Annotated in this window: 40 protein-coding genes; 18 read left to right on the top strand and 22 right to left on the bottom strand. The window is 68.1% G+C overall.

Annotation, left to right across the window (positions count from 1 at the left end):
* Nucleotides 1-135 precede the first annotated feature (135 nt).
* From ahcY to cofD, 9 genes are all read right to left on the bottom strand, one after another.
* The gene (gene ahcY, locus ABZS43_RS32015; protein WP_355039724.1) at nucleotides 136-1,617 is read right to left on the bottom strand and encodes an adenosylhomocysteinase; all 1,482 of its coding nucleotides are present in this window, start codon (nucleotides 1,615-1,617) and stop codon (nucleotides 136-138) included.
* Nucleotides 1,618-1,770: 153 nt separating this feature from the next.
* Nucleotides 1,771-2,826, bottom strand: a complete 1,056-nt coding sequence (locus ABZS43_RS32010; RefSeq protein WP_355039728.1) for an alkane 1-monooxygenase — start codon at nucleotides 2,824-2,826, stop codon at nucleotides 1,771-1,773.
* Between the two features lie 295 nt (nucleotides 2,827-3,121).
* Nucleotides 3,122-3,742, bottom strand: coding sequence for a TetR family transcriptional regulator (locus ABZS43_RS32005; RefSeq protein WP_355039727.1), 621 nt, complete (start codon nucleotides 3,740-3,742; stop codon nucleotides 3,122-3,124).
* Nucleotides 3,743-3,782: 40 nt separating this feature from the next.
* Nucleotides 3,783-4,007, bottom strand: coding sequence for a rubredoxin (locus tag ABZS43_RS32000; RefSeq protein ID WP_355039723.1), 225 nt, complete (start codon nucleotides 4,005-4,007; stop codon nucleotides 3,783-3,785).
* Nucleotides 4,004-4,177, bottom strand: a complete 174-nt coding sequence (locus tag ABZS43_RS31995) for a rubredoxin (protein ID WP_355039722.1) — start codon at nucleotides 4,175-4,177, stop codon at nucleotides 4,004-4,006. Before ABZS43_RS31995 ends, ABZS43_RS32000 begins: the two co-directional genes overlap by 4 nt.
* Nucleotides 4,178-4,179: 2 nt before the next feature.
* Complete coding sequence (locus ABZS43_RS31990) at nucleotides 4,180-5,433, bottom strand: alkane 1-monooxygenase (RefSeq protein WP_355039721.1); 1,254 nt, start codon at nucleotides 5,431-5,433, stop codon at nucleotides 4,180-4,182.
* Nucleotides 5,434-5,548: 115 nt separating this feature from the next.
* Nucleotides 5,549-6,085, bottom strand: coding sequence for an NUDIX domain-containing protein (locus ABZS43_RS31985; protein ID WP_355039720.1), 537 nt, complete (start codon nucleotides 6,083-6,085; stop codon nucleotides 5,549-5,551).
* Nucleotides 6,086-6,119: 34 nt separating this feature from the next.
* On the bottom strand, nucleotides 6,120-7,469 hold the full coding sequence (locus ABZS43_RS31980) for a coenzyme F420-0:L-glutamate ligase (RefSeq protein WP_355039719.1): 1,350 nt from the start codon (nucleotides 7,467-7,469) through the stop codon (nucleotides 6,120-6,122).
* A complete protein-coding gene (gene cofD / locus ABZS43_RS31975; protein WP_355039718.1) occupies nucleotides 7,463-8,602 on the bottom strand; it encodes a 2-phospho-L-lactate transferase in 1,140 nt (379 codons plus the stop codon). Before cofD ends, ABZS43_RS31980 begins: the two co-directional genes overlap by 7 nt.
* A gap of 349 nt (nucleotides 8,603-8,951) precedes the next feature.
* Here cofD and ABZS43_RS31970 point away from each other — a divergent pair, with 349 nt between their 5' ends.
* From ABZS43_RS31970 to ABZS43_RS31940, 7 genes are all read left to right on the top strand, one after another.
* Nucleotides 8,952-9,185, top strand: a complete 234-nt coding sequence (locus tag ABZS43_RS31970) for a WhiB family transcriptional regulator (protein WP_195069580.1) — start codon at nucleotides 8,952-8,954, stop codon at nucleotides 9,183-9,185.
* A gap of 62 nt (nucleotides 9,186-9,247) precedes the next feature.
* Nucleotides 9,248-9,724: a metallopeptidase family protein gene (locus ABZS43_RS31965; protein ID WP_355039717.1), complete on the top strand. Its 477-nt coding sequence runs from the start codon at nucleotides 9,248-9,250 to the stop codon at nucleotides 9,722-9,724.
* Nucleotides 9,725-9,836: 112 nt separating this feature from the next.
* Entirely contained in the window at nucleotides 9,837-10,217 is a 381-nt protein-coding gene (locus ABZS43_RS31960; protein WP_355039726.1) for a DUF3499 domain-containing protein, read from the top strand.
* A 75-nt stretch (nucleotides 10,218-10,292) separates the two neighbouring features.
* Nucleotides 10,293-11,669, top strand: coding sequence for a phosphomannomutase/phosphoglucomutase (locus ABZS43_RS31955; protein ID WP_355039716.1), 1,377 nt, complete (start codon nucleotides 10,293-10,295; stop codon nucleotides 11,667-11,669).
* Nucleotides 11,670-11,782: 113 nt separating this feature from the next.
* On the top strand, nucleotides 11,783-13,000 hold the full coding sequence (locus ABZS43_RS31950; protein ID WP_355039715.1) for a tobH protein: 1,218 nt from the start codon (nucleotides 11,783-11,785) through the stop codon (nucleotides 12,998-13,000).
* Nucleotides 13,000-14,217 (top strand): mannose-6-phosphate isomerase, class I, encoded by a 1,218-nt coding sequence (gene manA / locus ABZS43_RS31945; protein ID WP_355039714.1) that lies wholly within the window; start codon nucleotides 13,000-13,002, stop codon nucleotides 14,215-14,217. Before ABZS43_RS31950 ends, manA begins: the two co-directional genes overlap by 1 nt.
* A 72-nt stretch (nucleotides 14,218-14,289) precedes the next feature.
* Nucleotides 14,290-15,210, top strand: a complete 921-nt coding sequence (locus ABZS43_RS31940; protein ID WP_355039713.1) for a cation diffusion facilitator family transporter — start codon at nucleotides 14,290-14,292, stop codon at nucleotides 15,208-15,210.
* A 12-nt stretch (nucleotides 15,211-15,222) separates the two neighbouring features.
* On the opposite strand, the gene ABZS43_RS31935 is transcribed toward ABZS43_RS31940, so the two are convergent.
* Both ABZS43_RS31935 and ABZS43_RS31930 read right to left on the bottom strand, forming a co-directional pair.
* Nucleotides 15,223-16,692: an NAD(P)/FAD-dependent oxidoreductase gene (locus ABZS43_RS31935; RefSeq protein ID WP_355039712.1), complete on the bottom strand. Its 1,470-nt coding sequence runs from the start codon at nucleotides 16,690-16,692 to the stop codon at nucleotides 15,223-15,225.
* 36 nt (nucleotides 16,693-16,728) lie between these two features.
* On the bottom strand, nucleotides 16,729-17,322 hold the full coding sequence (locus ABZS43_RS31930) for a TetR/AcrR family transcriptional regulator (protein ID WP_355039711.1): 594 nt from the start codon (nucleotides 17,320-17,322) through the stop codon (nucleotides 16,729-16,731).
* 182 nt (nucleotides 17,323-17,504) lie between these two features.
* On the opposite strand from ABZS43_RS31930, the gene ABZS43_RS31925 reads away from it, so the two are divergent.
* Nucleotides 17,505-17,720, top strand: coding sequence for a DUF4287 domain-containing protein (locus ABZS43_RS31925; RefSeq protein ID WP_355039710.1), 216 nt, complete (start codon nucleotides 17,505-17,507; stop codon nucleotides 17,718-17,720).
* An 83-nt stretch (nucleotides 17,721-17,803) separates the two neighbouring features.
* On the opposite strand, the gene ABZS43_RS31920 is transcribed toward ABZS43_RS31925, so the two are convergent.
* The 3 genes from ABZS43_RS31920 to rfbD form a co-directional block, all read right to left on the bottom strand.
* Nucleotides 17,804-18,883 carry an NDP-sugar synthase gene (locus ABZS43_RS31920; protein ID WP_355039709.1) on the bottom strand — a complete coding sequence of 360 codons (1,080 nt, stop codon included), beginning with the start codon at nucleotides 18,881-18,883 and terminating at the stop codon, nucleotides 17,804-17,806.
* A gap of 50 nt (nucleotides 18,884-18,933) precedes the next feature.
* The gene (locus ABZS43_RS31915; RefSeq protein WP_355039725.1) at nucleotides 18,934-19,827 is read right to left on the bottom strand and encodes a glycosyltransferase family 2 protein; all 894 of its coding nucleotides are present in this window, start codon (nucleotides 19,825-19,827) and stop codon (nucleotides 18,934-18,936) included.
* A 173-nt stretch (nucleotides 19,828-20,000) separates the two neighbouring features.
* Nucleotides 20,001-20,855 (bottom strand): dTDP-4-dehydrorhamnose reductase, encoded by an 855-nt coding sequence (gene rfbD, locus ABZS43_RS31910; protein ID WP_355039708.1) that lies wholly within the window; start codon nucleotides 20,853-20,855, stop codon nucleotides 20,001-20,003.
* A 216-nt stretch (nucleotides 20,856-21,071) separates the two neighbouring features.
* Here rfbD and ABZS43_RS31905 point away from each other — a divergent pair, with 216 nt between their 5' ends.
* From ABZS43_RS31905 to ABZS43_RS31895, 3 genes are all read left to right on the top strand, one after another.
* Nucleotides 21,072-22,553 (top strand): LCP family protein, encoded by a 1,482-nt coding sequence (locus ABZS43_RS31905; protein ID WP_355039707.1) that lies wholly within the window; start codon nucleotides 21,072-21,074, stop codon nucleotides 22,551-22,553.
* A 33-nt stretch (nucleotides 22,554-22,586) separates the two neighbouring features.
* Nucleotides 22,587-23,309: a TIGR03089 family protein gene (locus tag ABZS43_RS31900; protein WP_355039706.1), complete on the top strand. Its 723-nt coding sequence runs from the start codon at nucleotides 22,587-22,589 to the stop codon at nucleotides 23,307-23,309.
* Between the two features lie 159 nt (nucleotides 23,310-23,468).
* Nucleotides 23,469-24,776: a cytochrome P450 gene (locus tag ABZS43_RS31895; protein ID WP_355039705.1), complete on the top strand. Its 1,308-nt coding sequence runs from the start codon at nucleotides 23,469-23,471 to the stop codon at nucleotides 24,774-24,776.
* Nucleotides 24,777-24,787: 11 nt separating this feature from the next.
* Here ABZS43_RS31895 and ABZS43_RS31890 read toward each other — a convergent pair whose 3' ends face one another.
* On the bottom strand, nucleotides 24,788-26,395 hold the full coding sequence (locus tag ABZS43_RS31890; RefSeq protein WP_355039704.1) for a carboxylesterase/lipase family protein: 1,608 nt from the start codon (nucleotides 26,393-26,395) through the stop codon (nucleotides 24,788-24,790).
* Between the two features lie 65 nt (nucleotides 26,396-26,460).
* Between ABZS43_RS31890 and ABZS43_RS31885 the strand changes: the two genes are divergently transcribed.
* Nucleotides 26,461-26,772, top strand: coding sequence for a zinc ribbon domain-containing protein (locus tag ABZS43_RS31885; protein WP_355039703.1), 312 nt, complete (start codon nucleotides 26,461-26,463; stop codon nucleotides 26,770-26,772).
* Nucleotides 26,773-26,875: 103 nt separating this feature from the next.
* On the opposite strand, the gene ABZS43_RS31880 is transcribed toward ABZS43_RS31885, so the two are convergent.
* The 4 genes from ABZS43_RS31880 to ABZS43_RS31865 all read right to left on the bottom strand — a co-directional run bounded on the left by ABZS43_RS31880 (nucleotide 26,876) and on the right by ABZS43_RS31865 (nucleotide 30,772).
* Complete coding sequence (locus ABZS43_RS31880) at nucleotides 26,876-27,166, bottom strand: SelT/SelW/SelH family protein (RefSeq protein WP_355039702.1); 291 nt, start codon at nucleotides 27,164-27,166, stop codon at nucleotides 26,876-26,878.
* A 16-nt stretch (nucleotides 27,167-27,182) separates the two neighbouring features.
* Nucleotides 27,183-27,572: a YchJ family metal-binding protein gene (locus ABZS43_RS31875; RefSeq protein ID WP_355039701.1), complete on the bottom strand. Its 390-nt coding sequence runs from the start codon at nucleotides 27,570-27,572 to the stop codon at nucleotides 27,183-27,185.
* 241 nt (nucleotides 27,573-27,813) lie between these two features.
* On the bottom strand, nucleotides 27,814-28,263 hold the full coding sequence (locus ABZS43_RS31870; RefSeq protein WP_355039700.1) for a hypothetical protein: 450 nt from the start codon (nucleotides 28,261-28,263) through the stop codon (nucleotides 27,814-27,816).
* A gap of 34 nt (nucleotides 28,264-28,297) precedes the next feature.
* A complete protein-coding gene (locus ABZS43_RS31865; RefSeq protein WP_355039699.1) occupies nucleotides 28,298-30,772 on the bottom strand; it encodes an AAA family ATPase in 2,475 nt (824 codons plus the stop codon).
* A 460-nt stretch (nucleotides 30,773-31,232) separates the two neighbouring features.
* Between ABZS43_RS31865 and ABZS43_RS31860 the strand changes: the two genes are divergently transcribed.
* The 5 genes from ABZS43_RS31860 (at nucleotide 31,233) to ABZS43_RS31840 (ending at nucleotide 40,603) form a co-directional block, all read left to right on the top strand.
* A complete protein-coding gene (locus ABZS43_RS31860) occupies nucleotides 31,233-33,893 on the top strand; it encodes a DUF5691 domain-containing protein (RefSeq protein WP_355039698.1) in 2,661 nt (886 codons plus the stop codon).
* Nucleotides 33,890-34,990 carry an AAA family ATPase gene (locus tag ABZS43_RS31855; protein ID WP_355039697.1) on the top strand — a complete coding sequence of 367 codons (1,101 nt, stop codon included), beginning with the start codon at nucleotides 33,890-33,892 and terminating at the stop codon, nucleotides 34,988-34,990. Before ABZS43_RS31860 ends, ABZS43_RS31855 begins: the two co-directional genes overlap by 4 nt.
* A gap of 72 nt (nucleotides 34,991-35,062) precedes the next feature.
* Nucleotides 35,063-37,306, top strand: coding sequence for a DUF5682 family protein (locus tag ABZS43_RS31850; protein WP_355039696.1), 2,244 nt, complete (start codon nucleotides 35,063-35,065; stop codon nucleotides 37,304-37,306).
* Nucleotides 37,303-38,454 carry a VWA domain-containing protein gene (locus tag ABZS43_RS31845; RefSeq protein ID WP_355039695.1) on the top strand — a complete coding sequence of 384 codons (1,152 nt, stop codon included), beginning with the start codon at nucleotides 37,303-37,305 and terminating at the stop codon, nucleotides 38,452-38,454. The genes ABZS43_RS31850 and ABZS43_RS31845 overlap by 4 nt, the downstream gene beginning before the upstream one ends.
* A 79-nt stretch (nucleotides 38,455-38,533) precedes the next feature.
* On the top strand, nucleotides 38,534-40,603 hold the full coding sequence (locus tag ABZS43_RS31840; protein WP_355039694.1) for an ADP-ribosylglycohydrolase family protein: 2,070 nt from the start codon (nucleotides 38,534-38,536) through the stop codon (nucleotides 40,601-40,603).
* On the opposite strand, the gene ABZS43_RS31835 is transcribed toward ABZS43_RS31840, so the two are convergent.
* The 3 genes from ABZS43_RS31835 to ABZS43_RS31825 form a co-directional block, all read right to left on the bottom strand.
* A complete protein-coding gene (locus tag ABZS43_RS31835; RefSeq protein WP_355039693.1) occupies nucleotides 40,591-41,415 on the bottom strand; it encodes a phosphatase PAP2 family protein in 825 nt (274 codons plus the stop codon). The two genes, ABZS43_RS31840 and ABZS43_RS31835, sit on opposite strands and share 13 nt — an antisense overlap.
* A gap of 292 nt (nucleotides 41,416-41,707) precedes the next feature.
* Nucleotides 41,708-44,299: an FtsX-like permease family protein gene (locus ABZS43_RS31830; protein WP_355039692.1), complete on the bottom strand. Its 2,592-nt coding sequence runs from the start codon at nucleotides 44,297-44,299 to the stop codon at nucleotides 41,708-41,710.
* Nucleotides 44,299-45,075 (bottom strand): ABC transporter ATP-binding protein, encoded by a 777-nt coding sequence (locus ABZS43_RS31825; protein ID WP_355039691.1) that lies wholly within the window; start codon nucleotides 45,073-45,075, stop codon nucleotides 44,299-44,301. Before ABZS43_RS31825 ends, ABZS43_RS31830 begins: the two co-directional genes overlap by 1 nt.
* A 161-nt stretch (nucleotides 45,076-45,236) precedes the next feature.
* Here ABZS43_RS31825 and ABZS43_RS31820 point away from each other — a divergent pair, with 161 nt between their 5' ends.
* Nucleotides 45,237-45,722 (top strand): glutathione peroxidase, encoded by a 486-nt coding sequence (locus ABZS43_RS31820; RefSeq protein ID WP_355039690.1) that lies wholly within the window; start codon nucleotides 45,237-45,239, stop codon nucleotides 45,720-45,722.
* Nucleotides 45,723-45,791 lie beyond the last annotated feature (69 nt).

Raw genomic sequence — 45,791 nt, 5'->3', positions numbered from 1 at the left:
ATAAAATTGTCAATGGTTTTGTGCGGTGTGCAATCGCTTTGTGGGGCGCGCGGGGGGGGGGGGGCCGGGGGCCCCCGGTTCAGTCCGACCCGACGGGACGCGGCCACTTCCGGAAAGACAGTCCGCGGGCGGACCTCAGTACCGGTAGTGCTCCGGCTTGTACGGCCCCTCGACATCGACGTTGATGTACTCGGCCTGATCCTTGGTCAGCCTGGTCAGCTCACCGCCGAGCGCTTCGACGTGGATCCGAGCGACCTTCTCGTCCAGCGCCTTCGGCAGGCGGTAGACCTCGTTGTCGTACTGCTCGGGCTTGGTCCACAGCTCGATCTGCGCGATGACCTGGTTGGAGAAGCTGTTCGACATGACGAAGGACGGGTGGCCGGTCGCGTTGCCGAGGTTCAGCAGACGCCCCTCCGACAGCACGATGATGGATTTGCCCGACTCGAAGGTCCACTGGTCGACCTGCGGCTTGATATTGAGCCGCGTCGCGCCGGAACGCTCGAGCGCCGCCATATCGATCTCGTTGTCGAAGTGACCGATGTTGCCGAGGATGGCCTGCTCCTTCATCGCCTTCATGTGATCGAGGGTGATGATGTCCTTGTTGCCGGTAGAGGTGATGACGATATCGGCGTTCGCGATCGCCTTCTCCACGGTGACGACGTCGTAGCCGTCCATCAGCGCCTGCAGCGCGTTGATCGGGTCGATCTCGGTGACCTGGACCCGGGCGCCCTGTCCGGCAAGCGATTCCGCGCAGCCCTTGCCGACGTCGCCGTAACCGCAGATCAATACCTTCTTGCCGCCGATGAGCACATCGGTGCCGCGGTTGATGCCGTCGATCAGCGAGTGCCTCGTGCCGTACTTGTTGTCGAATTTCGACTTGGTGACCGAGTCGTTGACATTGATGGCCGGGAACACCAGCTCACCCGCCGCGGCGAACTGGTACAGCCGCAGCACGCCGGTCGTGGTCTCCTCGGTGACGCCCTTCACCGATTCCGCGATCGCGCTCCACTTGCCGCGATCGGTCTCGAAGCGCTCGCGCAGCAGGTTCAGGAAGACCTTGTATTCGGCGGAGTGATCGTCGTCCTCGGGCGGAACGACGCCCGCCTTCTCGAACTGCGCGCCCCGCAGCACCAGCATGGTGGCGTCGCCGCCGTCGTCGAGGATCATATTGGCCGGTTCACCGGGCCAGGTGAGCATCTGCTCGGCGGCCCACCAGTACTCCTCGAGCGTTTCGCCCTTCCAGGCGAAGACGGGGGTGCCCTTGGGCTCGTCGATGGTGCCGTGCGGACCGATCACGACCGCGGCGGCGGCATGGTCCTGGGTGGAGAAGATGTTGCACGAAGCCCAGCGCACCTGCGCGCCGAGCGCGACGAGGGTCTCGATCAGCACCGCGGTCTGCACGGTCATGTGCAGCGAACCCGAAATGCGAGCGCCCTTCAGCGGCAGCACCTCCGCGTACTCGCGGCGCAGCGCCATCAACCCGGGCATCTCGTGCTCGGCCAGCCGGATCTCCTTGCGGCCGAATTCGGCCAGCGAGAGATCCGCCACCTTGTAATCGACGCCGTTGCGGACATCGGCGGTCAGGGACGTGCGTGCGGGAAGTTCTGAGGTTGTCATGCGCCTGGATCAGCCTCTCGGGTGAATGTCGGTTCGATCAGCAAGGCTAGTCCGTCGGTCCGCGGCGTGGCACAGCGCGACGGTCATCCGATGCCGGATGGGTTCTTTCAGCGAGGCGACCCTAGTCGTCACCGCGAGACAACGCGTCGCCGATCAGGCCGTCGCCCGGCGGGAGGCCAGCATTCTCCCCCGCTTACGGGGCAGGATATTCGCCTTGCTGAGATCGCCCTCGTAGTGGGCGAGAACCCGCTTGTCCATCACGGCCCGCCACAGCGGCGGGAACGCCGCGAGAACGATCATGCTTGCGTACCCGGCGGGCAGTTGCGGCGCCTGCGCCGAACTGCGCAGGGTCTGATAGCGCCGACCCGGATTGGCGTGATGGTCGCTGTGGCGCTGCAGGTGGAACAGGAAGATATTGGTGACGAGGCGGTCGCTGTTCCAGCTGTCCCTGGCCGAGCAGCGCCGGTAGAGGCCATTCGGACGGCGCTCCCGCAGCAGGCCGTAATGTTCGACGTAGTTCACCGTCTCCAGCAACGCCGCCCCGATCACGGCCTGCAATGCCAGCCAGGGCAGCGTCGCGATACCGAAGACGCCGATCAGCGTGCCGAACAGCACCAGCGACATCGACCACGCCTGCAGGATGTGATTGTGCGGGCTCCACCAGCCCCGATTCCGGCGGGCCAGCCGCTCACGCTCCAGGCTGATGGCCGAGCGGAATCCGCCGCCGACGCTGCGCGGCAGGAATTCCCACAGCGATTCGCCCAACCTGGCGCTGGCCGGATCCTGCGGAGTCGCCACCCGGACGTGGTGGCCCCGATTGTGCTCGACGAAGAAATGCCCGTATCCGGATTGCGCCAGCGCGAGTTTCGCCAGCCAGCGCTCCAGGGGTTCGACCCGGTGCCCCAGTTCGTGCGCGGCGTTGATGCCGATCCCGCTGACGAAACCGAGGGTCGCCGCGAGGCCGAGTTTGTCCAGCGGGCTCAACTCGTCGCCCGCCCACATCGCACTCGCGATCACCAGGCCGATCAGCTGGATGGGTAGGAACAGGTAGGTACACCACCGGTAGTACCGGTCGTTCGACAGACGCTCGTAATCCTCGTCGCGCGGATTGGTTCCGTCGTCACCGACCACCCAGTCCAGCACCGGAATCACGATCAGGATCAGGATCGGCCCGATCCACCAGAAGATCTCCGATCCCGTCCGCAGCACCAACTGCGACGGCAGCAGCGCGCATGCCGGGGCAAGCAGACCGAGCACCCACAGGTGACGTTTGGAATCGAGCGATCCCTTCGGTTTGCCAGCCGATTGCACGTTTGCCCCGCTAAGTCCGTACTTCCACTTCGTTGCAGGACAATACATACAGTGTTTCGGACTGATACACATCGCCTAGCCGCCGAAACGTGGCGGCAGTTACAAGCCTGCTAGTCGGTTCTTGGTCAGCTTCACAAGTGCGCCGACGCACTGCGCACCGACGGCTACCGCCGAGTTCCGGTCCGACCCGCTGCTACGGCCGGTCCCTCGCGGCCAGTATCGCCTCCACGTAGGGCGCCAGCAACTCGCTCAGTTCGGCAGGGGCATTACGGCCCGCTCCCGGCGGAGTCGGAATGTAACTCAGCGCGATCCGCGTCAGCGCGTGCGCCAATATCTCCGATTCCGCGCGGGTGGCATCCACCCAGCTGCCCTGGAAGGCCGCCGCCAGACGATCGGTCGCGTGCTCGATCAGTGGACTCGCGTCGAGGGTGATGAGGCGAAGCAGATCCAGTTTCACCTCACCCGCCAACAGCGACTGCACGAGCGGATCGGTGGCCGCGTCGAGGAAGAAGCCGGAAAGGCCCTCCCGGAACGCGGCGCGCGCGTCACCGACATTGCCGTTGATCGCGGTGTGGACGTGATCGACGAGATCATCGGCCAGTCGTAGCGCGTAGGCCTGGGCCAGACCCGCCCGCGAACCGAACTCGTTGTAGAGAGTCTGCCTGCTCACACCGGCCCTGGCCGCGACATCGCCCAGGGTGATCTTGGCCCAGTCCCGCTCGGTGAGTAGTTCGCGCATACCGTCGAGGACGGATGTGCGCAGCAGCACCCGCGCAGCTTCCTGATAGGGAACCCTCGATCCGGTACGCGGCATACCCGCGACATTGTCACGGGCATCCGCCGCAGTCAAAATCTCACGACCGTTCGATCTCGACCATGTAGAAATCGGCCTTGGCCGCACCGCAATCAGGACAGGTCCAATCGTCGGGAATATCGTCCCAGCGGGTGCCTGGGGCGATTCCGTCCTCGGGCCAGCCCTGCGCCTCGTCGTATTCGAAACCGCACTGCACACATTGGTACAGCCGGTAATCGGACTGAACGGCCTGCTCGGCGGTCGCCGAATCGCTTGCTGTACTCATCTGTTCACTCCCACCGGTTCGAAATCGATCTTCTCGCGTACGCCGCAATCGGGGCAGCACCAGTCATCGGGCACCGCCGTCCACGCCGTACCCGCCGGAAATCCCTCGTGCGGCTCGCCTTTCGACTCGTCATAGACGTAATCGCAGACGGGGCAACGGAAAGCACTCATATCTACGCCTCCACCGTACCGCCGTGCGCGGCGCCCGCGCCGTATTCGGCGATCACCTTGTCCCGCTTGGCCGGATGGATATTGGCCCGGGTGATATCGCCGTCGTAATGCGCGAGCACTCGCTTGTCCATCACCCGGCGCCACAGCGGCGGGAAATAGGCGAGCAGGATCATGCTGGCGTACCCGCTGGGCAGATTGGGCGCGCCGTCCCAGCTGCGCAGCGTCTGGTAGCGCCGCGTCGGGTAGGCATGGTGGTCACTGTGCCGTTGCAGGTGGTACAGGAAGATATTGGTGACGATGTGATCACTGTTCCAGCTATGCACCGGCGCGGGCCGCTCGTATCGGCCGGAAGCGGTGTGCTGACGCACCAACCCGTAGTGCTCGAGGTAGTTGACGGCCTCCAGCAGACTGAATCCGACCACCGCTTGCAGGATCAGGTACGGAAGTAGCTCGATACCGAAGATCGCGACCAGCGCCGCGTACAACACCACCGACATCAGCCAGGCGCTGAGCACTTCGTTGTGCAGGCTCCACGGCTTCTTGCCCAGGCGCTCGAGGCGCGTCTTCTCCAACCGCAGCGACGAGGTCAGACTGCCCCATACGGTGCGCGGCCAGAAGGCCCAGAAACTCTCACCGATCCGCGAACTGGCCGGATCCTCCGGCGTCGCCACCCGGACATGGTGGCCGCGATTGTGCTCGATGTAGAAATGACCGTAGAAGGATTGGGCCAGCGCGATCCGCGACAGCCAGCGCTCCAGATCCACCTTCTTGTGGCCCAATTCGTGCGCGGTGTTGATCCCGATGCCGCCGATCATGCCGATCGTGATGGCCAGCCCGATCTTGTCGACCAGGTGCAGCCCGCCGTCGATGCCGAGCCAGCTCACGTTATCGGCGGTGATGAGGTAGCAGGCCATCACCAGACCCGCGTACTGGAACGGCAGGTACAGGTAGGTGAGGTAGCGGTAGTACTTGTCGTGCTCCAGGTACTCCATCACCTCGTCGGGCGGATTGTCGCCGTCGGGACCGAACCAGATGTCGGCCAACGGGATCAGCACGTAGATCAGAATCGGGCCGAGCCAGAACGGCACCTGCGCCAAGCGGTGCCAGCCGAGTTCATTGAGCGCCCAGATCAGCGGGAGGCCGATCGTGAACAGCCCGGTCGGCGCGAACAGCCCCCACAGCCACATATACCGCTTGCGATCACGCCACGCCTGCGCCTCCACCGGACGCCCGGACGCGTCGATACCCGTCGACATCGTTGTCTCCATCCCTATCGTGCCGCGCGCCGAAGTGTGACGCGCACTACAACTGAGATTTACAATAGATGTCGCACTGTCGGATGTCTATACAAATTGGATCATTTGTAAAATCTCATGACCGACGCGCGAGTGGCATCAACAGCACGTCCGCGTTCTCCGGTAGCGCGTCGACCGGCCACCACCGCAGGTCGGTCGACTCGGCACTGCGCACCGGAACGGCGCCTGCCGGGGCGGTGATCCGGAACAGCAGATCGAGATGTCTCGTCGGCACCCCCAGCGAGCAGGTGATCGGGTGCGCCTGGGCTCCGTACAGTTCCGGCTCCAGATAGAGGTCATCGATGCCGGACTCCTCGGTCGCCTCGCGCAGCGCCGCGTCGGCGACCGTCTCGTCCTTTTCCTCGCAGTGGCCGCCGAGTTGGATCCAGCGGCCGACGCGCGGATGCAGGGTCAGCAGCACCTCGCTGCCGTCATGGGAGAAGACGACCGCCGAGGCGGTGATATGCCCGGGAGCATGCTCACGAAGACAGCCGCGCGGCGCCGAGCCCAGGAAGGCGAGCATCGCCTCGCGCAGCGACTGCTCGGCCCCCGCGATCGGACGCCATGACTCGAGCAGCGCCGTCGCCGAGGCATGCAGTGATCGCGCGCTCACCGGGCGTGTCCATCGAAAAGCGCCGCGCCGCCGCTCACAATTCCACCAGTCCCGACCCTGGACCGAAGACAGGGCGCGGCGTGAGCTCCTGCAGCGGATACCCGACGGCGATCGCGCCCAACGGATTCCAGTCGTCCGCGAGACCGAGCACGTCGCGGGTGACCTCGGGGGCGAAGATAGTCGAGCCGATCCAGCAGCTGCCGATTCCGTCGGTCGCCAAGGCGACCAGCAGGCCCTGCACCGCCGCGCCGACGGCGACGGTGAACATGGTCCGCTCCGCGCCGCGACGACGCTCGTCCGGGTAATCGTGCGCACCGTCGGGCACGCAGAACGGGATGATCACCTCGGGTGCGTCGAAGAGAATGCGTCCGCGGGCGATCCGGCGTTCCACCCGTTCCTGGTCGAGTCCGTCGGCGCTGAGATCGGCACGCCACGTGTCGGCCATCGCCTCGAGCAACTGCCGGCGCAGTCCCCGCTTGCGCAGCCAGACGAAACGCACCGGGCGGGTGTGATGCGGTGCCGGCGCTGTCAGCGCCGTCGCGACGGCGGAGCGGATGCGCTCCGGGTCGACGGGGGTGTCGGCGAACCGCCGGATGGAGCGGCGCAGCAGTAGCGCCTCGCCGCGCCCCTGCTGGATGGCTTCGGCGGTGCCGAGCCAGAACAGATCGTCGGTGCCCCCGCGCAACAGGTCGACCGCGCCGGAGCCGTCGTCGGTCACGGGCAGTCCCCGTACGACGGCGACCGGAACCCCGCCGAGTTTGCCCTTCACCAGGTCGGCGGCCGCGGCCAGTTCGTCGGCGATCGCGACCTGGGTGACGTGCAGTTCATTGCCCTGTCCGTCCACCGCGCCCGCGTAATCGTGCAGTACCCGCAGACCCGATGCGCCGATGGCGGCGTCGATCTGCCCATTGCGCCAGGCGCGGCCCATGGTGTCGGTGACGACCACAGCGACGCTGATGCCGAGACGCTCGGTCAACGCCGAACGCAATGCCTTCGCGCTGCCGTCGGGATCGTTGGGCAGCAGCACCAATTCGCCCTGCTCGACATTGGAGCCGTCCACCCCGGACGCCGCCTGGACGATGCCGAGTTTGTTCTCGGTGATGAGGGTCCGGCCCTTACGCGCCAGCACCCGCACCGACTCCTGATCCACCAGCGCCCGACGAGCGCTATCGCGTTCCTCGGGATCCAGCGGCGCGGCGACGATGCGGCCCTCTACTTTGGCCACGATCTTGCTGGTGACCACGAGGATGTCGCCGTCTGCCAGCCAGGGCGCCGCAGCGGCGATGTGCTCGGCCAGGTCGTCGCCGGGCCGGAACTCCGGCAGTCCGGTGATCGGCAGGATCCGCAGTTCGGTAGCGGCGTGATCGGAATTCGCTGTCACCATTTCACTCCGGCCAGGTCGAGAGCCTCACGCACCATCTCCGCGGTGGTGGGCGGATCGGTCATCAGTAACGGCACGCTGCGCACCTCGACACCAGGTACCCGCGCGGTGTCGGTGCTGTGGATCAGCCAGCCGTCCAGGATGCCGGTGGCGGAGCGGGCGCCGTAGTGGCGGCCGATCGCCTCGGCTGTGGTCTCGACCCCGATCACCGACAGGCATTCGTCGGCCATCCCACGCAGTGGCTTCCCATCGATCACCCCGGAGACGCCGATCACTGTGGCGTCCGTGGTGCGCAGCGCGCCGCGGATTCCGGGCACCGCGAGGATCGCGCCGATGCTGACGACGGGGTTCGACGGCGCCAGCAGTACGACGTCCGCCTCGGCTATGATATCCGTCACATTTGGCGCAGGAGTGGCGTCATCCGCCCCGATTGTCGCGAATCCATGGGTCTCGATGTTCGCGCGGTAACGAACCCACCACTCTTGGAAATGGATCGCGCGGCGTTCGCCAGGGTTGCCGGGATCACTCACAACGACATGCGTTTCGCAGCGATCGTCAGTTGCGGGGATGAGTTTCACGCCAGGTTGCCACCTGTTGCACAGCGCTTCGGTGACCGCGGAAAGCGGGTACCCGGCACGCAACATTTCGGTTCGAATCAAGTGCGTCGCGATATCCCGATCGCCCAACCCGAACCAGTCCGGCTCGGCATGGTATTCAGCGAGTTCCTCCTTGGCATGCCACGTTTCTCCGACCCGTCCCCATCCACGTTCGGCATCGATTCCGCCACCCAGGGTGTACATGCAGGTATCGAGGTCAGGGCAAATACGGAGGCCGTGCATCCAGACGTCGTCACCCACATTGACGATCGCGGAAACCTCTGCTTCCGGCAGCAGTTCCCGAACGCCCTGCAGGAAGCGCGCACCACCGACTCCGCCGACGAGTACGGCGATCTTGGGCCCGTTCGCGGGCGCGATGTCCGCTTGTTGTGCAGTCACATCGACACAGCCTATGCGGTACCCGAACATGCGGCGTTCACACCGTATTTGCTGGTCATTTGCTATTCCGTACCACAAGATCAACACAGAAATCGGCGACGGATAGTAACGGAATAGCGTCGACCGCTTGACCATCAACACGTCCGGCGTGTCTAATCACAGACATGTCATTCCGGCGTTCGCGCGAGAGTGCGTGTCGCGAACAACTTTTCGAACACATGTTCGCATCGGGGTGACGGGCTCGGGGATGTCCGCGGGACAACGTCGCGGGGTACGGCCGTCGGTGTGCGCGTTGGTCCGACGGAAAGAATCATTCTGCGCTAACACACAGTGAGGAGGCGGAGCGATGGCCGAAGACATGGTCACGCCAACCGATTCCACAGCAGGCGCAGCACGTGGCGTCTGCACAGACATCGGCCGGATCGAACGGGAGGCGGGCGACGACGTATCGACACCCCGACTCAGCCTGGTCGCGCCGGGCTTCGACGAGATGTTCGAATCCATCGAAGAGCAGTGGCAGGAACGCGCCCTATGCGCGCAGACCGATCCGGAGGCGTTCTTCCCCGAGAAGGGCGGCTCGACCCGCGAGGCGAAACGGATCTGCATGGGTTGCGAAGTACGCGATGAGTGCCTGGACTACGCACTCGCACACGATGAGCGCTTCGGGATCTGGGGCGGCCTCTCCGAACGGGAGCGCCGCCGCCTCAAGCGCGGAATCGGCTAGAACCTGATGCCGCACCGACCTCGATGCACGAGGTCGGTGCGCGTTCACCTAGATTTCTCTGTATGTCTCGCTCACGCAATCGACGACCACCCACCGCTCGGTCGGTGATCCGCCGTGGTCGCGGCGTGCGCGGACCGATGCTGCCGCCGACCGTCCCGGCCTGGCGGACCCGCGGCCAGCAATTCGACCGGCTGGTGCTCGAGGCCTTCGCGCCGCTGGACAGCCGCTGGCACGATCGACTCACCAAACTCGATATCGCCGTCGACGATGTTCCGAAAATCCGTCCGTTGCACCCGGATTCGGTCACCTGGCCGGACGAGGTGGTGGCCGACGGTCCCGTTCCCCTCTCCCGGCTGGTGCCCGCGGGCGTCGATCGCCACGGGGCGGCCACCCGTGCGCGCGTCGTGCTCTTCCGCAAGCCGCTCGAATTGCGGGCGAGCGATCCGGACGACCTCGTCGACCTGCTGCGCGAAGTTCTCGTCCAGCAGATCGCCACCTACCTCGGCGTCGACCCGGACATCATCGATCCCGAGGAATAGACATAGATCCCGAGGAATAGACGTGGCCCTCCTCACGTGAGCCTCACCCCTTTTACCGCGTGTCTGGCCGCGTCCGAGCCCCGGGAGGGTTACTCTCATCCGCGTGATCCCCATGCGTCGTTGCTGCCGACCCGGCTGCAAGAATCCAGCAGTCGCGACGCTCACGTATGTGTACTCCGACTCGACCGCCGTCGTCGGACCGCTCGCCACCGTCGCCGAACCGCACTCATGGGACCTCTGCGAAACACACGCCTCCCGCATCACCGCCCCCAAGGGCTGGGATATGGTCCGGCACGAAGGCGGATTCTCCTCCAGCACACCGGATGACGACGATTTGACCGCGTTGGCGGAGGCCGTGCGCGAGGCCGGTCTGCGGCGCCGTCCCCCGGAACCCGATCAGCGCGGCTATCGCGATTACGCACCGCCGCCGCAGCGCGCCACCAGGACCGGTAGGCGTGGTCATCTGCGCGTGCTGCCCGACCCGCCGAGCTGACGCACCAGGACGTGGCGACCGACTCGAGGCAGGACCCCGTCGGTCCCGTCCGGCCAAACCACTAGGGTGGTGGCTATGACAGCCACGCGCTCTGCCGAATTCGTGAACGCGGTGATCAAAGCCTATGACGTTCGCGGAGTGGTCGGTGAACAGCTCGACGCGCAATTCGTCAGCGACGTCGGGGCCTCCTTCGCGCGCTTGATGCGCGGCGAGGGTGCCTCCCGCGTTGTCATCGGACACGATATGCGGGACTCCTCACCGGAACTGGCCTCCGCTTTCGCCGACGGGGTGCTCGGCCAGGGCCTCGACGTGGTGCATATCGGCCTCGCGTCCACCGACGAGCTCTACTTCGCCTCGGGCAGCCTGGACTGCCCAGGCGCGATGTTCACCGCGAGCCACAATCCGGCGCGCTACAACGGCATCAAGCTGTGCCGGGCCAAGGCGCTGCCGGTGGGCCAGGACACCGGCCTGGCCGTCATCAAGGACGAGGTCGTATCGGGCGTGCCCGCCTTCGACGGTCCGCGCGGCAGTGAGACGCGGGTGGATCTGCTCGCCGAGTACGCGGCATACCTGCGCGGGCTGGTGAAGATCGATGACATCCGGCCGCTCACCATCGCGGTGGACGCGGGCAACGGCATGGGCGGGCACACGGTGCCCGAGGTACTCGGCACGCTGCCCCAGGTGACGATCGAGCCGCTGTATTTCGAACTGGACGGCTCCTTCCCCAACCACGAAGCCAATCCCCTCGATCCCGCGAATCTGGTGGATCTGCAGAAACTCGTCCGTACCTCGGGCGCCGATATCGGTCTCGCCTTCGACGGTGACGCCGACCGGTGTTTCGTGGTGGACGAGAAGGGCGATCCGGTCTCGCCGTCCGCCATCACCGCCCTCGTCGCCGAGAGGGAGCTGGCCAAGGAGCCGGGCGCGGTCGTCATCCACAACCTGATCACCTCGCACGCGGTGCCCGAACTCGTGCACGAACTCGGCGGCACTCCGGTGCGCACTCGGGTCGGCCATTCGTTCATCAAGCAGGAGATGGCCACCACCGGTGCGGTTTTCGGCGGCGAGCATTCCGCGCACTACTATTTCCGCGATTTCTGGGGCGCCGATTCCGGCATGCTCGCGGCGCTGCACGTGCTCGCCGCGCTCGGCGAGAAGGACCGGCCGATCTCGGAGCTGATGGCGGCCTACCAGAAGTACGCCGCGTCGGGGGAGATCAATTCCACCGTCGCGGACGCCGGGGAGCGGACGCTGGCGGTGCTGGAGGCGTTCGAAGAGCGTGCCGTCGCCGTGGATAGGCTGGACGGCGTGACCGTACAGCTCGCCGACGACGCGTGGTTCAATCTGCGGGCGTCCAATACCGAGCCGTTGCTCCGGTTGAACGTCGAAGCCAGGACGCCGGAGGAAGTAGACGCACTCGTGACCGAGATTCTGAGCATCGTGCGCTCCTGACTGGAATAGTGGAATCACAGACATTGGATTCGCCCGACCTGGGCTCGGTGTGTACAGCCCGGGTGGGTTCGGGCGAGTCGGACACAGCGCGATGAGGGGAGGTGGGACGCCCGATGATCGCTGGAACTCCGGTAATCGACCTCGATGACGCCGCATCGCTCGAGGCAGCCGATAACGGTGGCGCCCTGCGTTCGGCGGCTTCGGGTGGCGCCCAAGTGCGCGCGACCGCGGCGGCCGTAGGCGAGAACGCGCTCGCGCCACTCGCCGACCTCCGACCTCGCAGCGTCGTCCTGGTGACCGGCGGCGGGCGCGCCGCGCGTGCGGCCGGGCTGCTGGTGGCGGCCCTCGGGGACCGCGCGGGTCTGCCCATCGTCTCCACACCCGCCCTCCCACCCTGGGTCGGCCCGCTCGACGTGGTACTCGTCGCGGGCGACGACGCCGGCGATCCGCGTCTCATCGATGCCGTCGACCGCGCCCAGCGGCGCGGCGCGGAAGTCGTGGTCGCCGCACCCATCGAGGGGCCGCTGCGCACGGCGGCTGCCAGGCGTACGGCGCTGCTCGAACCGCGCGTCACGGTACTCGACCACAACCGGCTGCTGCGCTACCTGGCGGTCGGGATCGCGGTGTTGCGCATCATCGACCCGACGCGTTCGGGGGCGGCCGTTCCCGATCTCACCGCGCTCGCGGACGTGCTCGACGCCGAGGCATTGCGCGACGGACCTCAGAACGAGGTCTTCCACAATCCGGCCAAAACCCTGGCCTCACGGATGCAGCAGCATGGCATCGTCTTCGCGGGCGACTCCCCCGCCACCGCCGTACTCGCCGAGCACAGCGCCGAGGTGCTGCTGCAATCGGCCGGTCGGGTGGCCGCGTCCGCCGATCTGCACGAGGCCGTCGCGGCCAATGCCCGCCTGGGCGAGGCCGCGGGCGCGGCGGCGGCCGGTTTCGATCCGCTGTTCCACGACGAGGAACTCGACGGTCCGGCACCGGTGGAACGCACGCGGGTCTTCGTTCTCAGCACCGATCCCGACCAGGCCGCCGCCCGGCGCAGGCTCGCGGTGTTCAGCGGCTCGGGACTGGTCGACGCCGACCTGGTGAACGCCGATGTCGATCTGCTGCAGAGCACGCTGAGCGATCCGACGGGCCCGACCCGGGCCAGGGTGGACGAAGTGGGCGTTCCGCTGCCGGGCTCGGCCACCCACAGCACCGAACTGGAGCAACTCGCGGTAATCGCGCTGCGCGTCGAAATGGCCGCGGCCTATCTGCGTTTGATCGGATCGCGCGGCGTCGCCGCGGCCCCCGGTGATCAGTACGACGGGGGACGCTACTAGTGCACGAACTCGTTGGTGCGCTGCGTTCCTACGCCTGGGGCTCGCGCACCGCGCTCGCTGAGCTGTGCGGAAGACCGGTTCCCTCGGCCCACCCCGAGGCCGAATTGTGGTTCGGCGCCCATCCCGCCGATCCCGGGCATGTGCGGACGCCGGACGGCACGATATCGCTGTTGAAACTGGTCGCCGCCGATCCCGAGCGGGAACTCGGCTCCGCCGCATCGGAGTTCGGCGGCAAACTGCCGTTCCTGCTGAAAATCCTCGCGGCCGAGGAACCGCTGTCGTTGCAGGCCCATCCGAGCTCGGCGCAGGCACAGACCGGATTCGAACGGGAGAACCGGGCGCGGGTGCCGCTGGATTCACCGATGCGCAATTACCGCGACGAGAACCACAAACCGGAACTCGTCGTCGCGCTCGAGCGGTTCGAGGCGCTGGCGGGGTTCCGTGAACCGCACCGAACCGTCGCGCTGCTGCGCGCGCTGGATGTCCCACAGCTCACGCCCTACGCCGACCTGCTTGCGGCACAACCGGATTCGGCCGGTCTTCGGACGCTGTTCACGACCTGGATCACCCTGCCGCACAACGCGCTCGCGACGCTGCTGCCCGCGGTGCTCGACGGCTGTGTGCGATATCTGTCGGCCAAGGTCGATCGGGTGTTCACCGCGGAGGCCCGCACCACCCTCGAACTCGCCGAGGCCTATCCGGGCGACGCGGGAGTTCTCGCGGCGGTCCTGCTCAACCGCGTGACCTTGGAACCAGGGCAGGGCTTATTCCTGGCCGCCGGGAATCTGCACGCCTATCTGCGCGGGCTCGGTGTCGAGATCATGGCCAACTCCGACAATGTGCTGCGCGGTGGTCTCACCCCGAAACACGTCGACGTGCCGGAATTGCTGCGGGTACTGGATTTCGAGCCGATCGATCTGCCCGCGGTGCTGCCGGAGCCCGCGGGCGACGGTTCGGTCCGCTACCGGACCCCCGCCCCGGAATTCGCCCTGCACCGCTTCGACCTGATCGCGGGCTCGGCGCAGGTGCCACTGCACAACGGCCCAGGCATCGTCCTGTGCACCGCGGGGACCGTCCGGCTCCTGCACGGCGACGACACCCTGGTTCTCGAACGTGGCGCGGCGGCCTGGATCTCGGCCGCCGACAGCGATATTCGGGCGCAAGCGGTGGACGGCGGGGCCCAGTTCTTCTGCGCGTGCGTTGGCAGCGCGAACTGATCTCATTCGGATACCGGCGGCCGGACAGGCTAGGTTAGCCGGGATCGGCAAACGAGAGAGGACATCCGACATATGTCTGCTGGTGGTGGCAAGAAGGCGATTATCGCCGCATTGTCGGCGAACGCCGGAATCGCGGTGGCGAAGTTCGTCGGTGCGGCGATCACCGGTTCCGCGTCGATGCTGGCCGAGGCCGTGCACTCGGTGGCCGATACCTCCAATCAGGGCCTGCTGCTGTTCGGGCAGAAGCGCGCCGAGAAGGAGGCCGACCAACTGCACCCGTTCGGATACGGCCGCAACCGCTACTTCTACTCGTTCATCGTCGCCCTGGTGTTGTTCACCCTCGGCTCGATCTACGCGATCTACGAAGGTATCCACAAGGTTCAACACCCCGAGGAACTCAGCTCCCCGATCATCGCGATCCTCATCCTGCTGATCGCCATCGGACTCGAGAGCTACAGCTTCATGACCGCGGTCAAGGAATCGCGGCCGCTGAAGGGCACGACCAGCTGGTGGCGGTTCATCCAGACCTCGCGCAGTCCCGAGCTGCCGGTGGTCCTGCTGGAGGACACCGGCGCGCTGATCGGTCTGCTGTTCGCCTTCGCGGGCGTCGGCCTGACCATGGCCACCGACGATCCGGTGTGGGACGCCCTGGGCACGCTGGCCATCGGCATTCTGCTCGGCGTCATCGCGATCATCCTCATCATCGAAATGCAGAGCCTGCTGATCGGCGAGGGCGCGACGCCCGAGGAAGAACGGCAGATCCGGTCGAATCTGGTGGACGGGCATCGCATCGAGCGGGTGATCCACCTGAAGACGCAGTACCTCGGGCCCGAGGAGATCCTGGTCGCCGCCAAACTGGGCTTCACCCGAGGACTGGATATCGGCCAGATCGCCAATGCCATCGATGAGGCCGAATCGCGGGTGCGCGACGCCGTGCCCGCCGCCCGGGTGATCTACCTCGAACCGGATCTGTACCGGGAACAGGCGACGTAGGTCGAGCCCAGGTCAGCGCGGCTGCCCTTGCGGTGCGCGAAGCAGATCCAGCGGATCGGCGCGGATATCGAAGCGCGAACGCAGAATGTGGCGCGCGGCGTGCAGGCCGCTCATACCGTGAACCCCCGGTCCGGGCGGGGTGGACGACGAACACAGGAAGACGCCGGGAATCGGAGTGGCGTACGGGTTCCAGCGCGGTGCGGGGCGGAAAAGGAACTGGCGCAACGTCATCGCGCCCGCGGAGATATCGCCGCCGATGTAATTGGCGTTGTGCTCCGGCAGCTCGGCCGCGGTGTAGACGTGTTCGGCCAGGATGAGGTCGGTGAACCCTGGCGCGAAACGTTCGACCTGATCGATGACGGCGGCGCTCACATCGCGCGGTGATCCGTTGGGCACGTGGGCGTAGGTGTAGAACGTATGGCTGCCCGCCGGGGCGCGGGTCGAATCGACAACGCCCGGTTGGATGGCGAGCACGTAGGGCCGGTCGGCGTGGCGACCCGCCGCGACCGCCCGTTCGGCGGCCATGGCCTCGGCCCTGCTACCGATCAGGTGCAGGGTGCCCGCGCGGTCGCAGCCTTCGGCCGCCCAAGGCACCGGGCCGGAGAGCGCGAAATCCACCTTGCAGGCCGCACCGCCGTAACGGAAACGCCGCAATCGCTCGCTATAGCGGTCCGGTAGCCGGTGCCCGCCGATGCGGAGCAGTTCGGCGGGGGCCAGATCGAGCAGAATCGCGGGGGCGTCCGGGAATTCGTCGAGCGAGTCGATCCTGTGGTCGGTGTGCACCCGGCCACCGAGCCGTTCGAGTTCGGCGATCAGCGCATCCGGAATCGCCTGGCTGCCTCCGCGCGGCAATACCCAGCCGTCGGCGTGTGCCAGGGTTCCGAGCAGGATGGCGGCCCCCGCGGCGGGAATCGCGCGCGGCGGCGTGATCGCGTGGGTGGCGACGCCGGTCAGCAGCGCTGCCGCGATCTCGTCGTCGAACCGCAGATTCCACAGCGGCGTGCCCTGTTCGACGACACGGAGCCCGAAGCGCGCTGCGGTCAGCAGCTCGCGCGGCGGCCTGCGCAGATCCGACATCGCGACGCCGACGATGGCCTCCCAGTGCCGGACCATCGGCTCGAAGAGTCCGCGCCACGCCGCGCCGTCACGCCCGAGAGACTCGACTGTCCGATCGAGGTCGCGCCAGGCCAGTCCGGCCCGGCCGCCGTCGAGCGGATGCGCGTAGCTCACCTCCGGCGCCAGCAGTTCCACACCGTGCGCGGGCAGATCGAAGGCCAGGAAGAACGGTGACGCCGAGGCCATCGGATGCGCACCCGCGCACAGATCGTGACGGAATCCCGGCAACGTCAGCTCGGCGGTGCGCGACCCGCCGCCCGCGGTGGATTCGGCCTCGTAGACCTCCACCGCCAGCCCGGCCCGCGCCAGGATGACCGCCGCCGCCAAGCCGTTCGGTCCCGACCCGACCACCACCGCATCAGCCATGACCACACGCTACCGCCGGGCCGAGACGAACCAGCGCTAGTCGCCGGGCTCAGCGCCGACCGCGGCAAGCCATTCGGCGACAAGCATGGCGATGCGCTGCTCGCGCAGTTCCGGGCGCAACCTGGCACTGCGTTCGAGGGTCGCCAGTCCGTGCAGGGAACTCCAGGCGACTTCCGCGCGCGCGCCGAGCGCGGCGTCGTCGACGAACCGGCGGAACAGATCCTCGAAAACACCGAACGCGTCGCGCAGCGCCTGCGGCGCTTCCAAACCGAAGACGAGGTCGCTCGTCAGGACGAACATCGCGTCGTAGCGGGCCGGATGCGCCGCGGCGAAGTCCAGGTACGCGCGGGTGACGCGCTCGAACGCGGCGGCGGGGGTGGACGCGGCGGTCTCACCGACGCGCAGCGCGGCGGTGAGATCCACGATCCCCTGTTCGGCCACCGCCGCGACGATCGCGGCCTTGCCCGCGAAGTGGCTGTACAGGACGGGCTGGCTGTACTCGATGCGTTCGGCGAGGCGACGTACCGTCACCGCCTCCCAGCCCTGATCTTCCGCGAGCTCGCGCGCGGTATCGATGATCTGCTGGCGCCGTTCGGCGCGTTCACGTTCCTTACGGGTCTGGGCGGTCACACCAAATTCTAGCATCGCTAGACAATCTAACTCGGCTCAGTTACCGGGCGCGGCGCCATTGCCGTATCTCGCGGCAGCACCCTGTCTGTGGCCTGTGATCTATTGCATACGCCTCCAGGCACCGATGATTTCGCCCGGCACAGCCCGTCGACACCGACAAACAGATAGTGAAGGAGTCCCCCATGGCGACCACACCGCGCGGACCCGCGTCGTACTTCCCCTCCATCGAGGCCAAGTACGGCCGCACCATCGCCGAATGGAAATCCGCCATGACCGAATCGGGCCACACCACATTCAAGGATCTCGTCGCCTGGCTCAAGACCGAGCACGGATTCGGCCACGGCCATGCCAGCGCGATCACCCAGCATCATCTGAACCCCGAGAAGTGGTCTTCCTGAACATGATCCGCCCATGACATGTGCGGCGAGGGGGTCCCTGCCGGGTGCGTGTCCGACCGCGCGCGGGCTGTCTTGCGGCGAAGCTAGACGTCGGTGGAGAAGCGGATGCCGCCGTCCGGGATTTCCACACCGGGCCAGACGCGGGCGCCGCGCAGGAGTTCGCAGCGGGCGCCGATATTCGCGCCGTCACCGATGACGCCGTCGCGCACCAGGGCTCGGGGACCGATACGGGCGCCGAAGCCGATGATGGAGCGCTCGACGGTCGCGCCCGCCTCGATGATCGCGCCGTCGAAGATGACGGCGCCGTCCAGCCGCGCGCCCGCGCCGATCTCCGCACCGCGCCCGACGACGGTGCCGCCGATGAGCAGGGCGCCGGGGGCGACGCCCGCGCCGGGATGGACGAGGGATTCTCCACGCTGGCCGGGCAGCGCGGGCGACGGCGCGATGCCGCGGACCAGATCGGCCGAACCGCGCACGAAATCCTCGGGGGTGCCCATATCGCGCCAGTAGGACGAATCGACGTGCCCCTGGACGCGGGCGCCCTCGGCGAGCAGCGCGGGGAAGACCTCGCGCTCCACCGAGACCGGGCGGCCCGTCGGGATCTTCTCGATGTACTCGCGGCGGAAGACATAACAACCGGCGTTGATCTGGTCGGTCGGCGGATCCTGGGTCTTCTCCAGGAACGCGGTGACCCGGCCGTCGGCGTCGGTCGGCACGCAGCCGAATGCCCGCGGATCGCTGACCCGCACCAAGTGCAGGGTGACGTCGGCGTTGGTCGACTCGTGGGTGTCGAGGATCGCGCCCAGTTCGGTGCCGCCGAGCACATCGCCGTTGAAAACCATCACGGTGTCCCCGCGCAGCTTGGGCAGCACATTGCGAATGCCGCCGCCGGTGCCGAGCGGCTCGGATTCGGTGACGTACTCCAGTTCGAGGCCCAGATCGGAACCGTCGCCGAAATATTCCTCGAAGACTTCCGCCTTGAACGAGGTGCCGAGCACCACGTGCGTGATTCCGGCCTCGGCGATCCGCGCGAGCAGGTGGGTGAGGAATGGCAGTCCCGCGGTGGGCAGCATCGGCTTGGGCGCCGACAGGGTCAGCGGACGAAGCCGCGTTCCCTGGCCGCCGACCAGAATCACGGCCTCGGTGCCTGCATGTCCTGCCATCAACTTCCCCTGTTCACAGTGGATTGTTCCCGCGCGCCCCCCGTCTCCGGTCAGCCGCGCGCCTGCTGTCGCAGCGCAGATCGAACCGCAATCCGGGAGCGAATGGCAAGTCCGGCCCGCAACGCGAGCCGCAGCGGCGCCTGCCACCAGTGCGGATGCCGGTCGGCCTGGAACCGGTACGCGCTCGCGTGATGCGCCGGCAGCATCAACTCGGGGTGACGGCTGGCGGCATGGCCTTGGGCGTGGGTGACCTCGGCGGACGGTACGAAGACATTGTGCCAACCCGCCTTGCCCATGCGGTCGCCGAAGTCGACGTCCTCCATGTACATGAAGTAGCGCGAGTCGAAGCCGTCGATGGCGTCGAAGGCGTCGCGGCGTACCAGCAGGCAGGAGCCCGAGAGCCAGCCGACGGTGCGTTCGGCGATCTGCTCGTTGTCCTGGCGGTAGCGCTGGGTCCACGGATTTCCCGGCCAGACGGTACCGAGGATCGCGTGACCAGCACCGTCGAGCAGTCCGGGCACCGAACGCGCCGACGGGTAGACGCTGCCGTCCGGATCGAGCACCATCGGCCCGATCGCGCCCGCGCGCGGCCAGCGTTCGGCGGCGGCCAGCAATTCGTCGATGGAATCGGTGCCCCACCGGATATCCGGATTGGCGATCACGACGAATTCGATATCCGGATCGATTTCGGCGACGGCGCGATTGATGGCGCCGCCGTATCCGAGATTGCCCCCGGTCCGCAGCAGCCGCACATGCGAGTTGGCTTCGGCCGCCAGCTCGGGCACCCCGTCGACCGACCCGTTGTCGGCCAGGATCACCTGCGGTTTCTCACTGGTGGCGTGAGCTAGCGTGGTGATGAAATGCTCGAGATGCTCGCCCGGCGAATAGGTCACCGTGACGACCGCGATGCGGCCGGGGGACGCTGAAGACGCGGAATCGGACACTGGGTTGTCGGTTCGCTCGCTGCGCTCACTCACGACCGCCCAGCCTAGTCGGATCCGCTTCGCGGCGCGGCCCCCGGTGTGAATCCCCGGCGACATTCCCGCGGGTGTGATCCGCCGCGGTCGCGGGATCATCGAAATCGACAAGGGCGGAGCAGGTCTCGCTCGCGCGGCGCTCAGCGATCGGCGAGCGCGGCACGCAGGGCCGCCCGCCACGGACGAAACGGCGTCAGCCCGGCCGCTACCCACGACCGGTCCGACAACACCGAATAGGCCGGGCGCCGAGCAGGTCTCGGGAAGGCGGTGGAATCGCACGGCCGCACCCGATCCGGATCGGCGCCGATCTCCTCGAAGACGGCGCGAGCCAGCTCGAACCAGGTGGCCCGTCCCGTGTTCGTGGCGTGCAGCAGGCGGGGCGCGGCGGGGCGGTTCGCCAATTCCAGCAGGCCCGCGGCGAGGTCGACGGCGTAGGTCGGCGAGCCGAGTTGGTCGTCGACCACGTCGACGGTGTCGCGCTCGCGTTCGAGCCGGAGCATGGTAGCGACGAAATCGCCGTCATGGCCCCGATACACCCAGGCCGTGCGTACCACCTGCGCGTCGGTCGCCTGTTCGAGGACGGCCAGCTCCCCCGCGAGTTTCGACCGCCCGTACACCGTGGTGGGCCCCGTCGCGTCCGCTGTGTCATAGGGCCGATCGTGGGTACCCGGGAAAACGTAATCGGTGGACAGGTGAATCAATCGGGCTCCCACCCGCGCGCACTCGGCGGCGAGTACGGCGGGGCCGGTGCCGTTGGCCGCGAATGCCGCGTCCGGCTCGGATTCGGCCCGGTCCACCGCGGTGTAGGCGGCGCAGTTGAGGACGACGTCGCCGGGCTCGATGATCGCGCGCACCGCGGCGGGGTCGGTGATGTCGAGGTCGGCGCGGCCGTATCCGCGGGCATCGGGGGCGAGGCGCAACAGCTCCCCGCCCACCTGTCCACCGGCTCCAGTCACGACGAGACGGGCGGTCAACGGTGGGTTCGACACAGTCACGGGCGCAAGTCTGGCACGCCGGGACCGCGGCGGTTGAGCCGTACCGAGGTAGCCGTTGGTTAGCCTGGAGCGTATGTTCCGGGGGACAGTTGCCACCGGAGCGGGCGGGGGGCAGCCGGAGGCGGGGCCGGTCGGGTGGATGACGCCGCTTCGTTCCCACGGCATGCCGCGACCGGATTCCATCGAGTTCGTCGAGAGGATGCGGGAGTTGAGTCGATGAGCGGGTCGGTTCCATCGCGATCGTCCGGAGCCGGCGGCCCGGGAACTTTCGGGCCGGTGCAGATCATCGTCGCGATGCTGGCCGCGCTCGTCGTGGTCGTCACCGGCTTCGCCTGGCACAGCGTCGACGCGCTGATCTCCAATATCGAGCGCATAGGCGACCTCGGCCTCGGTGGCACCCGCGACGGCGCCGTCGACATTCTGCTGGTCGGGGTCGACAGTCGCACCGACGCGCACGGCAACGCGCTGACCCAGGCCGAACGCGCCATGTTGCACGCGGGTGACGAGGTCGGCACCAACACCGACACCATCGTGCTGGTGCGCGTTCCCAACGACGGACGGTCCGCGACCGCCATCTCCCTGCCCCGCGACTCCTATGTCGACATACCGGGATTCGGCAAGGGCAAGATCAATTCGGCCTACGGCGCGACCAAGGAAGCCGAACGGTTGAAGCTGGTCGACAAGGGCCTGTCCGACGCCGAGGTCGAGAAGCAGTCGACGAAAGCCGGGCGCAAGGCGCTGATCACCACGGTGGCCAATCTGACCGGGATCACCGTCGACCATTACGCCGAGGTCAGCCTGCTCGGATTCGTCCTGCTCACCGAAGCCGTCGGCGGCGTCGACGTGTGCCTGAACAATCCGGTCGACGAGTGGATGTCCGGCGCGGACTTCCCCGCGGGACGGCAGAAGCTGGACGGACCGCAGGCACTGAGCTTCGTGCGCCAGCGTCATGATCTGGAACGCGGCGACCTCGACCGCATCGTGCGCCAGCAGGTTTTCATGGCCCAACTGGTCGGGCAGGTGCTGAGCGCGAAAACCCTCGCCAGTCCCGCCCGGCTCAGCCAGCTCAGCGAGGCGGTCGGCCGCACCGTGGTCCTGGACGAGGACTGGGATGTGCTGACCTTCCTGCAACAGCTGAAGGATCTGTCCGGCGGACAGGTGAAGTTCGAAACGATTCCGGTGGCCGATCTCAACGGCACCACCGGGGACGGCGAATCGGTGGTGCGGGTCGACCCGAAATCGGTGAAGTCCTACGTGGCTTCGCTGGTCGGCGAGTCGAGCGCCGAATCCGAACCGCCGCCCGTGAATCCGAACGGTGTGACGGTCAGCGTCTTCAACGCCAGCGGTATCGCGGGACTGGCGGGCAAGGTGTCGCAGGCACTGAGCGCCAAGGGTTTCCGGGAGGGCACGGTCTCCAACTACTCCGGGCGCAGTGCGACGAGCAGCCGAGTGCTCGCCGCGGATACCTCCGATCCCGGCGCGAAGGCGGTGGCGCAGACACTCGGCGGACTCACGGTGGTCGAGGACGAGACGATGTCATCGGGTTCGGTCGGCGTCGTGTTGGCGAGCGACTATTCTGGTCCGGGCTCGGCGGCGAGTTCCATGTTCGATCTCTCCGGAACCTCATCCTCCGCGACGCCGGTTCCCCCCGCCCCACCGATAGACGCAGGCCAGAACGGACCGAAATGCGTGAATTGACCACCCTCCCCGCCGACGATCGCGACTTCGAGAATGCGTGATCTCGACCGGGCGCTCACCCTCACCGAGGCCGTCCTCGATCCGATCCTGGCCCGCGATCCGGCAGGTCCGCGTGTCACGTACTACGACGACGCGACCGGCGCGCGCATCGAGCTGTCCGGGCTCACGCTGGCGAACTGGGCCGCCAAGACCGGCAACCTGATTCGCGACGAATTCGGTCTGAGCCCCGGCGCGCGCGTCGCCGTCCTGCTGCCGGCGCACTGGCAGACCGCCGCCGTCCTGCTCGGCTGCTGGTGGGCCGGGACCGAGGTGGTACTGCGCCCCGATCCGGACGCCGACCTGGCCTTGGTCACCGCCGATCGCCTCGATGACGTCGACGGCGTCCCCGAGGTCGCCGCACTGTCCCTGGACCCCATGGGCGGCCCGGTGCGCGACCTGCCCCTCGGGATCACCGATTTCGCCACCGCCGTCCGCGTCCACGGCGACCAGTTCCATCCGCGCGGCGCGGGCGTCGCACTGGACGGCATGCCCGTCTCGGAGGTTCTCGCGGAGGCCAGGAAATCCGCGCTGCGGCAGGGGTTCGCCGACAGCGACCGGGTGCTGTCGAGCACGACGTGGGAGACCCCGGCCGAACTGATCGACGGGTTCGTCTCGGTTCTCGCCGTGGGTGCGTCCCTCGTGCAGGTCGTCAACCCCGATCCCGCGGTCAGGGATCGTCGCATCGCCTCGGAGCGGGTCACCGCGCAGCGCGGGTAGGTAGCTTTCCACCGGTTGCCGACGTCATCTTCCGGGTCCGACCACCGAACCCGGAAGTCCTACCCGGGTATAGGTCGGGCATCCGACCGGGGGACGTTCCCCCGCCGGAACCGAGCCCGTACCGTGGTGGATATCACACAACGACGAGGTCGGTGGTACATGAAGCCGCAGTATTGGTTCCGTTGGCTGTCTCAGCAGGGCACACCCCGCCTGGTGCTGCGCACCCAAGCCCGCCGCGGCGACCCGTTCGCCATCCTCATGGGCGGACCGGACGGCATCGATGACCCCTACCCGCTCATCGAGGAACTCCGCGGCAACGACAGGCTGGTGCGCACCCGCTTGTCCTGGGCGGTGTTCGACCACGAACTGATCCGAGCGATCCTGCGCGACAGCCGTTTCGGGGTACGCACGCCAGAGAGTTTCGATATCCCCAAACCACTGCGGCGGCTCTCGCACCGCTTCCCGCTACCGCCCAATCCCGTCGAACCGCCGTCGATGCTCGTCATCGACCCGCCCGAGCACACGGCCATGCGCAAACCCGTCGCCTCCGCGTTCACCCCGCGAGCCATCGCCAAACTCCGCGACCGGGTCGAGACGGTGACCGAGGAATTACTCGACGCGCTGCCATCGAACGGCACGGCCGACCTCGTCTCCGCGTTCGCCGCCCAGGTTCCGATCGCGATCATCTCCGAAATGCTCGGCTTCCCGGACCGGGACCGCGACCTGTTCCTCGGCTGGGGCGACCGGATGACGCCGCTGCTCGATATCGGGATCTCGTGGCGGACACATCGTCGCGCGCTGAAATCCATGGAGGGGATGAACGAATACCTCGACGCCCATATCGCGCGACTGCGGAACAACCCCGGTGACGACATCCTGAGCGCACTGGTCAGCGCGGGAGAACTCGATGATCAAGCCCTCAAGGCCACCGCGAGCCTGCTGATGGGCGCGGGGTTCGAGACCACAGTCAATCTCATCGGCAACGGCGTCGTCCAATTGCTGGCCAACCCCGACCAACTCGACCGGTTACGCGCCGAACCCGACCTGTGGCCGAACGCCGTGGAAGAGGTGCTCCGCATCGATTCACCGGTCCAGACCACCGCGAGAACCGCGCTGGAGGATCTGGAACTCGACGGCATCCAGCTCCGACGGGGTCACACCGTCGTGCTGTCGCTCGCGGGCGCCAATCGCGATCCCCTGGTGTTCCCCGACCCGGCCCGCTTCGATGTCACCCGGGCCAATGCCAAGGAGCACCTGTCCTTCAGCAACGGCATCCACGTCTGCCTCGGGGCCAGCCTCGCCCGCATGGAAGGCGTCTACGCGTTGCGCGCACTGTTCGAGCGGTTTCCCGATCTCGCCCTCGACGGCACGCCACGGCGCCGCCGACTGTTCACCCTGCACGGCTACGAACGCATGCCGGTCCGGCTCGGGCGCGCGGCGCACGCGAAAGAACCGACCTCCGTCTGATTCGCGGCGGCTCAGCTGAAGCCGACGGCCTGGTCACCCCACGCGATATGAAGGTCGGCGTGTGGATTCTCGACCACCCGATCGGCAGTGTCGATCACCAGCGTGGTGCGGGTGGCCGGGCGATACGGCGGCCAGTGTTTGGAACCGTCGAGCGCGGCGGGCACACCGTGGGTGGCGAAGGCCAGCCAGCGCCGCATCATCCGACCGGAGACGTCGGTGGCCGCCTTGCGTCCGCCCAGCCAGAATGTCGGATCGTGGTTCAACGTTCCGAAATTGCCGAATACATAGGGCAATTCGGTGGCATGGCCCGCGCCGACACGGGCCGCGCGCAGCATGGGGGTGGCGTGGTCGAATCGGTAGGCCCAGGTCGGCGAATGTTCGGCGTGTCCGTCGGCCACCCAGTGCGCGGGCATGCGGAACGCCGCGTCGGTCGACATGGCGAGCGCACCCCTGGTCTTGGCGAGATCCGGGTAGGCGGAGGTGATTTCGGCGATCCGCTCGGCCGACATCCCGGGGTGGCTCGCGGCCACATCCTGCAACATCAGGTTCACCGCGTCGGGCGTGACCGGCATGATGGGCGAACGGAACACCCGGAACAGCGAAGCCTCGTCCTTGTTCGTGCCGATGATCAGCGGCACGCGGTGCGAACGCCCGGCCTGGAACCTGGCGATCGGATAGGTCGGCAGTAGATCGCCGTCGACGACCGGCGCCGCCGCCAGTCTGCCCGGTTCCGCGAGCGGCACCTCGTCCAGCAGCACGCCTGCCACCCGCACGATCCGTTCGATCGGCATATCGTTCAATTCCAGCGCCCGCGACGGGGGCAGCTCCATCATCTCCAGGAATCGCCGCGCCACACCGGCGGCCCGTTCCTGGCCGAAAACCGTTGTGGCGGGTGGGCTCTGAGCGATGGCCCGGTGGAAGAGCCCCGCCGCGCGCGGAGAGGTGAGCAGCGCCGTCACGCAGCCGCCGCCGGAGGATTCGCCGAACAGCGTCACATTGCCGGGATCGCCACCGAAGGCGGCGATATTGTCGCGCACCCATTCCAACGCGGCGATCTGATCGTGCAACCCGAGGTTGGGGACGAAGCCGTGGAACAACGAGGACAGGTCGAGGAATCCCAGTGCGCCGAGCCGGTAGTTGACCCCGACCACCACGACATCACCGATTTCGGCCAATTTGCGTCCGTCGTAGACCGCCTGGGCCGCGGTGCCGAGGCAGTAGGCCCCGCCGTGCAACCAGACCAAGACGGGCCGTGGTTCGCCGTGCTCGTTCGCCAGACCGCGCGGCGCCCACACATTCACCCACAGACAGTCCTCGCCCATCCGCAGCTCCGAGTCGACGGGCACCATGGCGCCCATCGTTTGCGGGGCGATATCGCCGAAGGTCGCGCATTCGCGGATGCCGTCCCATCGCGGCGGCGGCGACGGCGGACGGAACCGTCCGGTTCCGGTGACAGGCGCGCCGTAGGGGATGCTGCGCCAGACGGCGACCGGCCCGTCGAGGAAACCTCGAACGCTGCCGTACTCGGTGCGCACTACGAGCGCGTCACCATGATCGCCGCCGTGCTGGGCTGTGCGGTGGGTGACTCGGCCCGAGCTCGGCTCACTGTGCTCGCTCATCTTCCGCACCTCCTGCCCCGACCCGTCAGTGCGCTGGACAGTTGCTACTCCAGGGTCGGCACTTCATGATCTTTATTCGAGAGTACGTCCCCGATCCCGGCTCAGCAGGTGAGACGCGGTTTTCGACACCGACGCGATACGCTGGCCCCATGCCGAGCTATGCCTTTCGGTGCCGCAGTTGCGGTGACACCTTCGAAGTGAACCGTCCCATGGCGCAATCGTCGGATCCCGCTGTCTGCCCGCACGGACACGACGACACCGTCAAATTGCTCACCACATTCGCCACGGTCAGCCGGGGCGGCGGGGGTACGCCAGCGCCTTCCCCCGCACCGACGCCCTCGGGCGGCGGTTGCTGCGGCGGCGGCTGCTGCGCCTGATCTCACCCGCACACGCGCCGTGGCGTGCGGGCGGTGTCAACGTGGCCGGAGTCACTGTCGGGGGCCGCACGGCGGATTCACCACACCGTGGCCACGCGGCGACTCAGCCGCTGCGCTCGCTGTCATGACGATCGACATGGCCCAGGTCGCGCTCGGGCGCGACTCGGTCGCGCACGCGCTGCTTGAGCACCGAGATATCCGGGAACCCGCCGTCGGCTTTGCGCTCCCACACCTGCTCGTCGTCGACCGTGATGCGGAAGACCCCGCCGGTGCCCGGTATCAGCGCGACCTCGCCCAGATCGGTGCCGAACGTGCTGAGCAGTTCCTGGGCCATCCAGCTCGCCCGCAGCAGCCAGCGACACTGGGTGCAGTATTCGATCGCGATACGCGCCATGCGCCGACGGTACCGTTCACGGCTCGATCACGCCGTCGAGGTAGACCCACGCCCCGTCCTCGCGAACGAATCGGCTGACCTCGTGCAGCGATCCGCGCACGCCGTCCGCGCGATAGTGCGCGACGAATTCGACGGTTCCCGCGTCGTCGAACGGACCGCCGCGCTCCGAGCGCACGATGTCCAGGTACAGCCAGCGCTGATCCGGGTCGAGATCGAGATCGCGCGGACGCCGCGTCGAATGCCACGACCGCAGCAGGTAGTCGACGTCGCCGACCGCGAAAGCCGTATAGCGCGAACGCATCAGCGCCTCGGCGGAAGGTGCGGACCGCTGCCCCGCGAGCACCGGTCCGCAGCATTCGTCGAAGGGTTCACCCCTGCGGCACGGACATGGTTGCGACTGGGTCATGCACCGATTCTCGCCGGTCGGCGCGGTGGGGGTGGTCGCGGGGAGTCCATCGTCTACCACGTCACGGATACGGAGATCGCGATCGTGCGAGTAGGCCGCCACTACGCCGACTGAATGTGTCGCCTGCTCTGCGCCGACCGTCGCTTCGCCGATCAGCGGCGTAGGTATCAGCGGCGAGGCATCAGCGGCGTAGGCATCGGCGGCGTAGGCATCGGCGGCGTAGGCATCGGCGGCGTAGGCATCAGCGACTCTCGACCTTCGACAGCACGGCGGCGATGGCGGCGGACTGTTCACGCCACCGGCGCAACTCGGTGACGCTGGGCGCGAGCTCGTAATCGTGATGGTGGGCGGCACGTGAGAGCGCGGCCCAGACCGTCGCGACCTGTGCCGCGGTCTCGGGCCCCGCATAGCTGCGCAGCGCCAGTAACTGGGCACGCATCGGGCAGCGCATCAGCTCCGGCGCCAGCCGCGCCCACAACTCGTCCACCGACTGTTCGAGAGCCAGCCGCAGAATCCATGCCGTGGCGCGCGACCAGACCCCGCCCGCGTCGGTGACCTCACCGTCGAGTAACCGGTCGACCACGTCGAAACGCTCGGCCACCGTCGGCCGGGGCGCACGTGGTCGCGTCGACCGGCGCGGCGAGCCGGGACGACGCCCACGCCCGCCCCTGGCTTGGCGTGGCGCGTTCACCCGGTGCTCGGGCCGCGCGCGCCGGGCGATGTGCTCACCGCACCAGCCAGGCGATGAAACGTTCGGTGTCGGTGATCAATTCGCGCATGCTGCGGCCGATCGGCACATGCGCGCCCGCTGTCACATCCCGCAGTACGCTCACCAGCCACTTTCCGTCGCGCGCGAGGAATTCGTTGAGATCGTCCACGTTGTAGTCGACACCCATGACGGCGAGCGCCACCATCGCGCGGGTCGTGAAGGCCTCCTCGACATGGCGCTCCACCTCCCGGTGGTGCAGACCGGCGGTCAGCAGGTCGCGGCGTGCGCGGGACTGGCTCGCCGCTTCCACCGCGGACCGACAGCAGGTGGCGACCAATTCATCGGCGATCGCGCGGGGCAGTTGCGGGGTGCGCACGAGCGAGCGGGCATCGGCCAGGTAGCGGCGCACCGGATCGCTCGAGGTCCGCACCTCGACCACCGAACGCTCGCGGCGCTGGACTTCGAGGACGCAGGCGTCGAGTTGCATCCTGCGCACCGCCTCGGCCAGCCGCTCGTCATGGGTGAAGACGATCACCTGCCGGTTCCACGCGACCATGGCCAGCACCCTGGCCAGGCCGTCCACCTTGGCCGGGTCCATGGCCTGCACGGGATCATCGATCATCACGAACCGGAAAGGGCTTTCCTCGACCGTGGCGCGCGGCAGGAACAGCGACAGGCCAAGGGCGTGCAACTCGCCCTGGCTCATCACGCCGAGGGCTGCGCCGTCCACCTCGTCCACGGTGACATCGAGCAGGACGCGCCGCGCGGTTCCGGCGTTGCCCTGCAGGCGAATCGCGCCGAGTTCCACATTGCTCTGCTGGCGCAGGGTCCGCCAGATCCAGCGGGCCGTGGTCTCCAGCGGGGCCATCCGCTCACCGCGCAGTCCCGCGGTGGCGGATTTGAGCCAGTCCTCGGCGCGTTTGACCGTGCGCAGTTCGTTCGCGCGCACCGAGACTTCGCGGGCATTGTCCAGCCAGCCGGCCAAGCGCGGCACCAGCGGCGCCCAGACCTCATCGAGCCGATCGAGTTCCTTGCGGGTGCCCTGCTGCAACAACTCGAGTTCGTCGACGAGGCGGGTGTGGGCGGCGCGCAGCCGATCCGCCAGATCCGGACTGTATTCCGCGCCGGTCAGCGCCGCCCAGTCGTCCCAGGCGCGACGGACCGCGCTGGTGTCGACGGTCGGCGGACTGCTCGGATCGAAATCCAGTTCCTGCGGGACGTGATCGGCTAGCGCGCGGGCATCGCGTACCGCGCGGTTCAATTCGACGCGCGCGCTGGTCAGCGCGTCCACCCGGGCGGCGAGCCGTTCGATCGAGGCGTCCGCGTCCCTGGCCCAGACGGTGTCGAGCGCACCGCGTCCGCAGACCGGGCAGGCGCATTCGCCGACGGCGTCGACATGTTCGCGGGCCCGTCGCAGCAGTTCCAGCACCCGCAGGTCGGCCTCGGCGTCGGTGGTGGAACCGCGCGCGACCGCCGCGCCGCATTCCTCGAGGCGGGTGGCCGCCTCGTCGACCTGGGCGCTGGTCGGCAGGGTGAGCCGGACGATGGCGCGCAGTCCGTCCGGACCGATGGTGTCGCCGACCGCGCCGAAGATATGCCTGCCCACCGCGGCGAGATCGGGTTGCACCGGACGCAGCAGTCGCGCCATCCTGACCGCGCGATCGTCGGCGAGCTGCTCGAGCGCGCCGAGCAGCTCGAGACGTTCCTGCCGCGAATCACGTGCGGCGCGTTCCAATTCCAGGCGACGGGCACGCATCCGTTCCTGGGCCCTTGTCAATTCGTCCAGGCCGAGCAGTTGATGCAGCGCGTCGAACAGATCACTCGGTTTGCCGTCGACGAGTGCGCCGAGTTCGCTGTAGGACAGGAACGGCCGGTAGAGGTCGAGTACGGCCGCCCAGCGGGTGACATCGAAAGGCGCCGAGCCGGTTTCGTCATCGGAGGCGGCCGAGACCGAGGCCCTGCGCTCGGTCCACACGGCCTCGGACAGGTCCGCCTCGGCCGCCCACTCCTTGACGACGGTGAGCTCGGGTTCCGCACCGGCGGTGAGCAGATCCAGCTCGATGCGGGCCGACTCGCCCGCGTGCAGATTGCGCCAACCCTCGCGCCAGGCCGCCGATCGGCCGTCCCAGCGCCGATTTCCTCCGGTCAGCGCCAGTTCGGCGGCCTCGGCGAAACTCGATTTTCCGCTGCCGTTACGACCGACGACCAGCGTGAGGCCGGGACCGGGCGGCACCCGCAATGTCGTCTCCGGGCCGATCCCGCGGAATCCGCGCACTCGAATCGCTCGCAGGAAAACGCCCGCGGCGTCGAATTCGTCTGTCTCCCCGTGCGAATCACCACGGCCGAGCGATCCGGCCGACCCGAGAGACCACAGCACCGCCTCCGCGATATCCGGGGTGACGGCGGGATCTTCGGATAAGCGCCGGGCCACCACGTCGGGCAGGCGCGACGATACCTCCGTGGCCGGATCGGCCGCGGGATTCACGCGCATACGGAAACCCCTTCACCACCGATCCGCGGCCTGCCCTCGCGCCCGGTGTCCTCTGTCGAAAGCTGAGCGAAACGCTACCCGATGTGGTCGAGTTCGCCCACCGGGGTGCCGAATACAGCGGTGGTTCAAGAGTCCGAATCTGCCCGCGGGGATGGATATGGCCATCGAACACGCACGGCCGCGCTCGATGTCCACCCCTCGCCAGCCCCGGCGGGCAGCTCGATGTGTGTCACCCGATTCGGGCGGCCCGGACGGAGCCGAACAGAACAGGATGCCAGATATCGAGTCGGTAACGCAATACCGCACTCGATCTTCGGCACGATCGAATCCGCTGCGGGCGCAGCGGGTTCCGCAGGACGGATACGGGCGGTATCGGCGCTGTCGGTGGGCTGCGGTACAAATCCGGACGACAGCACCGAGGGGGTAATGCCGTGACCAACCGCCGACCGAAAGCCGCCCGATGACAGCACCGTGGACCGAAGCGCAGGTCGAGGCCCCCGCGCCGGTGGCGAGTGCGGGCCGCACACCGAATCCCGCCACCGCCCGGCAGCGGCGCGTTCGGGTCACGGCCGGACTGGAGGAACTCGATATCTGGCTCGGTGACCAGGTACGCACCGGCCTGGCCCAGGCCGACCGCTCCTATCGCGCGTTCGAGACCATCGCGGCCCGCATGGTGGACGCCCAGGCCCCCGCGGTGGCGGCCGTACTGCGTCAACTCCCGACCACCGTCGCCACCCGCGCCGACTGGCCGCAGATCATGCTCCGCGAATACGCCCGCCTGCACCTGCTGATCGCCGGACACCGTCGCCTCGACGAACTGCCCGAGGCGCTCGGCGCGAGTATCCGCACCCATATCGGCTATCCGACGCCCGCCGAATCGGTGCGCGCCGAAACCCCGCTGCGCGACCGATGGATGGTCCTCGGCAGTCGCGTCACCGAGGATGAGCGGCTCTACACCCGCCGCACCTGGCTCTACGGCAGGCATACCCACCGGGTCGCATTGCTGGTCGATCACTCCTTCGGATCCCCCGGTTTCACGAAAGACGTTCCGGCACCGGGCCTGATGGCCGACGCGTCGCTGCACTACTACCCCGCCGCCGCCCCGCTGCGCGCACTCTGGGGCGAACGCCACGGCCCCGACGAGCCGTTCACCACCGTGCCCCGCCCGGCGGCGACGGCTCCCGACGACGGCCACGCGGCAGCGACCACCGAGCGAGCCGGAGCGGTTTCGCTGGCCATGGACGCGCACGCGCGGGCGCTCGGGGCCGATCCCTGGTTGCGTTCCTGGCCGGTGCTGCTGCCCGACGTGATCCCGGTGGTGGACGAAAACGGTTGGCGGGTGGTCGATACCGAGGGCGGAACACTACCCGTCGCGGCGTCCGAACAACCGTGGCGGTTACTCGGCATTTCAGGCGGCCATCCCGTGACGCTCACCGCAGAGTGGACAGTCGAGGGCCTGATCCCGGTGTCGGCGTTCGTCGCGGGCGAGGTTCTCGACGTCAGCGGCGAACGCACGGCGATCCGCGCGGCGAATTCCGTTGCCGCAGCGGCGGGTAGCGGCGCGGACCTGACTTCGGTCGCCCTGCTCGGCACCGCGCGGCGCGCTCCCGATCCGGCCCGGCTCGCGCCGCCGGTGGCCTCGGCAGCCGCGAGACTGCGGACCGATCCGGCGCTGCTGCTGCTCGAATCGGCGGCACTGCGTGATGCGTTCGTACGGGGCGGGGCGACGGCCGGGGCCGGGGACGCGCCCGAGCCCGCGCCCGAGGACTCCAGGCGGCGGCTGCCCGATGCCGCGGCGCGGCGCCTCGCGGACATGCTGCGCGACAAATCGGACTTCCTGCCGGAATGGTTCGATGCGGCGGAACCGCACGATTTTCGCGCGCCGGACGCGTTGTGCGCGCTGCTGCTCGAACAGGCCGCGGCGAGCTCGCCGTGGCGAACGCCGCTGCTGCGATTGGCGGGCAGTCGCGGGAAGTGGCTCGGGGCACGACACCCACAGTGGCGCACACTCGCCTGGCCCGAGAGCGCCGACGTCGAACGCGAGGAGGATACGTGGCGCTACGGCGGTCCACAGGCCCGCAGGAATTGGCTGGCGCGGTTGCGCGCCCACGACCCGGCGGCGGCGCGCGAGGCGCTGATCGAGGTGTGGCCCAAGGAATCGGGGCCGTTGCGGGCCGAATTGCTGGCGACGCTCGAACACGCGATCTCGGCGGCCGACGAATCCCTGCTGGAATCGGCGCTGGACGACCGCCGCGCCGATGTGCGCCGCACCGCCGCCGGGCTGCTCGCGCTACTCCAGGATTCCGCGTTCGCCCGGCGCATGACCGCCAGGGTGGCGGCATGGATCCGGCCCGTCCGGCTGTCCACCGGCGCGGGTGAGCTCCGCACGCACCTGGTGATCGAACTCCCCGATCCCCTCGATGCCGCAGCCAAGCGCGACGGCGTCCTCGACCGAGGCGTCGAATTCGCCTACCGCTGGAGCGGAGCTCCCGATGTGGTGGCCGGACGCCTGCGTCAACTCGTCGCCGCGACACCGCTGCGCTATTGGCAGCGCGGGATCGCGGCGGCGCAGCCGGACGCGCCGGAACTCGACCCCGAACAGCTGACCAGGATCGGCGTCGACGACCGGTTCCGGCAGCCGCTGTTCGACGGCTGGGTGGATGCCGCGCTGGCGCAGGGTGATGCGCGATGGGCGCGGGCGTTGTTCGAGGCGGGGGTGCCCTCCGACGCCGCGCTGCTGCGACGGCGGGAACTGTTCGCCCTGCTGCCCATCGAGGACAGGACGCGCCATCTGCTGCGGCTCGACGGGTCGTGGCTGTCCGAAATCGAGGCGCTGCTGCCCGCCATGGGTCATCCGTGGCCGGATGCCGTCGCCCGCCATGTGATCCTGCTGCTGGCCGACCGCGCCCGCATCGCGGCGCAGCACGCGGGCACGCACGGCGCGGGCCCGGCCGCGCATCGCTCGCTGCTCACCACCGCCGCCGTTCACCTACCGGTCACGGCCGCGCCCGCGATCGGCGCGGTGGCGCGCCGCTGCGACGATCCCGCCTGGGAGCGGGCCTTCGACCGGCTCGCCCACGACCTCACCCACCGCTCGATGATGCTCGAGGAGTTGCAGTGACGACCACCGACCCCGCCCCCGGCCTGCTGCGCCCACACGCCGAACAGGCGTACGCCGACGAACTGCGCGCCCTGGCCTCGGCCGACGAACGGCCGCGTCCGCCGTCATGGCGGCTGTCTCCGTGGGCGGTCGTCACCTATCTGCTCGGCGGCACGCTGGACGACGGCACGGTGATCACCCCGAAATATGTCGGACCGCGCCGACTCGTCGAGGTGGCCGTCGCGACACTGGCCACCGACCGCGCACTCCTGCTGCTCGGCGTCCCGGGGACCGCCAAGACCTGGGTGTCCGAACACCTTTCGGCCGCGATCAGCGGCGCGTCGACTCTGCTGGTGCAGGGCACCTCCGGCACGGCGGAGGAATCGATCCGCTACGGCTGGAATTACGCGCGGCTGCTGGCCGAGGGGCCGAGCGACGGCGCGTTGGTCCCGTCGCCGGTGATGACCGCGATGCGGACCGGCGCGATCGCCCGTATCGAAGAACTCACCCGCATTCCCTCGGACGTGCAGGACGCGCTCATCACGGTGCTGTCGGAGAAAACCCTGCCGATACCGGAACTGGGTACGGAAGTGCAGGCCGCGAAGGGTTTCAACGTCATCGCCACGGCCAACGATCGCGATCGCGGCGTGAACGAGCTGTCCTCCGCACTGCGCCGCCGGTTCAATACCGTGGTGCTGCCGCTGCCCGGTAACGAGGACGACGAGGTCGCGATCGTGGTGCGCCGCGTCGAACAACTCGGTGCCGCACTCGAATTGCCCTCGGTCCCCGCCGCGGCCGATGAGGTGCGGCGGGTGGTGCGGGTCTTCCGTGAACTGCGCTCCGGCCTCACCGCCGACGGTCGTACCAAACTCAAATCCCCGTCGGGCACGCTGTCCACCGCCGAGGCGATCTCGGTGATCACCAGCGGCATCGCGCTGTCCGCGCATTTCGGCGACGGCACCCTGCGTCCGCACGATATCGCGGGTGCTGTGCTCGGATCGGTCATCAAGGATCCGGTCGCCGACCGCGTCGTCTGGACCGAATATCTCGAGGCCGTCGTGCGCGAGCGCCCCGAGTGGTCGGATTTCTACCGGGCGTGCCGCGAGGTGACGGGGTGAGCAGGGCGGGTAGACGCGAATCCGTCGCGCACTCGCGTCGCGCGGGTCGACGACTCGGAACCGGGTGAGCCTGTGAGTACTGCTGGCAACTCGACTCCCGAGGCCGTGACCAGGGTTTTCGGCATCAGGCATCACGGACCGGGTTCGGCGCGCTCGTTACGTCTGGCCCTGGAGAGGTTCACCCCCGACACGATCCTGATCGAGGGCCCGGCCGACGCGGATCCCCTGGTCGGATTCGTCGACGCGGACGGGATGCGACCGCCGGTCGCGCTGCTCGCCTACGTTCCCGACACTCCGGCCCGCGCGGCCTTCTGGCCCTATGCCGCGTTCTCCCCCGAGTGGCAGGCCATGCGCTACGCCGCCGAATTCGATGTGCCCGTACGCTTCTGCGATCTGCCCGCCGCCGCCGTGCTCGCCGCCGCCGAGGAGGGCGGCGAATCCGGTGACCCGCTGGCCGAATTGGCAGCCGCCGCAGGCTATGACGACGCCGAACGCTGGTGGGACGCGGTGGTCGAATCCAGCCCCGACGCCACCGCTTTCGACGCCATCACCGAAGCCATGGGCGCACTGCGCGAATCGCGGGAAACCGAGGAACCCGCCGCCGCGGCGGTATCGCCGGTATCGGCCGTGGTCGACGCGCACACGTTGCGCCGCGAGGCCTTCATGCGCCAGACCATGCGCAAGGCGCTCAAGGCGGGGGCCCGACGTCTTGCCGTCGTGTGCGGGGCCTGGCACGCGCCCGCGCTGGCGGGACCGCTCGGTCCCGCCGCACCTGACCTGCGGCTGCTCAAGGGGATGCCGAAGGTCAAGGCCACCGTGACCTGGGTGCCGTGGACGCATTCGCGATTGTCGGCGGCATCCGGCTACGGCGCGGGTATCACCTCGCCCGGCTGGTATCACCACCTGTTCACCGAAACCGAGCAGCCGATCGCACGCTGGCTGACCAAAGTGGCCGCGGTATTGCGGGCCAACGATCTGCCGGTCTCCAGCGCGCACGTCATCGAGGCCGTGCGCCTCGCCGAAACCCTTGCCACGCTGCGTACCCGCCCGCTGGCCGGACTATCCGAGGTGACCGAGGCCGTCAGGTCGGTGCTGTGCGGGGGCGACGAGACGATGGTGCGGGTCGTCGTCGCCGAGTTGGTGGTGGGCGAGGCGCTCGGCGCGGTACCCGAGGGGGTGCCGACGGTGCCGCTCGACGCCGACCTGCGGGCCAGGATACGAACCCTGCGCATGAAACAGGAGCCGACGTCGAAGACGCTCGACCTGGATCTGCGCAAGGACAGGGAACTCGAACGGTCCCGGCTGCTGCACCGGCTGCGTCTGCTCGGCATCGACTGGGGCACACCGATCACCGGCGAAGTGCGGAATACGGGCACCTTCCGGGAGAGCTGGCGACTGAAATGGCGGCCCGAATTCGCCGTCGCGGTCATCGAGGCCTCGCGCTGGGGTTCCACGCTGCGCATCGCCGCGGAGACGAAGATCCTCGACACCGCGCGACGCCAGGAGATCGGCCTGGCCGATCTCACCGACGCGCTCGATCTCGCCCTGCTCGCCGATCTCGGTGACGCCACCGCCGGACTCATCGCCCGCCTGGAATCGGTCGCCGCACTCGACCACGACGTCACGCACCTGCTGGCGGCGCTGCCAGGGCTGACCAAGACCTTGCGCTACGGCGATGTGCGCGGCACCGACACCAAGGCGCTCGGCCACGTCGCCGACGGGTTGCTCGTGCGTGTCTGCGCCGGATTGCCCGGCGCGGTCACCGGTCTCGACACCGACGCGGCCGAACAGTTGCGCGGTCTGCTCGACGCGGCGCATACCGCCGTCCACACCCGCGACGACGCCTGGGCCACCGCGCAATGGCTGGCCGCGCTCGGCCGATTGGCCGAGCGCGCCGACGTGCACGGCGCGCTCGTCGGGCGCGCGGTCCGGTTGATGAGCGATGCCGGTGTCATCGACGAGGAACAGGCCGCTAGACGTCTGTCCGCGGCACTGTCGATCGGCAATACTGCCGCGGCCAAGGCCGCCTGGATCGACGGTTTCCTCGGCGGTCGCGGGCTGCTGCTCGTGCACGATCGGGAACTGTTGCACCTCATCGACGGGTGGCTGGCAAGTCTGGCCGAGGACCAGTTCGTCGAAACGCTTCCGCTGTTGCGCCGCACCTTCGGCGCGTTCGAATCCGGGGAACGCCGCGCCATCGGCAAAGCCGTGCGCGACTCCGGACCGGGGACCGCCGCCACCGCGCCCGCCGTCGACGCGGCGCGCGGCCTGCTCGCCATGCGCACCGTCGCCGATATTCTGGGGGTCAGCTCGTGACCGATGAAACACAGTCAAGGCGTTGGCGTTTGGTACTCGGAGGCGCGGCCGAACCGGAACTCGGCGGGCTGGGCTCGGCCGAGGACGCGGCCATGGATCGCGCCATGGGCGGTCTGTACGACTCCGGTGACGACGCCACGACCGGGAAGCGCTCGGCCGGTCTGGGTGGTTCCGCGCCCAGGGTCGCGCGCTGGCTCGGCGATATCCGCGCCTACTTTCCGTCGACGGTGGTCGAGGTGATGCAGCGCGACGCGGTCGAACGGCTGAATCTGACGCAGTTGCTGCTGGAACCGGAACTGCTCGAGGCGGTGGAACCCGACGTGCACCTGGTAGGCACCCTGCTCAGCCTCAACAAGGTGATGCCGGAGACCACCAAGGCGACCGCCCGCACGGTGGTCGAACGGGTGGTACGCGAGATCGAGCAGCGCATCGCCACGCAGACAAGGGCCGCCGTCTCGGGCGCGCTCAATCGCGCCGCCCGCATCGCCAGGCCGCGCCCGCGCGATATCGACTGGGACCGCACCATCCGCAAGAACCTCGCGCACTATCTGCCGGAGCATCGCACGGTGGTTCCGCAACGTCTGGTCGGTTACGGGCGCAAGGCCCAGGCCGTGCGCCGGGATGTGGTGCTCGCCATCGACCAATCCGGTTCGATGGCGGCCAGTGTCGTCTACGCCTCGGTTTTCGGTGCGGTGCTCGCCTCCATGCGCACCCTCGAAACCTGGCTGGTCGTCTTCGATACCGAGGTCGTCGATCTCACCGATCAGCTCGCCGATCCGGTCGATGTGCTCTTCGGCACCCAGCTCGGCGGCGGCACCGATATCAACCGCGCCATCGCCTACTGTCAATCCCTCATAACCCGCCCTGCCGACACCCTGTTCGTCCTCATCTCCGACCTCTACGAGGGCGGTATCCGCCACGAGATGCTGCGCCGCGTCCACGCGATGCGGGAGGCCGGCGTTCAGGTGGTGGTGCTGCTCGCGCTGTCCGACGATGGCGCGCCCGCCTACGATCACGAGAACGCCGCGGCCCTGGCCGGTCTGGATATTCCCGTGTTCGCCTGCACCCCCGACAAATTCCCCGATCTGCTGGCGACGGCCCTCGACCGGGGCGACATCGGCTCCTGGGCGCAGCGCAACATCGGATAGCGCCGACCCACCACCGTGCCCGCCCGCCGTCCGACGGATTCGATAGGCTGCCAGAGTCTTTGCTGGGATGGGGGCACGCATGTTGCGCCGAGGTGAGGTATTCGCCGGGTATGTGATCGAACGCGAACTCGGGCGCGGCGGCATGGGCTCGGTCTACGCGGCACGACATCCACGATTGCCGAAACTGACGGCGTTGAAACTGTTGCACCGGGACATGTTCGGCGACGAGAGTACCCGCGCGCGTTTCAGCCGCGAGGCCGAAACCGTGGCGCGACTGGACCATCCGAATATCGTCACCGTCTTCGATCGCGGCGTCGAGAACGACCGGCTGTGGATCTCCATGCAGTACGTGGACGGTGTCGACGCCGCTTCGGTTCCCGCCCAAGCCATGTCCGCGAACCGGGCGGTGCAGATCATCGTCCAGATCGCGGGCGCGCTCGACTACGCGCACAAATCCGGAGTGCTGCACCGGGATGTGAAACCCGCCAACATCCTGCTGTCGCGATCGGCGGACGCGGCCACCGGCTTCGAGGAACGGGCGCTGCTGACCGATTTCGGCATCGCGAAACTACTCGACGGTTCGCGCGGGCTCACCCGCACCGGAACGCTCACCGCGACACTGGCCTACGCCTCGCCGGAACAACTCACCCAGGGCTTTCTCGATCATCGATCGGATCAATATTCACTGGCCTGCACACTGTTTCGACTACTCACCGGCACCGGCCCCTTCGACTCCCCCCATATCGCGGCCATCATGTTCGGCCACGTCCAGGCCCCGCCGCCGTCACCGCGTGCGACACGTCCCGACCTGCCCGCCGAATTGGACGGCGTACTCGCCACGGCGATGGCCAAGGATCCAGCGGATCGTTTCGCGGATTGCGCCGAATTCGCCGCCGCGGCAGTGCGAGCGCTGCGCACCCCCGTGACGGTTCTCGCCACGCCACGGCCCGATCCGTCACCGCGCCATACCGTCCGACGCGTGCCCGATCCGACGGTGCGCGCGCCGCACAGCAGGCCGAGTCGCGAGGAGACGGTGCGGGGCTGCCTGTTCGGCGGCGCGGTCGGCGACGCGCTCGGCGCTCCGGTGGAGAATATGATGCTGCATCACATCCGCCAGCGCCACGGCAGGCGCGGGGTGACGGGGGAATCGGCGGCCATCGAGATCTCCGACGAGACCCAGCTCACGCTGTTCACGGTGGAGGCGCTGATCAAGGGCTCGATCCGGGCGAGGGCCCGCGGCACCGGCGGCGCGACACTCGGATTCATGCAGATGGGGTTCATGGTGTGGGCGCGGGGTCAGGGTGTCTCCATCACCGAACAGCCGACCCCGCCGCACAGTTCGCTGACCGGGCATCCGGAGCTGATGAGTTTTCGCGGCACCAGTCGCGCCACCGTCACCTCCGCGCAGCAGGCCGCGGAGCGACGACAGCCGAGCCGACCGCTCGGCAGCCGCGAGCAGCCGATCAACGACTCCAAAGGGTCTGCGGCGCTGGCGCGTTCGGCACCATGCGGCTTCGGATACGCCGCCGACACCTCGGGCGGTTCGCTCGAGTATGTCTTCGAATTGGGGTGCGATGCCGCGGCGCTCACACACGGAAACCCCAGCGGCTGGCTGCCCGCGGGCGTACTCGCCGCCATCGTGTACGCCCTGTGCCGTGGCACGGAACTCGACGACGCCGTGGCGCTGGCCCGCGCCGAACTCGTCCGCTACGACCGGCACGAGGAGACCGAGGACGCGCTCGCCGCCGCAGTACGACTGGCAGGCGAGGCGGGGGGACGCGTGCCGGAGGCCGACGACGTCGAATCGCTCGGCCGTGGCTGGATCGGCCCCGAGGCGTTGGCGATCGCCGTCTACGCGGCGCTGGCCGCGCAAGCGGCGGGGGGCTCCCCCGAGCAGATCGTGCGCACCGGAATTCTGCTCGCGGTCAACCATTCCGGCGACAGCGATGCCACGGCCGCCGTCTGCGGAAATATTCTCGGCGCTCGTTACGGCGTCTCGGCCGTTCCCGCGACGTGGCGATCCGCACTCGACGCCTCCGCCGTCATCGATCGGCTCGCGGGTGACTACTGCGCCGAATTCGGCCCGAATCCCCCGCGCGACGGTCATGGCGAACCCGCCACGGAGTGGCACGCCCGCTACTTCGACTGAATCGCGGCCCGGCCGACCGCGCCCATCCGCCCCCACGCGGTCGCGGACGGGGGGACCACCACCGGATGCAGCAGCGCGGCGAGGCCGAGCAGGGTGATCGCGACGATGGCGTCCAACCAGTAGTGATTACCCGTGCCGACCACCACGAGCAGGGTGAGCACCGGATGCGCCAGCAGCAACCAGCGCCACCTGCCCCGCGTCGCGGCCACCATCGCGAAGGCCAGCAGCAGCGCCCAGCCGACGTGCAGGGAGGGCATGGCCGCGAATTGATTCGACATTCCACCCGATTCCACCGGCCCGTAGACGGATTGGCCGTGGACGGCGGCGAGATCGATGAAACCGTATTCGGGCAGCATGCGCGGCGGCGCGAGCGGTATCAGGACGTGCACCACGAGTGCGGCTCCGGTCAGCACCACCATGAGGTTTCGCGTCCACCGATAGTGCTCGGGACGAAATACCCACAGCCACAGCAGCACACCAACGGCGACCGTGAAATGCGCGGTGGCGTAATAGAAATTCGCCGGTACGGCCAGCCAATCGTGGTCGATGAACATCGCCTGCACCGCGGTTTCCCCCGACAGCCCGAGTCGATGCTCGACGCCGACAATGTCGTGGGCGTTGTCGAGTGCGTGCACGCTGTCATCGGCGGTGATCATGCGCCCGGTGCGATAGCCGAGGTATAACACCGTGATCAGGAGCAGCTGCCGAACAGCTTCGCCGCCGCGTTCACGAAATGCCACCCGCATCCGTTCGGCGAAGCCATCCGGCGCGAACCGCAGGCCCACAGGACCACCGAGACCCACCGCCACCATTGCCGCGGACTCCTTCCCGTCGCATCAGGAGCCAACCCCCCTTAACCGGAGTGACATCCTCCGTTTAACCTAGCAATACCGGATGGACGCATTCCGCACACTGTGACCGAGGAGACACCAGCGACGCCCCGAGCTCCGGTGGCGATGACGCGTGCCCTGATAGTGAGTCGAAATGCCGGTGGCGCAGGCATTCACGACTCACGAGGCGTGAGCTGTCGCAGGACTCCGGAAATGACGAAGCCCGGTGGGCGACGCGGAGCGCGCCGCCCACCGGGCGTGAATCGTGCGGGGCCTACAGGTCCGCGATGGCCGCCAGCGGCGGCGTTCTCGCCGCCCGGACACCCGGCCACACGGCGGCGAGCACACCGACCACCGCCGACGCGACGAGAACCGCCACCAACTGATTCCACGGGATGGAGATCTGGTCGATGCCGAACTCGCGCAGGGTGCGCAGGAAGCCGATGCCGAGGCCGACGCCGAGCAGCACCCCGACGATGGCTCCGAAGACCGCGATCAACATCGATTCCAGGTAGATGGTGCGCCGCACCTGGGCCCGCGTGGTGCCGACCGCGCGCAGCATCCCGATCTCACGACGTCGCTCGACCACCGACAGCGCGAGGGTGTTGATGATGCCGAGGATGGCGATCACCACCGCCAGCGCGAGCAGGCCGTACAGGATCGCCAGCAGGGTGTTGATCTGCTTGCCCTGCGCGCCCTTGAACTCCTCGCGGTCCTGCACCTGAACCACGGCGAACTGATCGGTGGCCTTCTCCAGATCGGTGCGCATGGCGGTCAGATCCGCGCCCGGCTTCGCCTTCACCAGCACGAAGAAATTGTTCTGGAAGGCGACCGGCGTCACCTGCTGGAATACCGTGGGCGACAACACCATCTTGCCGAGCAGCGGCGTTTTCTTGTAGATACCGGCGATCGTCACCGGCACCTTCTGGTTCTTGTCGAGCGTGGTGAGTTCGACCTGCTGGCCGGCCTTCCAGTTGTTGTCGGCCGCCTCGTCGTCCTCGACCCAGATGTCGTGTTCGCCGAGAGTTCCCGTGCCGCTGAGGATCTCGTAGTTCAGCACATCGTTCAGCGGTCCGTCCGGCGAGACGCCGGCCACCTGTTCGTCGCCGATCTTGACGGCGGCGCCCCGCACTCCGATCGCCTCGGCCACTTCCGGCACTGCTTGTTTCACCGCGTCCGGCACCCCGAGCGGAAGTCCGAGCAACTGGGATTGCTGCGGGCCCGCGAGCACGTAATCGGCGGAGACCCCCTTGTCGACCAGCACCCCGACGCTCGCCTTGGCCGAGGCGCCGAGCATCCCGATCGCCGAGACCAGCATCAGGCCGAGGGTCAGCGCGAAGGCCGTCGCGGCGGTGCGACGCGGATTGCGCACGGCGTTATTGCGAGCCATCCGGCCGACCGCTCCGAACGGGCGCACCAGCACCCCGAGCATCCCGACCACCGGCCGCGACAGCGCCGGGGATACCAGCAGCACCGCGAGGATCAGGGCGAGCGCACCGACTCCCACCGTCGCGGCGGCATTGCCGCCGGTGGACTGCGCGCCGAGCACGACCAGCACAATGCCGAGGACCGCCAGCGCCGCACCCGATACCGTGCGCACCCGCAGCGAATCGCCCGCTGAGGCGAATTCCAGGCGCATGGCCTCGACCGGCGGAATCTTCGCGGCCCGGCGTGCGGGCGCGTAAGCGCTGACCACCGTCACCAGCAGACCGACCAGCAGACCGACGATGATGGTGCGCGGCAGCACCGACATCGAACCGGTCGGCAGTCCGAGATCGAAGGCGTTCAGCAGGGCCGAGAGTCCGAAGGCGAGCCCGACGCCCGCCGCCAGACCGATGGCGCTGCCGATGAATCCGATCACCAGCGCCTCGGAGACCACTGTATTGCCGACCTGTCTTCTACTCGCGCCGACCGCCCGCAACAGGGCGAGTTCGCGCAACCGCTGGGCCACGATCATCGAGAAGGTGTTGTAGATAATGAAGGTGCCGACGATCAACGCGATCGCGCCGAAGGCGAGCAGGAAGTAGTTGATGAAGTTCAGCGCCTCCGACACCTGGGATTTCAGGTCCGCCCTGACCTGCTCGCCGTTCTGCACCTTGAAACCGGGCAATTCCTTGGCGATCCGGTCGCGCAGATCGTCGCCGGGAACGCCGGACGCGGCGGCGATATCGACATAGGCCACGTGGTAACCGTCGGTGAAGAGCTGACGGGCCTGGGTGTCGTCGAAGAGCAGGCCGATGAATCCGCCGGTATCGGAGGGGACGGTGTAGATACCCGAGATGGTCACCTCGATGGTCGGGTTCTGCTGGGTGCTGCGAGAGGGAATCAACACCTTGGCCTTGTCGCCCACCTTCAGACCCGCGCGCTCCGCGCCGCCGGTGTTGATCGCGACCTGTCCCGCCGCGCTCGGCGGTGCGCCCGCGACGAACTTCTGCGGTTCGGCGACCGCCTGCTCGGGCGGAACGTAGGACTCGCCCGCACTCGGGGCGCCACCGGTCTGCACCGGCTTGTTCTCCTCGTTCAGCAGGATGAGCGGACCGTTCACGCTGGGCGCGACGGCGCGCACACCCTCGGTCCGGCCGAGTTGGTCGACCACGGCGAGCGGAACGCCGAAGGATTGCTGGTTCTCCGGGCTCACCCGGACGTCGACACCCTTGGCCTGGTTCTCGAAAATTCCGTCGAAGGTGCGCTGCAGGGTATCGGTGAAAACGAAGGAACCCGCGATGAATGCGGTGCCGAGCACCACCGACAGCAGGGTGAGGGCGAGTCGGACCTTGTGCGCGGCGAGGTTGCGCAGGGCCACCTTGCGCATCGGATTGCCGCCGCGTGCCACGCCCGTGCGCGACTGTCCCGGCGATACCGCCATCAGAACTGCTCCAGCGATTTCATCCGGTCCAGCACCGATTCCGCGGTGGGATCACGCAATTCGGAGACAATGCGGCCGTCGGCGAGGAAGACGACCCGGTCCGCGAAGGAGGCCGCGTGCGGTTCGTGGGTGACGATCACGACCGTCTGGCCGAAGTCGTCCACCGCCGCGCGCAGGATGGAGAGCACCTCTTCGGACGCGCGGGAGTCCAGATTGCCGGTCGGCTCGTCGCCGAAGATGATCTCTGGCTTGCCTGCCAGTGCGCGCGCACACGCCACGCGCTGCTGCTGGCCGCCGGACAGTTCGCTGGGACGGTGGCCGAGGCGATCGGTCAGGCCGAGTCGCTCGAGCACCGTGTCGAGCCACTGCGGATCGGCCTTACGGCCCGCGATATCGAGCGGCAGCGTGATGTTCTCCAGCGCGGTCAGGGTCGGGACGAGATTGAAGGCTTGGAAGACGAATCCGATGCGGTCGCGCCGTAGCCGCGTCATCTGCTTATCGGACAGGTGCGTCAACTCGGTGTCGCCGATGCGCACCGTGCCCGATGTCGCGCTGTCCAGCCCGGCCAGGCAGTGCATCAGGGTCGACTTACCCGAGCCGGACGGACCCATGATCGCGGTGAACTCCCCCTTCGCGAACTCCGTCGACACTCGATCCAAGGCTGTGACCTGCGTATCTCCTGTTCCGTAGATCTTGGTTACCTCAATGGCGGTGGCCGCGACATCGGCCGCGACCGGTGGATCGGCGGTGTCTGTACCCACAGCTTGCGAAGTCATGCCACCAGTCTGTCTGGCAACGCGGCCCAACGCCATCGGGGTTTGCCCCGAATACCGTGGTCCCGGACCCCGAGCGCCCGCTCGGCGGGAGTCGCGCGTTACCGGTATCCGGTACGTTGATTCTCGGATCACGAGGATCCGGAATTGGCAGGTAGAGACGAGTGAGCATTCGAAGTATTCCGCTGCGCACCCTGTCCGGCGAGCAGGCCACCCTGGCCGAGCTGGTCGGCGACAAGGTGGTGCTGCTGGTCAATGTGGCCTCGAAATGCGGTCTGACACCCCAGTATTCGGGGCTGGTCGAGTTGCAGCAGACCTATGGCCCCAAGGGCTTCAGCGTGGTCGGTGTGCCGTGTAACCAGTTCATGGGCCAGGAGCCGGGCAGCGCCGAGGAGATCCAGGAGTTCTGTTCGACCACCTACGGCGTCGACTTCCCACTCCTGGAGAAGACCGACGTCAACGGCGACCAGCGCCACCCGCTGTACCAAGAATTGGTACAAAGCCCCGACTCCGATGGCGCGGCGGGCGATATCCAGTGGAACTTCGAGAAGTTCCTGATCGACCGCTCCGGCACGGTGACGGGACGTTTCCGTCCGCGCACCGCCCCCGAGGCGCCGGAGCTGCGTTCCGCCATCGAAAACCTTCTGTAGCGACAGCGATCGGCCGACCGGACGGGGTCCCGTCCGGGGGGGCGATTGGCCCGTACGGGGAGGTGAGCG

This window comes from Nocardia sp. NPDC005366 (assembly GCF_040606855.1).
Classification (GTDB): Bacteria; Actinomycetota; Actinomycetes; order Mycobacteriales; family Mycobacteriaceae; genus Nocardia.
This window is presented reverse-complemented; position numbering and strand designations above follow the sequence as displayed.

Coding starts and splice junctions, on each gene's coding strand:
- ahcY (WP_355039724.1), bottom strand. CDS start 1,617: ATGACAACCTCAGAACTTCCCGCACGCACGTCCCTGACCGCCGATGTC.
- ABZS43_RS32005 (WP_355039727.1), bottom strand. CDS start 3,742: ATGCCGCGTACCGGATCGAGGGTTCCCTATCAGGAAGCTGCGCGGGTG.
- ABZS43_RS32000 (WP_355039723.1), bottom strand. CDS start 4,007: ATGAGTACAGCAAGCGATTCGGCGACCGCCGAGCAGGCCGTTCAGTCC.
- ABZS43_RS31995 (WP_355039722.1), bottom strand. CDS start 4,177: ATGAGTGCTTTCCGTTGCCCCGTCTGCGATTACGTCTATGACGAGTCG.
- ABZS43_RS31990 (WP_355039721.1), bottom strand. CDS start 5,433: ATGTCGACGGGTATCGACGCGTCCGGGCGTCCGGTGGAGGCGCAGGCG.
- ABZS43_RS31980 (WP_355039719.1), bottom strand. CDS start 7,469: ATGGTGACAGCGAATTCCGATCACGCCGCTACCGAACTGCGGATCCTG.
- ABZS43_RS31970 (WP_195069580.1), top strand. CDS start 8,952: ATGTTCGAATCCATCGAAGAGCAGTGGCAGGAACGCGCCCTATGCGCG.
- ABZS43_RS31965 (WP_355039717.1), top strand. CDS start 9,248: ATGTCTCGCTCACGCAATCGACGACCACCCACCGCTCGGTCGGTGATC.
- ABZS43_RS31960 (WP_355039726.1), top strand. CDS start 9,837: ATGCGTCGTTGCTGCCGACCCGGCTGCAAGAATCCAGCAGTCGCGACG.
- ABZS43_RS31955 (WP_355039716.1), top strand. CDS start 10,293: ATGACAGCCACGCGCTCTGCCGAATTCGTGAACGCGGTGATCAAAGCC.
- ABZS43_RS31950 (WP_355039715.1), top strand. CDS start 11,783: ATGATCGCTGGAACTCCGGTAATCGACCTCGATGACGCCGCATCGCTC.
- ABZS43_RS31940 (WP_355039713.1), top strand. CDS start 14,290: ATGTCTGCTGGTGGTGGCAAGAAGGCGATTATCGCCGCATTGTCGGCG.
- ABZS43_RS31935 (WP_355039712.1), bottom strand. CDS start 16,692: ATGGCTGATGCGGTGGTGGTCGGGTCGGGACCGAACGGCTTGGCGGCG.
- ABZS43_RS31925 (WP_355039710.1), top strand. CDS start 17,505: ATGGCGACCACACCGCGCGGACCCGCGTCGTACTTCCCCTCCATCGAG.
- ABZS43_RS31920 (WP_355039709.1), bottom strand. CDS start 18,883: ATGGCAGGACATGCAGGCACCGAGGCCGTGATTCTGGTCGGCGGCCAG.
- ABZS43_RS31905 (WP_355039707.1), top strand. CDS start 21,072: ATGAGCGGGTCGGTTCCATCGCGATCGTCCGGAGCCGGCGGCCCGGGA.
- ABZS43_RS31900 (WP_355039706.1), top strand. CDS start 22,587: ATGCGTGATCTCGACCGGGCGCTCACCCTCACCGAGGCCGTCCTCGAT.
- ABZS43_RS31895 (WP_355039705.1), top strand. CDS start 23,469: ATGAAGCCGCAGTATTGGTTCCGTTGGCTGTCTCAGCAGGGCACACCC.
- ABZS43_RS31890 (WP_355039704.1), bottom strand. CDS start 26,395: ATGAGCGAGCACAGTGAGCCGAGCTCGGGCCGAGTCACCCACCGCACA.
- ABZS43_RS31885 (WP_355039703.1), top strand. CDS start 26,461: ATGATCTTTATTCGAGAGTACGTCCCCGATCCCGGCTCAGCAGGTGAG.
- ABZS43_RS31880 (WP_355039702.1), bottom strand. CDS start 27,166: ATGGCGCGTATCGCGATCGAATACTGCACCCAGTGTCGCTGGCTGCTG.
- ABZS43_RS31875 (WP_355039701.1), bottom strand. CDS start 27,572: ATGACCCAGTCGCAACCATGTCCGTGCCGCAGGGGTGAACCCTTCGAC.
- ABZS43_RS31865 (WP_355039699.1), bottom strand. CDS start 30,772: ATGCGCGTGAATCCCGCGGCCGATCCGGCCACGGAGGTATCGTCGCGC.
- ABZS43_RS31860 (WP_355039698.1), top strand. CDS start 31,233: ATGACAGCACCGTGGACCGAAGCGCAGGTCGAGGCCCCCGCGCCGGTG.
- ABZS43_RS31840 (WP_355039694.1), top strand. CDS start 38,534: ATGTTGCGCCGAGGTGAGGTATTCGCCGGGTATGTGATCGAACGCGAA.
- ABZS43_RS31835 (WP_355039693.1), bottom strand. CDS start 41,415: ATGGTGGCGGTGGGTCTCGGTGGTCCTGTGGGCCTGCGGTTCGCGCCG.
- ABZS43_RS31830 (WP_355039692.1), bottom strand. CDS start 44,299: ATGGCGGTATCGCCGGGACAGTCGCGCACGGGCGTGGCACGCGGCGGC.
- ABZS43_RS31825 (WP_355039691.1), bottom strand. CDS start 45,075: ATGACTTCGCAAGCTGTGGGTACAGACACCGCCGATCCACCGGTCGCG.